This window comes from Trichococcus sp. (assembly GCF_049684335.1).
Classification (GTDB): domain Bacteria; phylum Bacillota; class Bacilli; order Lactobacillales; family Aerococcaceae; genus Trichococcus.
Window position 1 is genome coordinate 1 of record NZ_JBAVFV010000007.1, and the last position, 57,671, is coordinate 57,671.

Sequence of the window (57,671 nt, forward strand, 5' to 3'; positions counted from 1 at the left end):
ATTCGATTTCCTTGAAGCCGGCGATCGATTTTTCCAACAGACATTGCGTCACGGGTGAGTAGCGCAAGCCGTTGGCTACGATTTCGCGCAGGTCAGCTTCATTGTGACAGATACCGCCGCCAGTGCCGCCCATTGTGAAGGCAGGACGGACGATCAGCGGATAGCCGATTTCGGCTGCGAAGCGAAGCGCTTCATCCACAGTGTGGATGATGTCGCTCTCCGGAACCGGCTGATTCAATTCCGCCATCAATTGGCGGAACAAATCGCGGTCTTCGGCCTGTTGGATAGAAGTCAGTTTCGTGCCGAGCAGCTCGACCTTGTACTCCTCCAATATGCCGGCTTCATCCAATTCCACCGCCATGTTCAGGCCGGTCTGGCCGCCCAATGTCGGCAAGAGGGCATCCGGGCGCTCTTTGCGGATGATGTTCGCGATGAACTCCAATGTCAGTGGTTCCATGTAGACTTTATCGGCGATTTCGACGTCCGTCATGATCGTGGCAGGATTGGAGTTGACCAGGATGACTTTGTATCCTTCTTCCCTTAAGGCTAAGCATGCTTGCGTTCCAGCATAGTCAAATTCTGCGGCTTGGCCGATGATGATAGGTCCCGATCCGATCACTAGGATCGACTTGATGTCTGTTCGTTTAGGCATGCTTTGCCATCCTTTCTTTATACTTCAATTGTTTGAAAAACCTCATCCATCACTGCTACAGCCTTGTCGATTTCAGCGCGCGTGACGTTCAGCGGCGGCAGGAAGCGCAATACTGTATCGTGCGTGCAGTTGATGATGACCCCTTTTTCAAAGCACTTCGCTACGATGTCGGCTCCCTTCATCGCCAGTTCCATCCCGAGCAGCAAGCCTTTGCCGCGGACGTCGAGGATGAAGTCATATTTCTCCTTGAATGCGACTAATTTCTCTTCGAAATAGCCGCCCATTTCGTTTACGTTCGACAGGATATTCTCGTCTTCGATCGCTTGCATAGTTGCGAAAGCTGCCGCACAGACCAGCGGATTTCCGCCGAAAGTCGAACCATGGTCGCCCGGTTTGAAATGGGAAGCGACAGCATCCTTCGCCAGCAGCGCGCCTATCGGAACGCCATTGCCCAAAGCTTTCGCCAAAGTCATCACATCCGGTTCCACACCATAGCCTTCGTAAGCGAACAGCTTGCCCGTGCGGCCCATCCCTGTTTGGACTTCATCAAAGATCAACAGGATATCCTTTTCGTCGCAGAGTGCGCGCACTTGCTCCAGGTAGGCTTGATTGCCCACGTAGACGCCGCCTTCGCCTTGGATCGGCTCCAAAAGGATTGCGCATGTCTTTTCCGTAACTTTGGCAGCCAAAGCCTCAAAGTCATTGAAGGGAACGTAGTGGAAACCTTCCAGGAACGGATCGTAATCTTTATGGAATTGTTTTTGGCCGGTCGCCGTCAGCGTCGCCATCGTGCGGCCGTGGAAGGAATTATCCGCTGTGATGATCTCGTAGCAGCCTTCGCCGTGGACTTCGCGTCCGTATTTGCGCGCCAATTTGATGGCCCCTTCATTGGCTTCCGCTCCGCTGTTTCCGAAAAAGACCTTATCCAGGACGGAATTCGTGATCAGTTTTTCCGCCAACTGCACTTGCGGCTCGATCCAATAAAAGTTTGAACAGTGGACCAGTTTAGCCGCCTGTTCCGCTATCGCAGCCGTCACTTTCGGATGATTATGTCCTAATGCGTTCACGGCAATGCCTGCCAGGAAATCCAAATATTGCTTGCCGTCCGCATCCTTCAGGTAGCTGCCTTGCCCTTCGACCATGCAGATGGCTCCGCGGTTGAAGGTATTCATCAAGTAGGCTTGCCCTTTTGCCTTTATCTCTTCATTCATTATTCCAATACCCCTTCCTTCTCACGATCGATCATCGTGCCGATCCCTTCGTCAAAAAAGACTTCCAACAAAATCGAGTGGCGCAAACGGCCATCGATGATGTGCGCTCCATCCACACCGCCGCGCAACGCGTCGATGCAGCAGTCAACCTTCGGCACCATCCCGCCTGAGATGACGCCATCCGCTTCCAATGCTTCAATCTCATCAAGCGTGATCCGCGAGATGAGGGAATCCTTATCATGGTAATCGCGGAAAATCCCTTCCACGTCGGTCAGCAGGATGAATTTGTTTGCCTGAACGGCCTTTGCAATAGCGCCGGCTACATAATCGGCGTTGATGTTGTAGCTCATACCGTCTTTCCCCATCCCGATGGAGGAAATGATTGGGATATAGCCGCTGTAGATGAGGGACTCCAGCATTTCCTTATTAACTGCTTCCACTTCGCCCACATAGCCGATGTCGATTTTTTCGCCGTTCTTTTCCAGATATTTTTTTCGCGCTTGAATCAGATTGCCGTCTTTCCCTGATAAGCCGATGCCTTTGCCGCCGAGCTGGTTCAGGGTTCCGACAATATCCTTATTGACTTTGCCCGCCAACACCATTTCGACGATTTCCATCGTCTCTTTGTCGGTCACACGCAGCCCCTGTTCAAAGTGGCTCTCAACCTTCAGTTTTTTCAGCATATCATTGATGGCCGGCCCGCCGCCATGGACAAGGATAGGGTGCATCCCCACCGATTTCATCAATAACAAATCCTGCATGACGGCTTTTTTCAGTTCTTCATTTATCATGGCATTGCCGCCGTATTTGATGACGATGATCTTATCGCGGAACCGGTTGACGTAAGGCAGTACTTCGACAAGCATTTCGGCTTTTTCACAATTGCTCTTGTTCATCTTCATCCCGCTCAGCTCCTGTAATCCGCATTGATTTTCACGTAGTCGTAAGAGAAGTCGCAAGTCCATGTGCTGGCGGCTTCTGTGCCCAGATGCAGGTCGATCAAAATGTTGATTTCATCTGCTCCCAGTATTTTTTTCGCAAGTTCTTCATCAAAGACGACACCCATCCCCGCTTCGCAAAGCTTGATTTCGCCGTTCTTGCTTGAGAACGCAATGTCGATCACGTCGGCATCGAAGTATTCCGTTTCCGCATACCCGGCAGCTGTGATGACACGACCCCAGTTGGCATCCTCGCCGAACATCGCCGTCTTCACGAGACTGGAAGTCGCGACCGATTTTCCGATTGAAACCGCATCAGCCATTGTCTTCGCTCCGGAAACCAGCACCTCGACAAATTTTGTCGCCCCTTCGCCGTCCTTGACCAAAAGCTGCGCCAATTCGGAGCAGATGGACAGGACAGCCGCTTCAACTTCGGCATAGCCGGCATCTTCAGCAGAAACAATCAGCGGATTATCGAGTTTGCCGGTAGCGGCGACAAAGACGGAATCGTTCGTGCTCGTGTCCCCATCGATAGTCGCGTGGTTGAAGGTCGCATCCGCGGCTTTCAGTAACATCGCATGCAAGGCCGTTTGGCTGATTGCGACATCGGTTGTGATGTAGCCCAGCATAGTGCCAAGGTTCGGATGGATCATTCCGGATCCTTTGACCATTCCGCCGATGGTAGCCGTCTTACCGGCGACTTCAAAGGTGAAGCTGACTTCTTTCGGAACGGTATCCGTCGTCATAATCGCCTTACTGGCTGCAGCGCCGCCAAATTCGGAAACTTCCGGCGCGATCGCCTTGACCCCTTTTTTCATTGTCTCCATGTTCATGAACATCCCGATGACGCCTGTCGAAGACACCAACACTTCTTCCGGTTGGATGTTCAGTTCTGCAGAAAGGAGCTTCACGGTCTCTTCCACATCGGCTTTTCCTTGTTTGCCTGTACAGGCGTTCGCGTTGCCGCTGTTGATCAAGATTGCCTTGAAGCGGTCATGTTGCTGCATGGCTTGTTGATCGTACTGGACCGGAGCCGCTTTGACTTTATTTTTGGTAAAGACGCCCGCAACTGTCGCCCCATCAGGGAAATACAGCAGCGCCATGTCTTTTTTGCGTTTCTTGAATCCAGCGTGGATACCTGCGGCTTGCACACCTGCAGCAGCAGTCACACCGCTTTTATGTAATTTCTTTATCATTTCTTCCGTCTCCTCCTTCAGTCTTCCGTTATTACGGGAAAAGTCCAATCATCTGTAACCCTGTCGTTTCGGCAAGCCCGAACATCAGGTTCATGTTCTGCACTGCTTGGCCGGCAGCACCCTTCATCAAGTTGTCGATGACCGACACGATGATGACCCGGCCAGTTCGTTCATCGTAGGTGACACCCAATTGGCAGTTATTTGTACCTTTTACCGATTTCGTCATCGGCCACATGCCCGCAGGCAGGATCTGCACAAATGGTTCGTCTGCATAAGTTTCCTCAAATAGGGCGTGGATTTCGGCGGCTGTATGTCCCCCGGTGACCGTCGCATAGATGGTGCTGAGGATGCCTCGGCTCATCGGCACAAGATGCGGCGTGAACTGGATCATCGTGTCCGTGCCGGCCATCTGCGTCAACAGCTGCTCGATTTCCGGTGTATGACGGTGATGCGCTACCCCATAGGCTTTGAAGCTGCTTTCCACCTCTGTGAAGAGGTTCGCTACGTTGCCGGCGCGGCCCGCTCCGGAAGTGCCGGATTTGGAATCGCAGACGATGCTGTTCGGCACGACCCAACCTTTTTTCATCAACGGCATCAAGCCCAAGAGGATGCTCGTCACGAAGCAACCCGGGTTCGCAATGACTGCGGCATCCTTGATAGCATCACGGTCCCATTCAGGCAGACCGTATACAGCTTCTTCCAAAAGTTCCGGCTCTGTGTGCGGGACTTTGTACCATTCTTCGTAAACCGCTGCATCCTTCAACCGGAAATCGGCCCCCAGATCGATGACTTTTTTGCCTTTTTCTTTGGCTTTCTTGGCTATCGGCAACGCGTGTCCATGCGGCAATGCCACAAAAATAACATCGCTGTCCGTCGTCACTTGTTCCAGATCCAATTCTTCGCAAGTGTGATCGACATTACCCAATAGGTGCGGAAAAAGATGCTGGATCTTTTGACCCGCATACGTGCGGGAGGTCAGATGATCCAAGACCACATCCTCGCGCAATCCCAATAATCGGACTAATTCCACCCCCGTGTAACCTGTTGCTCCAATGATACTGACATGAATCATACTTCCCATCCCCCTTTTTTTATTTGTTGCAAAAGCAGGCCAAGCCCGTTTTACAAAGACTTGCATATATACAAAAAAAACTTCCGTGCCTATACCAAATCAAATAGATTCAGTATAGGGACGAAAGTTCGTGGTGCCACCCTTATTTTCCAGCATGCGCGCAGGCCGGACTCAAGTATTGCTACTTTTGCGATAACGGGGCAACCGGATTAAACTTTATGGATCACATTCAGTTTATCAACTCAAAGTTCCTTTTCATCCATCGCGGTTGACCTTGCTTTCACCCTCCAAGGTTCGCTTCACTGTGCAAATGGATTACTCTTCTTGTCAAAGTTTTTGTTTGTGTTAGATGTTGTTTGACATTTGCATTAAATTTATCATCTGTTTTTCACTTTGTCAATCAAACTTTTGGAATAAATAAATTTCCTAAGGTCGCAGCCATGATTGCCTTGATGGAATGCATGCGATTTTCAGCCTGTTCAAACTGAAGACCATGCTTGCTGCGGAAGGCGGCGTCAGTCACTTCCATCTCGCGCATGCCAAATGTTTCCGCGATTTCCTGTCCATATTGCGTTTTAGTATCATGGAAAGCCGGAAGGCAGTGCAACATGATCACATCGTCATTGCCGGTTTTCTCTATCATCTCCATATTGATTTGATAAGGCGTCAACAAGTCGATACGTTCCGCAAATTTATCTTCTTCGCCCATCGATACCCAAACATCGGTATAAAGGACATCAGCCGCTTTTACGCCTTTGGCTACATCAGCTGTGATTTCGATTTTGCTGCCGCTCTTTTCAGCGAATTTCTGTGCCATCTCAACCAATTCCTCAGTCGGGAACAGCGATTCCGGCGCGCAAATTGTAACGTCAACACCAAGAATAGCGCCGGTAACCAACAGACTGTTGGCGACATTGTTGCGTCCATCCCCGACATAGACCAGCTTAAGTCCGGCCAGCTTGCCGAAATGCTCTTTGACCGTCAGGAAATCGGCGATCATTTGCGTCGGATGCCATTCATCGGTCAAGCCGTTCCACACCGGTACACCGGCATATTTCGCTAAATCTTCGACAGTTTTTTGGCTGAAGCCGCGGAATTCGATGCCGTCGAACATGCTGCCTAGCACTTTAGCGGTGTCTTCAACGGATTCTTTTTTGCCCAATTGAATATCATTTTTCCCTAGATATTCAGGATGCGCCCCAAGATCGATGGCAGCCACTGTAAAAGCGGCTCTGGTACGGGTGGATGCTTTTTCGAACAAAAGGCAGATGTTTTTGCCTTCCAGATAACGGTGCGGAATATTTCGTTTCTTCAGATCCTTCAGATGCGCCGAAAAATCAATCAGATACTCCAATTCTTCCCGAGTGAAATCTTTTTCCGCCAATAAGCTTCTTCCTTGAAATACTTGTTCCAAAATTCTGCCATCCCCTTTTAATTTTATTCTCACTATCGTTCTTGCGAACGATCATTTTCGAGTCGTGATGCAACTATTATTGGACTCATTTTATACCCAATTCTAATGAATTACAAACTATATTTTAACAATCCGGCAAGTCGGCTCTGGCTGAACACTTATTTTCGAAACTTTTATTTGACAATACTACGGATTGGGATTATCCTAGAGACAACTTAATTGAATAGTCTTCAGGGACGGGTGAAAATCCCTACCGGTGGTAAAGCCCACGAGCCTTTAAAGCAGATTCGGTTAGATTCCGAAGCCGACAGTCAGAGTCTGGATGAAAGAAGACAGAAATCATTTATTGAATGGCCCCATACGTTTATTTGCCATGCAAAAAACGCCTGTGCGCCATCCGTTCATGAATCAGAATGTCAATCCCTGGGTGTAGTCTATGCCCAGGGATTTTTGGCTTTATTTAGCTGGCCTTCCTTTGTCGAGCCCTGAAGCAGAAATGTTCAGGGCTCTTTATTTTGGAAAAGGGAGGCACGCAAAGATGCAAGATAAGGATACACACTTTATGCAAATGGCTCTGGAACTTGCAGAGAAAGGCCGCGGATCCGTCGCACCAAATCCGATGGTCGGCGCCATCATCGTCAAGGACGGACGCATCATCGGGTCCGGTTACCACGAAAAAATCGGGGAAGGCCATGCTGAAGTGAACGCGTTCCGCTCGGCAACAGAAGATGTGGCGGGCGCAACCATCTACGTGACCCTGGAGCCTTGCTCCCATTACGGCAAAACGCCGCCCTGCTCCGACAAAATCATCGAAAAGAAAATCGGGCGGGTCGTCATCGCAGCTTTGGACCCCAATCCGTTGGTTTCCGGGCGTGGAGTCAAGAAATTGCAGGCTGCCGGCATCGAAGTGGTGACCGGCGTCCTGGCTGAAGAAAGCAGCCGTTTGAATGAAATATTCATGAAATACATAGTAAAAAAAGAGCCCTTCGTCGTCATGAAAGCAGCGATGTCCCTGGACGGAAAAATCGCGACCCGGACCGGCGAATCGCAATGGATCACTGGTCCTGCCGCAAGGGAACGCGTGCATCAACTGCGCAGCGCGCTCACCGGAATCATGGTCGGTGTCCAGACCGTCATCATCGACAATCCGCAGCTGACCTCCCGCATTCCGGGAGGGAAAAATCCGGTGCGGATCATCGTCGACAGCACCTTGCGCATCCCGTTGGAAGCAAAAGTGCTCCAGGATCAGGGCACGGCCAAGACTCTTGTCGCGACGACAGATCGAGCGGACCGCAATAAGGCAGCCCTGCTCGAAGAAGCCGGCATCGAAATTTTGACCGTACCCGCCAAGGACGGCCGGACCGACCTGAAGGCGCTTATGGGAGCTCTCGGAGAGCGCGGCATCGACAGCATCCTCCTGGAAGGCGGCGCGACTTTGAACTTTTCCGCATTGCAGGCAGGCATCGTCGATAAGCTGCAGGTCTACATCGCCCCGAAACTGATCGGAGGAGAAACGGCAAAAACCCCAGTCGGCGGAGCTGGCATCGAAAAGCTGAGCCAGGCTTTCAACGTAATCGAGCTGAAGGCCAGCACCGTCGGGGAAGACATTCTCTTGGAAGGCTACATTTCCAAGAACGAATAATAGAGGAAAGTGGGAGGAAATTCATGTTTACTGGAATCATCGAAGAAGTCGGCACCTTAAAAGGTATCCGCCATGGCCAAAAATCTTCCGTCGTGACAGTCGGCGGAAAAAAAGTGCTGGTCGGGACAAAAATCGGCGACAGCATTTCCACCAACGGCATCTGCCTGACGGTCACAAAGCTGCATAAGGACGCCTTCGATGCGGATGTCATGCCGGAAACGCTGAAGCGCTCAAACCTTGGCGCCCTTCAGATGGGCGGCCGCGTCAATCTGGAACGGGCATTGCAGCTCGACACCCGACTGGGCGGGCACATCGTAAGCGGCCATATCGACGGCACCGGATCGATCAAGGAATACCGCAAGGACGATAATGCGGTCTGGATCACTATCTCAGCCGGCCCGGACCTGCTCCGCTACATCATAGAAAAAGGCTCGATCGCCATCGACGGCGTCAGCCTGACGGTCGCGACCGTCGATAACCAATCGTTCCAGGTATCCATCATTCCCCATACCGGAGCAGAAACGATCCTGCTTGAGAAGAATTTGGGCGACACGGTCAATCTAGAGTGCGACATCATCGGCAAATACGTGGAAAAGCTGCTGGGCCTGAGCCCGCAGATACAAACGAAACAAAGCAACCTATCTGAAGCTTTCTTGAAAGAGAACGGCTTCTTCTGAAATTAAGAGGAGGGAAACATACATGTTCAATACATCTGAAGAAATCATCGCGGACATCAGAGCCGGCAAAATCATTGTGCTGGTCGATGATGAGGATCGCGAAAATGAAGGCGATCTGATCTGCGCAGCGGAATTCGCGACGCCGGAAAACATCAATTTCATGGCCATCTACGCGAAAGGCCTGATCTGCATGCCGATGGATCGGACACTCACCGAAAAATTGGTGCTGACCCCGATGGTGGACCGCAACACCGATAATCACGGGACAGCCTTCACCGTCGCCATCGACCATGTCGAAACGACAACCGGCATCTCAGCCTTCGAACGCTCTTTGACCGTCATGAAGGCAGTGGAGGATAACGCCCAGCCCGAAGATTTCCGCAGACCGGGCCACATCTTCCCGCTGAAAGCTGTGGACAACGGCGTACTCGCGCGCAACGGCCACACCGAAGCCACCGTCGACTTGGCGCGTTTGGCCGGGCTGAAGCCGGCAGGGCTCTGCTGCGAAATCATGGCCGATGACGGCACGATGATGCGCACAGCCGAACTGATCACTTTCGCCAAAGAGCATGACCTGAAGATCGGCACAATCGCCGACCTGATCGCCTACCGTAAGGAGAACGAACAGCTCTACAAACGCGAAGGCAAAGCCAAATTGCCCACCAAATACGGTAAATTCGACATTTACACTTACGTGAGCACCATCGACGAGGACGAGCACCACGTTGCCTTGGTCATGGGCGATGTCACAACTGAAGAACCCGTTCTGGTGCGCGTCCATTCCGAATGCTTGACCGGTGACGTATTCGGGTCGAAACGCTGCGACTGCGGCCAACAATTGGACGCTGCCATGAAGCAGATTGCCGAGGAAGGCCGCGGGATCTTGGTCTACTTGCGCCAAGAAGGACGCGGCATCGGCCTTGTCAACAAAATCCACGCTTATGCACTGCAGGACCAAGGCTACGATACAGTTGACGCCAACCTGATGCTGGGATTCCCCAGCGACCTGCGCGAATACTACATGGCTGATGAGATGCTGCAGGATTTGGGCGTCAAGGAAATCCGGCTGCTGACGAACAACCCGCTTAAGATAGAGGGATTGAAAAATCACGGTCTGAAGATAACTGAACGGATTCCGATCCAGCTGGAAATCTTCGACGAAACACAACGCTACATGGAAACAAAGAAACAAAAGATGGGACACTACTTGGATTTATAAAAAAATAATACAACCAAACAGGAGGAAAACAAAATGAACATCATCGAAGGACAATTAATTGCACAGGATTTAAAAATCGCTATCGTGGTGGCAAGATTCAATGAATTCATCGGCTCGAAATTAGTGGGCGGCGCCTTGGACGGTTTGAAGCGCCATGGCGTGGCTGAAGATGCCATCGATTTGGCATGGGTTCCCGGTGCATACGAAATCCCATTGGTAGCACAAAAAATGGCAGCTTCCGGAAAATATGATGCCGTCATCACTTTGGGAGCCGTCATCAAGGGCGCAACGGCGCATTTCGATTACGTCTGTTCCGAAGTTTCCAAAGGCGTAGCAACAGCTTCCATGAGTACAGGCGTGCCGGTCATCTTCGGCGTACTGACGACTGATACGATCGAACAAGCCATCGAGCGCGCTGGCACGAAAGCGGGCAACAAAGGCTATGATTGTGCCGTATCCGCTATCGAAATGGCCAACCTGCTTAAAAATTTATAAAAATTCATGGGAAAACTAATGTTCAAAGGAGTCCGCACCATCATACTTGACTACGACGGCACCCTCCATGACAGCACCCGGAATTACATCCACGCTTTCAAACAAGCCTATGCTTACCTTGTCGACACCTGCCACGCTGTTCCAAAGGATTGGGCAGATGCGGAAATCACGAAGTGGCTGGGCTACAGCAGCAAAGCGATGTGGGAAAATTTCATGCCCGACTTGGATGAGGAAGTCCGATCGAAGGCCTCAAAAATGATCGGCCAGATCCTGCTGGAAAAAGCCCAAACCGGGCAGGCAGTCCTTTACGAAGGCGCTCTGGAAACCTTGCAGGCATTGAAGGAGAAAGGCTACCGCTTGGTATTTTTGAGCAACTGCAGCCGGGCCTACATGGAAGCGCACCGGGAAAGCTTCGGCTTGGAACGCTACTTCGATGGCATGTACTGCACGGAAGATTTCAGCTTCATCCCCAAATATGAAATCTTCGAATCGATCCGAGCTGTTTTTCCTGGCTATTACCTAATCGTGGGCGACCGTTTCCAGGACATCGAGGTCGCCGAGCATCATCCCGTCCGCACAGTGGGTTGCCGCTACGGATTCGGCTTTCCCGGAGAACTGGACTCGGCAGATGCACTGATAGACGATATCCGCGAATTGAATGAGTTGCTGTAACAATAGAAAGAGGCTGGGAAAAATCCCAGCCTCTTTCTGCGCTTCCGGATATTAGATGCATAAACGTGGAACAGCCTACATAAAAAGGATTCGTCGGCTGTTTGTAAAACTACGACTGCTTATCAGCCGACACAAAAGAGAGTCCTTGACTGTTCGCACGGAGGCACATGACGAATAACCGACGAAGCACACTTTCACCGGAAATTCCGATTCAACCGGTCCAATAAGCGATAAAGCAGCTCCCTGTTGCTCGCAGGTATCGAATAACTCCGTATTTCCGCTTCTGTCTGCGTATAAGTGCTTCCGTCCAAGAAGGCCGCATCGTTCTGGAGGATATTTTCGATGCTTTCCTGTGTAGATTCGAAATGGAATTGCAGACCAATCACATTTTCATTATAGACAAAACCTTGATTCGGACAGACATCGCTTGCGAACAGGCGCTCCGCTCCTGCTGGCAAGCCGAATTGCTCGCCATGCCAATGGAAAACGACCAGTTCCTCAGGTAGAGCACCGACAATTGTCGAGCCCATCGTTTGGATCGGCAGCCAGCCCGCTTCCCGGTATTCCCCCTGAAAAATGTCGGCTCCCAAAGCTTTAGCAATCTGCTGCCCACCCAGACAAACACCGAACATTGGCTTGCCCTGACTGATGAGTGCCCGGATAAGCTGCCGCTCCTCCTCCATCCAAGGCAAGTCATCCAGGACGCTCATAGGACCTCCCAATATCACAAGGGAATCCGTTTCTTCCACTTTCGGCACAGCCTCCCCCAAGAATAGGCGGTATATCCTGTATTCGTTCCCGGTCTGTCGGCACCAATTCTCGATTTCCGCTGGCCCTTCAAAATCCACGTGCTGCAAAATTGCGATTTCCATGCTGATCCCTCCTTAAAATTGATTGTTCCCAGCATAATATATGAGCCCGCAACCGTTACCCATCGCCGGGTTATTGAGTGCAGATGCAGGTGGAGAATGTTATGATAGACCTATAGAAAACACTTGATCCAAAGCCATTTCCGAAGGGAGCAAGCACCATGAGAAACCTGGACAAAGAAATTGCGATCATCAAAAAATTCAAAGCTGAGCACCCGAACAAATCCTACAAACTCTACATCGAAACAAGCGATGACTTCGACTTCCATGACGAAACCGAAAGCGAAGACTACATCGCCGTCCTCATCGCCGAACTGGAAACCGAAACACCCGTAGAAAACCCGTTCCTGGAAGGCACATCCGCCTATACCTGGGATGCCGAATACGTCATCTACATCGACAAACCCACTACAGCAGACCGGGAATTGATCACCAAGCTTTATTATGACGAACTGCTCCAATATGTCTGAAGGGAATCACCCTTCAGGCATTTTTTCATCCGTTTCATCTTTAGCAGTTTCCTCCAAAACACGCTCTTGGGGTTTATGCTCTGCTGGTTTCCCCTCATCGGGCCCACTCCCGCTTGGTTCCGTTTTTTTGGACGAACGCAGCATCTTCTCCACGAGCAGTTTGACCAACCGATCCAGTTCAACCATCACGATTCCTCCCCTGCTTTTTTACCATCATACAATATCTGCCCGAATATTTCGGGATATTTTTTTATTTTTATCCTAGTTACGACAAACAGATTAGTCGTTCAAGGACTGTTCGGACATTCAGTCCAAATCGGCTCCGTTTGAAGCGATGACTTTTTTGTACCAGTGGAACGAATCTTTTTTGCTGCTTTCCAGACTGCCTTTTCCTTCATCATCCTGATCGACATAGATGAAGCCGTAGCGTTTGGATATTTCGCTGGCGCTGATCAGATCGATGCAGCTCCAGGGCATGTAGCCCATCAGATTTACACCTGCTCCACTGCTTTCCTGTCCTGATAGATGCTCATATAGTCGTTCACCTTCAGGGTTTCGACGTAGACTTCACGCAGACTGCAGCCGATCATCGCTTTTCTGCTGGCCTCGAGGACGTGCATCGTGCTCACCAAGGGGATGGACTCGACCTTCAGAGGGAATAGTTTCTCCAATTCCCCCGCAAAAGTCGTCAGACTGCCCATGTCCACTAGCAGCAGGATATCATCGGTGATCTGATGGTTTTTGATGTAACGGACCAGCCTTTCGAATACTTGCTGGGGCTCCTCATCCAAGCGCGCATTGATTCCGATGGCCCCCTCGAGGTTCAGGAGTTGGTTCGCCGTGTCGCAAAGCGCCGACGCAATCCCCGATCCGTGCGCAATCACGATGACCTGCACTTTTGCCAATCTTTCGATCGCATCCATTTCATCGTGCATCAGGAACATGATGAAATAACTCGCTTCCTCTTCCGGAATACCCACACCAAGATCCGCTTCCAAAATCATCAGGCACTCCTTGGCGACGCCGTACATCTCCGGATACTTGTCGATGATCGCTTCATGCATGTCATTCTTCAGCACATGATCCTGTTGGCTTCGCTTCACAAGGTTGTAGATTTGAATAGCCATCATCTGGAACACCTTATCGCTCATCACCTTACCGGTCTTGATCGTGACGTGGCGGAGGATTTTTTCAAGTTCCTTGATGATGTTCTCCGGCACAAGCGCAATCAGATTTTGTTTGTTGCAAAAAAATTGCTCCAATTCCCGATAGCGTGTGTTCATTTCCCGGTAGATGGTGCTTTCGCTCGGCACGCTGACTTCCGTAACGGTAGCGTTGGCGGGCAGATATTGGATCGCCTGTCGGTTCGTCCCCTCGTATTTCGACCACATCTGACGGTGGTCCGCATTGCTGAGCAGACCCGCCCGGATATAATCCGGCAGATCTTTGCTGCTGACTTTCAAATAATCCTCTTTGACGGCCAAGAGCCGCGCATAGCTTTTTGCGAAAGCGATCCGGATATCCGCTTTGAATTGCCCGATGTTCAATTCACATTTGTAATGCAGAAAGGCTTTCAGCGCATTCTTGCTGAAATACATCGGCACTCCCAACTGATCGACTTCCTGCTGGACGAATGCATCGAACAGCTGATGGCGTTCCTCGACGGACCTCTCCCTTAAGCTCGGCAGATCGATGATGATCGGCAGCCTGCGGATGAACGTCTTCAAAAGTGTGTCCTTTTTCTCGGTCGTCGCGCCGATGATCAGGACATTGGCATGATGATCCTTTTCTGTTTCACCAAGCGGTCGGAAAACCCCTCGGTCGATATAGGTGAACAGCGTCTCTTGGCCTTCAATCGGTAAGCGATGGATTTCATCCAGAAAAAGGATGCCTCCGTTCGCCTTCTCGAGAAGTCCTGTCTTATTTGTTTCCGCACCCGTATAAGCCCCTTTTGCATGGCCAAAAAGTTGGCTCATCAAAAGTTGCGGATTATGGGCATAATCGGCGCAATTGAACTGGATGAAAGGGGAAGATTCCGCCAGCTTCCCCGATTGGATGCCGTATTTATGCAGCAAATCGGCAAACAACGACTTGCCTACGCCAGTTTCGCCCAGCAACAGCATATGCATGCCGTCTCCTGGATACAGGATCGCCGCCTTCCCTTGCTCAATCTGATGGAAAAGGCTGGGATTCTTCTTCAGGAAATTATCCATGTCCACGATTTTGGGCGTTTTTTTTAGTGCCGCAGCCTGTTGGGACAGCTTTCGTGTGCACGGAAAAAAACGCACCGGTCTTGTTTTTTCTTTGTAGCAGCGTTTTTCTTTATGTAGCTGATTCAGATCACGCGAAATATTGCTTCTGTCGCTTTTCAATCTATAGGCGATTTCCTCGGCCGTTATACCCTGCTTTTTCTCCTCGTAAATCATGTTCAATGCCTCAAACACTTTTTCAATCCTCTGCAAATATCATCCCACCTTGGCAAGCGTTTACATTCTAATGACAATCGTACCATACTTTAGGGATGGAGTAACCGAAAAAGTTATAGTTGCATGAATTCCAAGTTAACTAGTAGACAGCGATAAGATGATATATAATAGGCTTTATGCGGAGTATGCTGGCGCAATCAATATCATGACCACGCTGGTATGTATTGTAACCATGCCCATCTTTGTCATCCTGTATTATTTATAAAATAAAAAAATCCTGGGAAACATTGAAGAAAATTACTTCAATGTTTCCCAGGATTTCTGTTTAAAGACTGATGGGTAATGAGGGTATGCTATTTCTTCCATTATATAGGGTATATTCTTGTCACTTGTTTAATCTATCGGGCTTTTAACATTAAACGCTTGTCATAGATTCCCATGAATTCAATTCGTTACATATTCAAAAGCATATTCAATTTTATATACTGCCGGGGGCCTTTGGTTCGCTATCTTTAATGGTGGCGGATTTTTTATTTGTCAAAACCTCCTCTTCGTAAAATTCCTCGATTTGTTTTTTTACTATATCAAGTTTTTGCAATAATTCTAATCTTAATTTTTTGTAAACTTCTCTTTCTACCTGAAGCACGCCTTTTAAAACGTCAACCTGAGTTTTATCAATAGTTGGGACTCCAATCTCTCTGCAACTAAAAAATATTTTACTAATCGGAGTGCTAATACTAGAAAAGATAAGATTCAGATCATTTTTATTAATTTTCAATTCTTTATAAATTGTTTGTTTTGAATAGAGTATCGATAATGCTGATCCTAGTTCTGTATATTTCTCTTGTAACAGATGGGAATTTTCAATCATCAATTTAAAATAACTTAACCCCATATCTATTATATTTATTTCTCCTTCAATTTTTTGAAGTACATCTTCGATTTCATATATAGACTTATATATATCTTCATATTTTTCAACTCTCAATCTAATGCTAATCATTAGTTTTTCTTTCTGAATATCTTTTTCACTTTGCTTTTCAACTTGAATCTTTGCAACATTAAACGCAATCAAAGCAGAAAAAAGTGAGGCAATTAAAATACCGACTACATTAAAAATGTTTCCTACCCAATCAGTAGCCCCTATTTGCTCCACTGCATTAATAAGCCCTTCTTCAAATGGTGTCATGTGTTTCCCCTTTTCTTTTTAAATGATTATAACAAAAATAAGGCTGCACCGCCTTGGGGGACCGATTCAACCTTACACCTTTAATATACGCAATGAATTCCAGGCGCATTTATTTATTTTAATATTCTTTCGCGTTCCTCGCGTTACCAGTCTTTCATTCTGAATATGATACAACTTTTTAACTCCTGTTCGAGTGTTTATATATCTTAATGCAAAAGCTTGTTAGAACGTCAAAAAAGGCCCTTAAAATGGATTCACTTTATTTCTTTTTACTGGTCCTTACTAAGTATAATAAAAAGAAAGGGGGTCTTTATCATGGCTGATTCACCTAAAAAGAAAAAAGAACGAAAACATTATGAAGTTATCAATCGAGATAAAAACGGTAATATCATCCCGGATTTATCAAAAGTCACTCTTTCAAAGGAGTTAAGCCGGGAAATCATTCAAATTATGAATAGATGCTGATCAATAAAAAAGGACCCTATCACAATTGATAAGGTCCTTCTTTGTGTGCTGCTTATTTCCTACCGGTTCCAAAACTTAAATCTCTTGCATTGCTTTGCATGTTTCTATCAACATGCTTTGTGGTAGATCTTGCAATTTCTTTACCATCCAGATAAACCGGAGAAACCACGGTAACGCCTGCACCTGTCATTGTTGCGGCAATACCTTTCCCAATCGCTCCCAATGTTTCTGCATTCAATGGTAATGCTGCTTCCGGTTCTGGACCATCCCCGAAACCTCTAACCCGGCCATTTGCTGCCTGGAATATTGTAGGCTCCGAGAAAATACCACCGTTTTTATACCAATCAATCGCCAATTTCGGAACGCTTGGAGGGTTCAGGCTAAACGATCCGCTTACGCTGAAGTGTGGCATTTTCAATTTTGGCAATGACCAACTGAAGTTCATAACACTTTTAATTGCGCTGATTGCTGAAGATACCGCGGTTTTCGCTCCATTGATTGCGTTCGATATAGTCGATTTAATGCCGTTCCATACGCCATCAACCGTGCTTTTAATGCCGTTGAAAACACCTGATACAGTGCTACTGATTCCATTCACTGCGCTTGATATAGTGGATGTAATGTTATTCCAGATATTTGAAGCCGTGCTGCTGATTGATGAAAAAACGTTGCTTACTGAATTGCTGAAGTTCGTAAAGGTATTACTTGCGCTTTCCACTAATTCAGTAACTTTAGAAACAATTGCATCCCTAATCTCCTGGAATTTCGCGGCAATGGCTGCGCCCATGTTGGCAAACAGTTCACTGATCCAGGTTGCAAAGATATTGAATTTTTCTGAAAGCCAGTCTGTAATAGTTCCCCAGTTCTGGAAAACTGCCATTATTCCGGAAATGATTCCTGTCACAGCGATAACGGCACCTATTACAATGGCCAATGTTGAACCGAACGCCATAAACCCGGCAACAATTGCAGCAATAACCGGTGATAACACGACAAGAACCGCGCTGATACCTCCGAATGTTTCAATATACGTTTGAACCGGACCGGATAAATTGCCAAACCATTCGGATAAAGTGCTAATAGCATCAATAACCTTCGGCAAAACATCCTGTGCAATCTCAACTAACTTTTCTCCCAGTGGTAAAAGCTGCTCTTGTAACGATCTGATACCGCTTTGAAATTCTTCTGTTGGGTTCTTTGTGGAAGCTGCTTCCGCTGCACCTGCTACATCATTTAGGCCCTCTGTTACTCCTAACAAGGATAAGCTTGCATTAATCCCCAGGTCTTCATATTGGGAACCTAAAACAGTTAAGGCCGCTTGTTGTTCTGAAGGTGACATTTTTTTCATATCTTCAGCAATACTGTTGGCCACATCCTGCACGGTTGCTTCGTTATTTTTCCATTTATCAATGACTGTATCTGTCGCATCTGAAAATGATTCTTTGAAGGCTTCTACTTGTGTATCATCGCCTAGTTTTACTTGCAGTTCCTTTACAGCATCCTGGACTAAATCTGTTGACCTGGCCCCGGCTTCCATTGTCGTTGTCATGACCGCAAACATTTCCTCCGCAGAATATCCGGCATCTTTGAACAGTGGTGTGTATTCCGTCAATGTGTCCAGATAATCACCGGATTTATTCAAATTGTTCTGATAGCCATCAGCGATAAGGTCAAGTGCTTCTGTCGCGGTTATTCCGTATGTTTCCATGACTTTTTCTAAAGCATTGGTGTTTTCCAGTACGTCTGTACCGGTACGCTTTGAAATGGTTGTGATCTGATTTGTCAGATTTTCCAGGTCAGTATCATTTAAATCGCCAAAAGCACTTTTAACAACTATTAGCGCTTCTGTTGCTTCTTCCACGGATCCCACAACACCATTTTTAAACACGTCTTGCACAACACCATTCAAGGCTTCGGCTTCTTCTGCAGTCAGTCCTAGATTTGCTTGTAATTGTGTTTGAGAATCTCCCCAGGACAAAGCGGAATCAAACGCGGCTGTTCCAATTTCAATCAATTTATCAGACACGGCTTGTAAAGCTTCGGCACCTTCCATCAGTGTATTGGCATCAATCTTCTTGCCTAAATTCTCCATGCCATCAGCTGCAGAATCACCGCCACTTTCAATATTTTCTAGTGAATCGCTGAACTGTTTGACCGTTGTTTTCGCTTCGTTCAGCTTCGTTTCTAGCTGCATCACCTCTACAGAATTTTCACCGTATGCAGTTTTCGTTTCGTTTAGTTGTTTTTCCAGGTTCTGCACGGCTCTTTCTGTCAATCCCATCTGTGCATCAAACTGCTTTTGGGCCAGTTCCGCTTTTTCGGTTTCCGTTGCGTTCTTCCCTAGTTCTGCAGTCTGCAGTTTGAAAGAACTTGTAAGATTCTTTTGTTCTGCATCCAATAGTTTTGCTTCGCTTTTCAGTCCGTCCAATCGGTCCTTTGCATCCCTGGCATCTTGCGCCTGATCGGATAGACCGGCATTAACTCTTTCCAGTGATTTCTGCAGTGACGTTTCCGCGCGTTCGGAATCAAGCAATTTCCCATACATTGCTGTTAATTGATCCGTTGTCGCGTTGGTGTCCTTTCCCATCGCTTCATATTCGGCTCTTAACATCTTTGTTCTTTTCTGTGCGCCATCCATCTGGATTTCAAGCTTCTTCTTCTCGGCTCTCAATTTGTCTGTTGCGCTTGCATCGTTCCCCATGGCGGCAATGTGGTTCTTGTATTCTTTGGCCGCCGTATTCATCACCTGGTTAATCTGCTTCAATGTTTCGGCATATTGTACTTGTCCATCCATTTTGAAATTCAATACAACGTTACTTGCTTTTTCTGCCATGTTTCTTCCTCCTTTTTAGACGAAAAAAAGAGGACACCCTGAACAATTAAGTTCAAAGCATCCTCTGGTTTTCCAGTCAGATTTTATATTTTTCAGTTTTATCAATGTTTACAATCTTCTTATCTTGAATTTTTATCAACACTTGGCCAAAATCAGGAATTTTCAATACAGTTGGCTCTCCATCTTTGATAATGACCACACCGTCATTTATCCCAAAATTTGCAATTGATGGATTTAAGTTTTTATTGCTTGGTACCTCCATTATACCACCACCTCCTATTTGATTAATTCGGCCAATTCACTTTCTAACTCTTGTACTGACAAGGATAATTGCTTCATTTTCGACAAAGCTTCTTTATCAAGCAGCATATCTTCATTGGCTGATTTTTTTGAAATATTTACGATTATTCCAGTCATCTGAATAATATCTTCAAACACCGCTGCAGCCTTGGCCAGGCCGCAAAATTTAAATATTTTTTGCTTTCTTTCTAGTTCGTTAGAAACCTGGTTCAGGCCATTTTCAACGTTCAGAAGGCTATTGACTGCAGCGGCTTTATCATTGGCATCAAACTTAATTTCTTTGAATTCGGTAATGACTTTAAAATACTTGTATACCAATTTTTTGAAAATAATTTTCGGATTTCCCAAAATATGGACCCCCCTCTCAATTTTTATTTTTTTGGTCTAGCGCGCTCCTTCCATCCCTTACTACCTATCTTTCCCTAATCACAAAAATAATTTTTGGTAGGGGGGGCTATCGCAGCACGCGCTTTACTATCAAATTGTTTTTCGTGAAAATTTTTCCGTATGGCTGTTGTCTGGTATGGCCTTGCAAGTCAGCAAGTAACTTGTATACCCTGTTCCGATCGAACTCATGATATAGAATGCATTGATAAGGGATAGTCAAGTTTATTTTGCCGTGCCTTTCATCCTTGAAAAGTGCAGCCATAACATCGTTGTCTTTATACAGCACCGCAACAAAGCGCCCTTGTATCTCTATGAATCTATCTTCTACTTGTTCCATACGCTCATACCATCCCTTCAAGTAATTCTTGTAATGTTGTTTTTTTCATTGTTTCAACTCCCAAATTTCATTGTCTATATCAGCAGTATCTCGTTTGAGTTTTTTAATTCGTTTATGGCTTTCTTTTATGAAGGGATGATCTGCGACAATTTCCGCATGCCTACGCCTAATGTAAACAGCGTGATAATCCAATTCTTCAGCTATGACTTTCAGCGTCTTGCCTTCAATATACTTCTTTTTAAGCATTTGGTTTTTATACCCTTTGAATGTATCAATTAACAACATAAGAGATTCCTTGATTTCCTCCCGAAGTTTCAAACCGTTCTCGATTTTTTTAATCGTTTCTTCAATATGTGCATGTGCGCCCTTTGATTCATTTGTTATTCTGACTTTTGCCAGGTCTCCTTTTTCTAACCTAATCAATTCAAGTCTTGTTTTATTTAGATTCCATTTCATATTTGCTATCTCTTCTTCAAGTTCTTGGTATTCCATAAGCCATTTGTATTTGATCAACGGCATTCACTCCCAACATATCCCAGATAATATAAAAGACTTGCTCACCAGGAAGCACTGGCCACTGATAAACAAGTCCGATTCAATTATATTTTTTCAAAATTCTATCAATCTTTTGTAACATCGCTTTTCTTTGGAGGGCTTCACTCATTTCAAGCATTCTGTTTATGCTTTCCATAATCGGCAACACTGTTCTTCTGTCACCATTCATAACACTTGTATCATCATAGGCCGGATTCTTTACCAGGCTTATTTCTAATAACTCAGCTTTAAGGACAGTCCGATAATTCCTCTTGTCCTTCCAGGTCCAATTAGATTCTGAATATCTAAACCCTATTGAAACCTTGTTCAATTCGCCTTTGTCCATTTCTCGCATGACGGCTTTTCCGGTCCTGGTGTTAGGAATAATGATCTTGTATTTTAGCCCTATGCTATCTTCTTCCAGAATCAGTGAACCATCATCAACGCATGCAATACGCTTTGTAACATCATGAGAATAGAAAGCATACTGATTTTTATTTTTTAGCGAATCGGCAAAGGCCCCTCTCTCAACTTGTTCAAAGAACCTGTTGCCATTTTCATGTATTTCTTTCGATAAGCTGCGCCATTTCACGGCATAGCCGCTTATAATTCGTTGTGTGTCGTCCGGTTCCGTCATAGGTTCAACCCTTTAACCCATTAATGTGGCGGTTAGATTTGGCCGTTGACGGTGGTTCTTGATAACCTCCGGAGAAAACACCTCGTAATTCAGCCGATTATCAAAAGACGGCTGTGCACCTGGATAAGTAGGGATAAAGGTTTCGGCCTTTACAGTTGTATCCAAAGCCTGAATCTTAGTACAAAAATATCTTTGGTTATCCAATTCACTTTGATAATCCCTAATTGCTGCATAATAGGCCGCCTGTGCATCTAGCACCTTCTGTTTATGAACTTCAATTATTTGGTTTTGTTCGGCAAGGATGCGTACAGCTTCATTTTTCACGGCTTCCAGGTTGATGTATTCGGCTGTTTTCGAATTCTTCAGGCCGTCAATTTTGCGCTTTTCTTTTTTGATTTCTGTTTCTAGTTCCGTGATTTTCACGTCAAAGTCTTCTTCTTTTTTAGCAAAGAACTTCAGCGGATTCAGTTTGTTCATGCTGTCATTTAATGCCGTCTTTACTGCTTTTTCTTCGAGCGCTGCAATCTCTTTTTCTAAGTTATAGATACGGCTTTCAGATGCCTGGATAAGTTGTGGCTTCTGGTTCAATGCCTTTGTAGCTTCCTGGTACAATTTCGCTTTGTTCATCATGTCCTGATAATTCATAGGTTACTCACCTTTCTTCTTATCGTTTTTCAACACTGTGTTGATTTTCTTGATAGCTTTCGCCCTGGCTTCTGCTTCTTTGGTGTTTTCTTCTTTACCGTTGTTCATACCACGGTTAGCGGCTCCGATCATACCTGTTGATGTTTCCATGTGTTTCTTCGTCATAGTTGATACGCTCCCTTATTCTGCTGATTTAAATTGTCTTGATTCAACTTCGTAAACTGCCTGTGCCAGATTCTTGATAGCTTCATTCGTTACCTGAATGCGCTCATGCCGTTCTGCTTCCGTTCCCATCCTTACATTTTTCTGGCCAAAGGTTTCTGTGTACTGGTCCACAATGTTTTCAAAACGTTTTTTATCTTCCTCGCTTAATCTTTCCCACTCACTTTTGAAACCTTCTGAATAATTATTTAGATTCATTATTTCACCTCCAATCTATTTGAATTTTTTTGATATTATGCTGCAGCGGATCACCTCCCTTTGCTTTGATTAATCCAATAGAACACGCATAAACTTTGGCGAGGGCGTGGGTTTTATTATTAATCACCATTAAACTTTGTTAATTGGTAGGGGCAACGGTGTTTTAAACTTTGATTGTGTGTTTCTGTGTAATTCGTTTCTTGGTTCAATCCGTCAAAGGTTTCTGATTGATTTTCTAAGTTCATGAGTATTTATGTGTCCGATTAAGAAAATCGCTCCTAGCTACCTTTTTTTGAACATTTTAGAAACCGAATCCGGGCCGCTTGTCATTAATCTCTGAAAAATCAAGTATCTTCAGATTCATTGAAAGTCGGGAAGAAATCCGTGAATCATATGCCGCCTTCAACTGGTCATAGCTTAAATTGGTGCTTATAATCGTGCTTTTCGTGCCTTCCCTGGCGTTTATTATTTTGAACAAAGTTTTGTAAGTGTGTTCCGATGCCTGTTTTGTTGTTGATGTCGTGCCAACGTCAGTTCCTAAATCGTCCAACACTAGAACATCAGCATTCTTCATCAGGTCTATGTAATAATCAGCCGTTTTCTTGTCCGTTGCCGTGTTACTGTATGATGCAATGATTAATTCCATCACACTGGTAAAGTCTATGAATAGGCAAGTAAGCTGCTTTTTGTAGGATGCCGACATTTCATTGATGTTGAATAGCATCGAATGAGCAATATGGCTTTTCCCTGTTCCGGCCGGTCCTGTAAGAAGCACATTGGCTATTTGTCCGGAAGCAATGTCTATGGAAATGGCCTTTGCTTTGTCGCACGCTTCCAGTTCTTGCTTTGAATTAGCGCCAAACCCTTTGAAACCTTTATCCAGGAAGGACCGGCCGCCATAAATGGAATATTTTTTAAGATACTTCTTTTTCTCTTTGTCTTTCCATTGGTCACTGGCTTTTGTTTCATCAATGGAAACTTTGGTATTCCTGGTTTCTAGCCTACATTTCGGGCAATAGACTTCATTTGTTTTTAGGTCCATCATCTTTTGAAAGGTGTTCTCATGGATACCAGGGTTATCTTTAGCGGTGCAATATTCATCAACGAATAACTTCAGATGCTCAAGCATCACCTTTTCGCTTTCCTTTTTGTTCCCCATAATTTTATGTGCATTCATTTTTCAATCCTCCTTTAGAAAAACATATCGCTATTTTCGATTGGCGTTTCAAGATATTTATCTGCGCTTGCCTTGGCATGTTCTACAATGCGTTGCGACTGCGTATCAACTGGCCTTTGGTATTTTGGCTTTTGGTTTATATAGCTTTCAAATTTTGTACCAAATAACGTATTGGGCCTTAAATACTGTTCCATCTTCGGGTTACCTTTCCATTCTGCAACCTTGTTATCAATGACCTGTTTAAAATCTGCTTCTGTGAATTTCTCTTTGATCCTGGAATCAATCAGCCTTTGAGTGGCCCTGCTAGATTCCTTGAAACTAGTTCCGGCTGCAGCGTTCAGGTGTGCAACGACTGAACTATATATATCTTTATTCTTTTCATTCTTAACATTCTTAGCATTATTAACATTCTTGTCTGTGTCCATTTGCTGTCCATCCGCTGTCCGTTTACCGTCCATTTGTTGTTCACTTTCGGTATCTCCACCTTGATATTTTCCCCAATTATCAACGGTTACAACGGTCCATTTGTTGTTCGATTCTAAACTTAAAACGTTCATTTTTTCTAGCAATTTCATGTGTCGCCATACTGTGCTTTCTGGTATGTTCAGTTCTGCAGCTGCCTTTTTCCTACCAAAGACAAATTGCCCTTTTTTCAATTCAATAGTTTGCAATCCGATAACCGCATTTCTATCCTGGTGACTGGATTTAAGCAAACAATATACAAAGACTTTTAGAAGCCTTTCATTTTCAAATATTGGGCTGTCCATCAGTTTTCTATAAAGCTTTATCCAGCCTTCAGCCATTTTTCCACCCACTCACATTTATTTATTTAGTCCTTCAGATTCCTAATTCTTTTAACAATTCCATTCCGTGAATCAAATCTGCATCCAATTCATCAATTAACTTGGTAATAAGATCCAGAAGAATTTCCTGACCTTTCATCACGCGTTGCACTTCGAATTTCAAACCGCACGGTAATTCTTCCTGTGCTGCTTCAGAAACATCAGAATTGCCATAATGAAGCTGATTTAAAAGTTCTTTTATATAAATCAAGTTTGGCGTTTCAAAGATATCTTGTAGCTTGTCCATTTTTTCATTCATAAATTTGCTCCTATCCATTTCAATTTTTTTATTGTAGAATGAAACATAAATAGGCTTCCTAAAGCCTTTCATATCCGATTGCCCTCTCTTGCTTGCCGGCCTGGAGGGCTATTTTTTTGCATATTTTTCTTTTCTAATTCCTAGCTGAACTTCATCAATGACTAGCAAAACGCATTTGATTTTTTTATTCCAATCCATCCCCTTGATTTCATAGCCGTTAACTTGAAGAAAGTTGTCTATTGCCGATCTGTTGAAATTATGCAAAACAATCTCACACCTGGTTAGTTCGTTTTCGCTTTCCATCGTTTCGCCCCCTTTTATTCTTCAGTGAAGCATTTCCATACCGTTCGCAGCGTTACATAGGTTAGGAACCCAACGAGTAACCCGGCCATATATGATTGTGTGATAGCATCCATTTTTTACACCTCCCTTCATTGATAAGATTTCAATTCTCTCAATCCGCCCCCGGATTTCTCTATTTTTATTTTTTACCGCTCATCGTTCTAAAGTTTTCATGAAGTCATCAATTGATTTTCTTGATATAAGTGTTCTGCCCTGCACCTGGATAAGCGGTAACCCGGTATGTATCAAGCGTTCTAATATCGCTCTTGATACTCCTAGATATTGGGCCGCTTCACCTTTTGAATAGTATGCCTTACGTTCTAGCGGATCATTGAAAGCCGATTGTATTGCAGCCCTTACCGATTCTTTTACATGCTGCTCTATAGTTTCGTTTAGGCCTTCCAGTTCAATAGAAAATGTTGGCTTAGTATTCATGAATTTCACCTTCCCTATTTTTATAAGCCGTGCCGATCATCATGCCTTTGTTGTCGAACAAATCCACTTCTGTTTCTCTGCTGTGATAGCCTGTTTTTGAAATATATACGACACCTTTTCTTCTTGCTTTGGTGTAATACTCAACTGTCAAAGGGCTGATATGATAGCCTAGTTCTTTAAGGTGATCGAGTGACTTCACTTTGTATCCAACGAAAACCCGTTTTCCGGATTCAGTTATCAAAAAATATTTTTTCAGCATGTTTTCCACCTCAAATCTTGAATTATTATTTACATTCCTTTACTTTTTGTTCAAAAAAAATTTCATCAATCGTAATGTCTGGAAAATATGGTAACAATACATCTTTCATAGCTTGTTTTTCCCGATCATTAAAGGGTAATTTCCCACGCTCTTTCGGGCTATATTGCTGCTTGCTGATACCTAACTTCGCTCCCATTTGTTCTTGTGTTAACCCTAGCATTGCACGATAGCCGGCAATTTTATTTATTTTAACGTCCATCCCTCTCAACCTCCTTTACCTTTCTTTACTCTATAATAACCTGAACATCTTACCATGTCAACAAATACATTTACTTTTATTTACTTTTTAACTATAATGGAGTGGTAGGGAGGCAAACAAATGAATATTGATAAAATAAATGTAGGTCTTAGAATTAAATCTATTAGACAAGCCAAAGGGTTCAACATGGAGGAATTCGGTAAACTAGTAAACAATACCAGTAAAGGTGCTGTAAATAATTGGGAAAAAGGTGTTAATTTACCTAATACTGAAAGACTATCAATTATTGCTAGATTAGGTGAAATATCCGTCAATGAATTGTTGTATGGTTCATTAAATGATTTTGCGTATAGAACTTTAGAATTATTAAAAACAAAACACTCATATAGTGATTCATTAATTCTAACTATAATGGATCGAATTGATGAATTGATTTTAAAAAGTTTGGGTTTTTCTAAGCCTTATACTAAAGAAATGTTTTATAGTTTTTTCATTGATTATTATTCAAAGCTTTTACACAAAACAATGGATCAATTAACGCATGATGATATTAGAAAACCTGATTTTGAAGATAGTCTTGTATCTTTTGTTAACAATTACGGTATATCCTTCATGGATATAAAAGAAAAAATTTCTAAAGCAATAGACGGTATACAAGCCGTTGAAATAAATCAATTTAAAAATGACAATTATAAGCTGCTGTATAATCCATCTTTTAAAAATGAATTATTGGAATATCTTATAAGTGAATATTCATTTGATAACCTATCTGAAGCCGGATTTACTCCATACATAAAAGAAATATTAGATGAATATCTGAATAAGCAAGTATTCAATAACAAATATTTACCTTATTCAGTAACAAATGCATCAAATCTATCTGCTGATCTTCTTAGTGATTTTGTAGTTCCTAAAATAAATGAATATTTCAAAGATTCTAATTTAGATAAGAATTTCCATTCAGATATTTTAGAAACAATATCTGAAGCAAAGAAAAAAATATATGCAATAAACGCAACCTATTTAGAAAAAGAATAATATTATGCCGGATTCCCGGCACCTCTCGAACCAATGCCCCCGGTGAAAGAGGGAAAAATCATGGCACAAATAAAAAAATATACAAAAAAAGACGGTTCAACCGCCTATAAGTTTCAAACATACTTAGGAACTGATCCGGAAACCGGAAAACAAAAATTCACCACCCGGAGAGGGTTCGCAACTTTAAAAGATGCCAAGTTAGCAGCTTCACGCTTGAAAGTAGAAATAGAAGAAAATGGCTTCCAGGATAACAAGCGCCATACCTTCAATGAATTATATGAATTGTGGTTCGATTCTGCGTATAAGGCCACGGTAAAAGAAAGCACCTATGCCAGGACAAAAGAACTATTCACGAATCACATTCTGCCAAAGTTCGGTAAAAGGGATATTGAAAAAATCAGCGTTACTTATTGCCAGACTACCGTTAACGACTGGTGTAAAACGATGGCAAAATATCGCATATTGAAGAACTATACAACCCGGGTCCTGGATTATGCAAGTTCACTCGGACTATTGAAAGATAACCCAATGAAAAAAATCTCAATGCCAAAGCGCAAAGAGAAAGTTGACCAGGAAGAAGCCGAAAATTTTTATAGTAAAGAAGAATTGCAGCATTTCCTTGCATGCGTAAAGGCTGACGGTTTCCCTCGTTGGTATGCCCTGTTTCGGCTCCTGGCTTTTACCGGATTCCGCAAAGGTGAAGCCCTGGCGCTGCAGTGGAAGGATATAGATTTCACCAATGGGAAAATAACTGTTAATAAAACTTTAGCCAGGGGTGAAAATAACCGCCTGATTATTCAATCACCGAAAACAAAATCCAGTTTGCGGACTATTTCTGTTGATGCCCTTACTATGCAAGTTCTGAAAGAATGGAAAACGCAGCAAGCGAAAGACTATTTGAAATTAGGCTTCAACACTATGAGCGCTGCACAACCATTATTCACCACTATCAATAATGAATATATGCAGCATGCAACGGTAACGAATCGGATAAATAAAATCATTAAGAAGCATGATCTAAAGGTTATCACCGTCCACGGCTTGCGGCACACTCATTGTAGTTTGCTATTTGAAGCCGGGGCACCGATCCAGGAAGTGAAAGAACGGCTCGGACATTCTGACATTCAAACAACGATGAATATTTATACCCACGTCACCGAAAAAGTGAGAGAACAAACGGCCGAAAGGTTTGCTAAATTTGTGAATTTTTAGAATTACATATTCAATTACATATTCAGTGCAAAAAAAATAAGCCTTGAAACATTGCAGAAAAGGCGCTCTACCAACGTTTCTAAGACTTATTAAAATGATAATGTATGGGTAATGAGGGGTTTGAACCCCCGACCCGCTGATTAAGAGTCAGCTGCTCTACCAACTGAGCTAATTACCCCTATCACGTGCTAATCACGTAACAAATGTTATTTTACTCTTCTTTTCAATAAAATGCAATAACTTCACGAAAAAAAGAGTCCACTTCCGGATAGTATCTCCGGATGCGGACTCTTTTTTGTATTCATTAAGGTCTTAGATGGTTGCCCAAACGTTTTCCAATACGTTCGTTTGGTTGCGGTCAGGTCCCACTGAGAAAGTGGAGATGCGAACGCCAACTGTTTCTTGAACGCGACGGACATAGTTGCGTGCATTTTCAGGAAGTTCTTCCAATGTACGGCAAGCAGTGATGTCTTCGCTCCAGCCTGGCAACTCTTCATAGACAGGCGTGCATTGACCCAATTCCTTCAAGCTTGCTGGATAATGGTAAATCAATTCACCTTCAGCATTTTTGTAGGCAGTACAGATTTTGACTGTTTCCAAGCCGCTCAAAACATCGATTGAGTTCAAGCATAGGTTAGTGATGCCTGAAACGCGTTTTGAATGACGCATAACAACTGCATCAAACCAGCCGATACGGCGCGGTCTGCCGGTCGTTGTGCCGTATTCACGGCCGACTTCGCGGATTTGGCTTCCTACTTCATCGAACAATTCCGTTGGGAACGGGCCATCGCCGACACGGGAAGTGTAAGCTTTGCAGACACCGACAACTTTATCGATCTTGGTAGGGCCCACACCGCTACCGATGGTTACGCCACCAGCAACCGGGTTGGAAGAAGTAACGAATGGATAAGTACCTTGGTCGATATCCAACATAACCCCTTGTGCGCCTTCAAATAAGACACGTTTGCCTGCATCCAATACGTCGTTCAGGATAACGGATGTGTCGGTTACATATTTTTTAAGTTCTTGACCATATTGGTAATACTCTTCAAAAATATCTTCGAATTTGATTTCTACAGAATCGAACATTTTTGTGAATTGACGATTCTTTTCTTCCAAGTTGATCTTCAGGCGCTCTTCAAAGATCTCTTTGTCCAACAAATCAGCTACACGGATACCGACACGCGCTGCTTTATCCATGTAAGCTGGCCCGATACCTTTGATAGTCGTACCGATTTTATTTTCGCCTTTTGAATCTTCCTGAAGCTGATCCAATTGAATATGATAGGGCAAAATGACGTGGGCACGGTCGGAAATACGCAGGTTATCCGTGTTGATACCGTGATCTTTCAAATATGCCAATTCTTTGATCAATGATTTCGGATTCACTACTACACCGTTTCCGATCACACTGATTTTTTCTGGATAAAAAATGCCGGATGGAATTAAGTGCAATTTGTATGTAACGCCATCAAACTGGATTGTGTGGCCAGCATTGTCTCCGCCTTGATATCTAGCGATTACTTCTGCATTCTCACTAAGGAAATCTGTAATCTTCCCTTTACCTTCGTCTCCCCATTGAGTCCCAACAACTACTACTGAAGTCATTATTTACTCCACCTCATCTTATTTATTCATAACACTATGCTAGTTTACCAATATTACCTATGTCTTTCAATAAAGAATCAAATAAAAGCGCTCACTTCTGAACAATTTGTCCAATATCATCAACTAATTTCCGGCATATAGCTCATCGAAGAAAATTTATTGAATTCCTTTTTGAACAGGAGCTTTACGGTTCCCCGCGCTCCGCTCCGGTTTTTTTCAATGATGACCTCTACGACATTGTTCTCCTGCTCATCCCGTTCCGACTCATCGCCGCCTTCACGTTCGTAATAATCGTCGCGGTACAGGAACGCAACGATATCGGCATCCTGCTCGATCGATCCCGATTCACGGATATCACTCAATACGGGACGTTTGTCTTGCCTCTGTTCCACGCCACGAGACAATTGTGAAAGGGCAATTACCGGTACTTTCAGCTCTTTCGCCAATTTCTTCAATTGACGCGAAATGTCAGAAACTTCCTGTTGGCGGCTTTCGCGGTTATTTCCTTCAATCAGCTGCAAATAGTCGATCACGATGAGACCCAGTTTTCCCTGTTCCTGTAGCAAACGACGGCTTTTTGCCCGGATTTCCGCAATCCGGATACCCGGCGTATCATCTATGAAGATTTTTGACTGGCCCAAAGTCCCCATCGCCATGATCAAGTTGGACCACTCATCTTCAGAAAGCTGCCCTGTCCGCAAGTGACCGGCATCAATGTTCCCTTCCGCACACAGCATCCGGTTGACCAATGACTCCGCCCCCATCTCCAAGCTGAAGATGGCGACTACCTGATCCGCTTTGGTTGCGACATTCTGCGCGATATTCAGCGCAAAAGCGGTCTTACCTACGGCCGGACGCGCTGCCAGGATGATCAGCTCTTCTTTCTGGAGGCCTGCCGTCATTTTGTCCAAGGCGATGTAGCCTGTTGGCACCCCAGTCACATCATCGCTTCGTTGAGCCAACGATTCGATATTCTGCAACGATGCCGAAACGACATCCGAGATGCGGATGAAGCCGGATCGGTTTCTCCGTTCGGATACCTGAAGGATGTTCTGTTCGGCGCTGTCTAGCATGACGGCGAGCTCATCACCCTCTTCATAGCCTTTGCGGACGATTTCTGTAGCTGACCGGATCAGGTTGCGCAAGATCGATTTTTCTTCCACTATCTTGGCGTAATATTCCACGTTGGCTGAAGTCGGTACCGCAATTGCCAATTCGGCCAAGTACTCCATGCCGCCAGCATTTTCAAGCTGATTCTTCGTATCCAACTCATTCGAGATGGTGACGACGTCAATCGCTTCATTCCGATTGTTCAATTGCAAAATCGCATCAAAAATAATCTGATGATTTTTTCTGTAAAAATCAGATGATTCAAGGTATTCTAAAACATTCACAACCGTTTCGGGATCCAAAAAAATGGAGCCTAGAACGGATTGCTCTGCTTCTATACTATGAGGGGGTATGCGATCTTGAAGTGTTTCTTCCATTTTATATTTTCACCCTTTAGGTTTTTTCATTCGGATGAGGAAATCATTACTGGCTTCTTCATCTTTTGCTTCCTTATTGTATCCTAAATCAGCCACATTTACAATTCAGAATACAGAACGTTTGTTCCCTTTTTTTCGAAAATTCTGCTGGGACTGTCCGCCTTAATAAGGCTGTCAGATTTATTTTCTTCTATATTATAGGGGTGCCTCAGTGATCCTCATAAACAAACGAAAAGACAGAGATTGATATCTCTGCCTTTCATTTTATATTTGGAAAATCATTATCCTTCCGTCACTTGCACTGTCAACATTGCTGTCACTTCCGGATGAATTTTAACGGACATTTTTGTGAAACCCAACGCGCGGATAGGATTTTCTAATTCAATTTTTCGTTTATCTAATTTAACATTATGTTGCTTTTGCAATGCTTCAGCAACCTGTTTCGTTGTAATGGAACCGAACAAACGACCATCTTCGCCAATTTTTGCCGACAATTTGATGATTGATTCCTCTTTCTCCAGCAGTGCCTTCAATTCTTGCGCAACTGCCAACTCTTCAGCCTGCTTCTTCTCTTCCGCTTTCTTTTGGCCTTTCAATGCGGAAATAGTGGCGGCATTCGCTTCATCAGCCTTACGGTTTTTGATCAGGAAAGTAGCATAGCCATCTGCTATGTCTTTGACTTCCCCTTTTTTTCCTTTACCTTTAACATCCTCTAAAAAAACAACTTTCATTTATTATTCCCCTTCCTTGATTTTTTCTGGATTTATAACTGCCTTCAGTTTCTCAACGACTTCATGGACTGTCGTATTCTCAATCTGAGTAGCTGCATTGGATAAATGTCCGCCGCCGCCTAATTTTTCCATGACTGTCTGCACATTGTATTGACCCAGACTTCTGGCGCTGATGCCCACTCTACCGTCCTGGCGTTTTGTGACGACAAATGAAGCATCTACCGCTTCCATCGACAACATCGTGTCGGCTGTTTGAGCAGCGACGACCGTGTCGTATATTTTTTCATCTTCTCCATGAACAATCGCCAGGTTACCATCCACAAATTCCATAGTCTGCAATAAATGACTACGCAACAGATAAGTATCCAAGTCCTCTTTCAGTGATTTCTGGATAAGTACGGTGTCCGCTCCATTGGACTGCAGATAACTGGCAGCATCAAACGTCCTTGATCCGGTTCTCAAACTGAAGTTTCGGGTATCGACGATAATCCCCGCCAACATAGCCGTTGCTTCTATTTTATTGATGGCATCCATCTCATTGGATTGATATTCGAACAATTCAGCAATCAATTCTGACGTGGAGGATGCATAAGGTTCCATATAGACCAAAACAGAATCTTTCGGAAACTCTTGTCCGCGTCTATGATGATCCAAGACGACTATTTTTTTAGACAGATTCAACAGCCCAGGTGCTGGCGTCATGGATGGGCGATGGACATCGACCATCACGATGAGCGTCTGTGACGTCACCAATGCCATTGCTTGCTCAGGCGAAATAATCCGCTTCGCAATCAAAGGATCTTTGTCTATCTCTTGCATAATACGATTCACATCATTGGAAAATTGTTGTGGATCCAATACTATCCAGGCTTCCCGATTGTTCATCTGAGAAATACGGCGGATTCCTAAGCAGGAACCGATGACGTCCATATCCGGATAACTATGCCCCATGATGATCACCTTATCGGCATGGACAATAAGCTCTTCCAAAGCCTGGCTGATCATTCTCGCACGGATACGGGTCCGTTTTTCCATTGGGTTAGTTTTGCCGCCATAGAAACGGGCATCTTCATTTTCGGCTCTCACAACAACCTGATCGCCACCTCTTGCCAAGGCTAAATCAATATTCGACTGCGCCATTTTGGCGACTTCTTTAAAATTAGTTTGCTCAAAAGTTTTTTCATATGAGAAGCCCATGCTCAATGTCAACGGAAAATTTTGCTTGTAGGTTCTTTCTCTTATTTGATTTATAATATCAAAATTATTTTCTTCGATTTTCTTTAAAGCTCGCATATTGGTCAATGCTATAAAGCGGTCATCATCCACTCGTTTCAAAAAGACATTATTCATGTTTGCCCAATTTGTGAGTTGATTCGTCAGATAGTTGTTTACATTCGATCGCTTACGATCGTTCATGGATTGAACAGCCTCATCATAATTGTCGACAATGATATTCCCAAAAACAAATTTTTCGTCTTTGTACTTTTCTTCAATTTTGGCATATTCTGTTATATCCATCAAATAAATGACGCCAATATCCTCTTGAATGATCATATCAAAATAATGATCTCCCCATTTCACACGGCGTATCACATAGTCCTGCGATTCTTTAAAAAGCTGATATAATTCTTCATCAACCACATTCAGCTTTCTTCCAAGTATATCTTTCTTGCCAAAATACTTTATTAAATATGGGTTCATCCATTGGATTTCTTCTTGCTTATTATATAGAAGTATCCCAATAGGCATTTTAATCAAAGCCTCTTGTTCACCTTTTTTGATTCGATAAGATAAGTCAGATATGTATTGATTTGTCTCATCAATCAAATACTCCGAAGAATAACTGATGAATCCAACAATCCCAACGCATAAGAGCATAATTCCAATTCCGATTTTCCAATCTGCAATGAAAGTCAACACAACGATCACCAGCAATAAGAATACGATAATCAGGAAAGGAACCTTAATCTTGTCAGCCTTTATGAAGTGAGGAAGATTCTTTAACTTTTCCTTTATTTTCATGATAGCTCCTTTACTGAACCTACATTTTGCACTTGTACATTTTAACATATCCAGATAATAATAGCTATAATGCCCTTTCTGACGGGATTAGTTGACATCTCAACGAAAAATTTAATGTTTCACGTGAAACATTTTTCTGGATAATGTTCGTATTCCAGACAGCAGATTTTCTGAGTGCAACCAGTCAACTTTATGTTTTCGACGTTTAAAGTATAATTTCCTCAATTACAGTATGCGCTCTGGGACAGATAGACTAATTCCAAACTATCCAGTCTTCATTACGCCCATCAACCAGATTGGATTATAGTGCTGCATTTTTTCTGGATATTTTTCAAAGCATAACTCTATTTTTGGTGAGTAATTATCCGCAATCGGATTTGGACGCCTTGAAAATATATCTCTCAAAATAGTAACCACTGCCAATCAAAATGTAATTATTATTATAGTTCTCACTTAATTGCAATTCCCTCTACACTATTTTCAAAAGTTCCACGTGGAACTTTTTTAATTACCCCCATAAATTTATCCTCAAATCCTGTGTAAGTATATTTCTTTAACGATGTTCCACGTGGAACTTTTATGTTCGCTCATGTTGTCTCTTCGATTTGATCCCTTCAGCTGCTATTTTTTTTCAGCATAAACTCGCTTTCTTTCACCACCGATTACTCTAACAACCATTTTTACGGAAAACGATTTTCATGATTCCTTCCCTTACTATTTCACTAATAATTTGAATAATCTAGTTATACGATGTTCTCCTATTTTTCATGCAATTTACAGAATTTATTTTATTGTTTGAAAATGAATTTTCATCCTGTCTATCTTTTCTAAGTTTCCTGTTCCTGTAGCAACTCCTGTTCTTGTGGATAACTCAAACCATTGTCAACCTTTTTAGTTATCCACATTATCCGTCGTTCGCCTGTGCACAACTAAATTAAATAGTACGATCTATCCTTGATAGAACAGGATTTTCGCCATAAAATAATTTTGTTGATAACTTATTACCCTGATATTATTTATGATCCCTTTGGTGCTGCCGAACACCTGTGGACATCCTGTGTATAAGTCGGAATTAACAAGCGAATCCCTCTATATACAACTGAACATTTGTTTGATTAGTGTGTTTATGAAATAATGCCCTTTATTTTGGATGAATTTACTATCATTTTAATGAAAATTGTTGAATCTTGAAATAGTCACCCTTATATCCAGCTTTTAGTCATTACTGCTCGCTTGCAACTGCATAACAGAAGTCAGTTGATTTTAGCGAGATCTTTCTGTGGATAAAGTTAAAGAAATAGTTTTCCACATCCTATATTTGAATGTACACTAAGTCTTGGAATCATCGCCATATCCTTTTATGGATAACTAAAAACAAAAATACAATCAGCCTGTCTGTATACAACCTGCGGATCATTATTTCCAGTGACATTAAATGTTACGATGAAATCATCTCATTAATATAGTATGCAAAAGATAGTCTTTTGCTCTTCCAGCACCTGACTTAATTTTAATGCATCTCAATTCGTAGAAAAACTATCCCTTGATTCGAATAGGTTCGATTATTCTGAGTGAATCATTCCTTTCATATTTCACGAATAACTTTAATTAATCCATCATTTTAATTCAGCACACATATTAGGAATACACAGCCTGAACGGAAGCCTTCAACTGTGAAGCTGATATATTTCGAATAGTAGCAATCTATTTTTAGATTTAGTCATTATATCTGCGATTACTATAGATTTGCATGTGTATTTTTTGTCAGTCCTAGACCTGATTATTTGAATCTACTAATAAGTTCTATGGCTATGAATGCAGAACCGGAACCTTTTTGCGCACTGCTGTTTGATACCTCTGATGCGAATCCTCAGATTCTCTGTAATTTATCATTGAAATAATCTACATTTTGTAGTGTATCCCTATCTTTTATATGGCCTTAAGATAAAAGGGGGGCTTTCGCTGCTTTATGCTGCCTGATCTCGGATATCTGATTTTAGATTTGTGTCAAACGAGCTAATTTATTCTTGCTACTTTTTTCAACCACCAAGTCCTCCAGTCATCGTAATTTTTTTGCATGCATCAATCAGAACTACTCTAAGTGGAATCTGCTGCTGTCGGTAATATAAAACTGTACTGGAAGAGTATGTATTTGTTTGCCCTGCGGGATATCTGCAGGATGGGGAGATAGGAAAGATCTTACTTCTTCTAGATTGTACGCTGTGGACATTCCCCAACAACTCCGTTCTTCCTCCTTTCAGAAATGTTTTACTATCGCCGAAGTATACGCTTTAGCCAATGGCATTGATCAGCAGATGATGTTTTTTGACATCCAGCATTCCATTGTTAAGAACACTACTCCCAAGGTTGATCCAACAGGAGCGATCTAAATATTTTTTGCATCAAAAACAGTGCTAAAATGTTCCACGTGGAACATTTTAGCACTGTCGATTTTCCTTTGTTCAAATCGCCAAAATTTAAGCTTCTGACAGCATCTGCATTCTTGCTTGAAGATTTACCCACGACTAAGTTTAATTCGTTCTCCCAGGGGTAAAATAACCCGATCAGAGCATCATAGTACCTAGCCTTATACCACAATGAAGAATATCCAGTCGGTGCGCCAGCGCTTATGGAAAGAAAAATTTCCGAATTCCTCTGCTAGCGTGACGAGTAGGGGAGGGCATTTAGATAAGGCAGAATCCTTGGTGTTGAGCTTTCAAATAGGCTGTTCAGTGTACCCGAGACGAGCAATAAATTGGCGGAGATCTTAAGGGGAATGATCCGCTAAGGCTGATGCATAAAAACAGCCTAGCCTTCTTAGTTTGCCTATTTAGTAATGCCCGAAGGAGACATGGGAGGAGCCGCTCAGAAAAATACAGCAATAAGTTTGCTTCACCTAACCATATGATCGTTCAACAGAAACGGATAAAGCGCATCGAAAAAATTTGTATCCGGAAGAGGTGAAAGGGGCGCGATATCGGGTGCAGTGCGGTGTGTCTGTTGTCCAGCAGCTCTTTTTGGGTACAAAAAAAGGAGCGCTCCTAGAAGCGACTCCCTTAATATTATTCTGCTAATGTAAATGGCATAAGAGCCATGATACGAGAACGTTTGATAGATACAGTCAAAGTTCTTTGATGTTTAGCGCATGTACCTGTTACACGACGAGGTAAAATTTTACCTTTTTCAGATATATAACGTTTCAATAAATCAGTCTCTTTGTAATCTACATGATCAATGTGGTTAGCACAGAAATAACAAACTTTCTTACGTTTGCGTCCGCCTCTGCTGTTACGTTGAAATGCCATGTCAATTCCTCCTTTTCCTAAACTAACCATTCTGTCCTAAAGACTAGAACGGTAAATCATCATCTGAAATGTCAATTGATTCCCCGTTTGATGAAAACGGATCAGCAGTTGAGTTAAAATCAGAAAAACCGTTTTGTTTCGGAGAAGAGTATTGATTATTATACTGTCCTTGGTTTTGGTTAGATTCAAAAGATTTGCTTGATCCGAAGTTTGCACTCGGAGCTGCTTGATTTGAAGAACTTGCGCCAGTCTCTCTCGGTCTTTGTTCGGTAGTTGTTTTCGATTCCAACAATGTGAAATTATCTGCAACGACTTCAGTCACGTATACGCGCTGTCCTTGTTGATTATCATAATTCCTTGTTTGGATTCGGCCAGTGATACCGACTAAAGAGCCTTTACGAGTGAAATTCGCGAAATTCTCTGCAGATTTTCTCCAAATGACACAATTGATGAAGTCAGCTTCTCTTTCTCCTGCTTGGTTAGTAAACTGTCTGTTTACTGCAAGAGCGAAGGTTCCGACTGCTGTGCCGCTGGATGTATAGCGTAAATCAACATCTTTTGTAAGTCTGCCGACTAAGACAACATTATTAATCATTCATCTTACTCCTTTCAAAATGTTTCACGTGGAACACTTTACTTAGTTTCTACTTTAACAACGATGTGGCGAATGATATCGCTATTGATCTTTGCTAGACGGTCGAATTCGTCGATTGCTTTAGCATCTGAAGCAGAAATTTTCACGATATGGTAGATACCTTCACGAAAATCTTTGATTTCATAAGCTAAACGGCGTTTCGCCCAGTCTTTTGATTCAATAACTTCAGCGCCATTATCAGTTAAAATAGAATCGAAACGTGCGATCAATTCTGCTTTAGCTTCTTCTTCGATGTTAGGACGGATAATGTAGTTGATTTCGTAATTGCTCATTTGACTGTCACCTCCTTGTGGACTTTGGCCCTTACTTATGTAAGAGCAAGGAGAGTACCTTTTCAGGATTACTCACATCTAAAGATTGTACCATAACCCATTTTTCATGGCAAGCTTTTTTTTCCTCGCATTAAAAGGGGCCGAAAAAAAACGGAGGGCCCCGTCGCTGGACAGTTCCCTCCATTTTTAGGCTATTAGCTTTAGTATATAAGTTTTATTCTTCCGAATCTTCCTCATCCAACAGTTCATCTGCGAAATCGCTCATTTTATCGGCTATTTCGGAGGTTCCCGCTGTATCTGGTGTATTTGCCTGTTCAGTTGAATCAGCCGCTTCTAGGGCGCTATTTTCGACCTCTGAAAGCAGGGCTGCATCCAGGGGAGCCACAGCTTCCACATCCTCTTCGCGCTCAACTTTTGCCATTGTCGATACAATGGCTTCACCATCAAGCTTGATCAAGCGTACGCCGAGAGTAGCACGGCCTGTTTGGGAAATAGCATCCGCGTGGAAACGGATCATGACGCCTTTATCCGTGATGATCATGATGTCTTCATCACCGGAGACAGTCGTCAAACCTACCAATTTACCGTTTTTCTCAGTAATGTTAGCTGTTTTGACCCCTTTGCCGCCGCGTCCTTTGATAGCATATTCGTCTGCTGCCGTACGTTTGCCGTAACCATTTTCCGTGATGATCAGAACTTCCGACTCATGTTTCAGCACATCCATGCCGACAACATAGTCATCTCCTCTTAATTTCACACCGCGGACACCGGTAGCAGTCCTACCCATATCACGGACGTCCTTTTCATCAAAGCTTACGGAGTAGCCGAAGTGCGTTCCGATAATGATGTTCTGGTTGCCGTCAGTCAAGGATACTTTAATCAGCTCATCCTCATCCTTCAGGTTGATTGCGCGCAGACCGCTTTGACGGATATTTTGGAATTCAGTAGCAGATGTCCGTTTGACGGTACCCATCCGCGTCGTGAAGAACAAGTAATCCCCGTCTTGCGGGCCACCTTTGACGTTGATGATGGCTTGGATTTTTTCGTTGGCATCCAAGTTCAGCAAGTTGATGATCGGCAAGCCTTTTGCCTGGCGGCCGTATTCAGGCACTTCATAGCCTTTTGTTTTGTATACTTTCCCTTGGTTCGAGAAGTATAGCAACACATCGTGCGTCGATGCCGAAATTAGTGTTTCGATGAAATCATCATCATGGATACCCATGCCTTGGACACCGCGTCCGCCGCGTTTTTGGGCTCTGAATTCGCTGTTCGGCAAACGTTTGATGTAGCCGTTATGAGTCAAAGTCAGGACGATGTCTTCCTCTTCGATCAAGTCTTCATCCTCAAGCGACAATACTTCTCCGACCAAAAGTTCCGTGCGGCGTTTGTCGCCGAATTTTTCTTGGATTTCAAGTAATTCCGTATAGATGATGTCAAAGACACGCTGCTCATTCGCTAAAATATCAGTCAAATCAGCAATCAAAGTCATCAGCGCATCATATTCCGCTTCAACTTTTTCTCTCTCCAAACCGGTCAAACGTACCAAACGCATATCCAAAATGGCTTGCGCTTGTTTGTCGGAAAGGCCGTATTTGTCGATGAAGATTTGTTTGGCTGCATCGCCATTGGTTGAACCGCGCAGAATTGCTACAATTTCATCGATATGATCCAATGCGATCCGCAAGCCGGCCAAGATATGCGCACGTGCTTCCGCTTTTCGTTTGTCGAATGCGGCTCTTCTGCGGATGACTTCTTCTTGGTGTTCCAGGTAGTGGACCAAAATCTGCTTGAGTCCCAGCACTTTAGGGATGCCTTTTACGATTGCCAACATATTGAAGCCGAACGAAGATTGGAGCGGCGTCAATTTGTACAGATTATTCAGAATGACGCCGGCACTGACATCTTTGCGGACATCAATGACAACACGCATGCCGTCGCGGTCGGACTCATCCGCCAAGTCGGTTATGCCTTCGATCCGTTTGTCGCGGGCCAATTCAGCAATCCGTTCGACCAATTTCGCTTTGTTGACCATATAAGGCAATTCGGAAATGATGATGCGTTCTTTGCCGTTTTTCAGGATTTCGACTTCTACACGTCCGCGGACAATGATGGAGCCTTTGCCCGTTTCATAGGCTTTTCTGATGCCTGATTTGCCCATGACGATACCGCCTGTAGGGAAATCGGGGCCGGGTACGGCCTCCATCAAATCGGCAGTCGTGGCCTCCGGATCATTCATCAGGATGTGCAGGGCGGAAATGACTTCCGTCAGGTTGTGCGGCGGGATATTTGTCGCCATCCCAACAGCGATACCGGAAGCCCCATTCACCAAGAGGTTAGGGAAGCGGGCTGGCAATACATCAGGCTCCGTTTCGGAACCGTCATAGTTGTCGTGGTAATCGACTGTATCTTTGTTGAGGTCGCGCAGCATTTCCAAGGCGATTTTTGACATTCGCGCTTCGGTGTAACGCATCGCTGCGGCACTGTCTCCATCGATGGAGCCGAAATTTCCGTGTCCATCGACCAGCGGATAACGGTAACTGAAATCCTGGGACATGCGCACCATGGATTCATAGATGGCACTGTCACCGTGGGGATGGTACTTACCCATTACGTCCCCGACGATACGTGCGGATTTTTTGTGCGCTTTATCGGGTGTAACGCCCAATTCACTCATGCCGTAAAGGATACGGCGATGGACCGGCTTGAGCCCGTCACGGACGTCAGGCAAAGCCCTGGCTACGATAACGCTCATGGCATATTCCAGGAATGAAGTTTCCATTTCATGGCTTAATTCCCTTTGTTCCATGGCTTGATCATTTATTTTTTCAATTTCATCAGACATTTAATTTCCAACCCCCTTTTAGATATCCAAGTTCTTCACGTAAACTGCATTTTCTTCGATGAAGTTCCTTCTTGGTTCTACATGATCCCCCATAAGCATATTCAATGTTTCGTCAGCTTTGACGGCATCATCGACGGTCACCTGCAGGAAGTGACGGTTCTCAGGGTTCATGGTCGTATCCCATAATTGTTCTGCATCCATTTCTCCAAGCCCTTTATAGCGTTGGATGATTGGTTTTGGCGAGTCAGGGATGGAGGCAAGATACTCTTCCAGCTCCTGATCGGTATCGAGATACTTCTCTTTTTTACCTTGCTTCACTTGATACAAAGGTGGTTGTGCGATATACACATATCCAGCTTCGACCAAAGGACGCATATAGCGATAGAAAAGCGTCAGCAGCAACGTACGGATATGCGCGCCATCGACATCGGCATCGGTCATGATGACCAATTTATGATAACGGGCTTTGGAAACATCAAAGTCTCCGCCGAAGCCGGTACCCATCGCCGTAAACAACGAACGGATCTCTTCATTGGCGAGGATTTTGTCGATGGATGCTTTTTCTACATTCAGAATCTTTCCTCGGATCGGCAGGATCGCCTGGAAGAAACGGGAGCGTCCTTGTTTTGCCGAACCTCCGGCTGAGTCTCCTTCGACGATGAATATTTCGGATTCTGCTGGATTTTTACTGGAGCAATCGGCCAATTTACCGGGCAGATTACTGATTTCCAAGCCGCTCTTCTTACGTGTCACTTCACGGGCTCTTTTGGCTGCTAAACGTGCGCGGGCAGCCAACATGCCTTTTTCGACAATCTGACGGGCGACTTGCGGGTTTTCCATCAGGAATTTGTCGAAGTACGTTGAAAAGAGTCGGTCGGTGATGGTACGCGCTTCTGAATTGCCCAATTTTGTCTTGGTTTGTCCTTCGAACTGCGGATCAGGATGTTTGATGGAGAGGACTAGGGTAAGGCCTTCACGCACATCTTCCCCGGTCAGGTTCTCTTCATTTTCCTTGATGATCTTATTGCGTTTTGCATAGTCATTGATGACACGGGTCAAAGCGGTCTTTGCACCGGATTCGTGGGTTCCGCCTTCGTAAGTATGGATATTATTGGCGAAACTCAGAAAGTTTGTATGATAGCCATCCGTATATTGTATGCCAACTTCAACTTGGATATCGTCCTGTTCGCCTTCGATGTAGATCGGCTCTTCGAAAAGGACTTTTTTGTTGCGGTTCAGAAACTCGACGTAACTCTTGATTCCGCCTTCGTAATAATAGTCTTGTTCCACAGGTTCTTCCGGACGCATATCCGCGATGGAAATGTTCAATCCTTTGTTCAAGAAAGCCAATTCCCTGACACGTACGGCCAGTTTTTCAAACTCAAAGACAGTCGTTTCCTTGAAAATTTCCGGATCGGGCAGGAAACGGACCTCCGTACCATGCTTATCGGTATCTCCTGTGATGGTCAAATCGGATGTGATGTCCCCGCGTACGAACGTTTGGGTATAAATTTTATTGTCTTTATAGACGTTTACGGTCAATTCAGAAGACAAGGCATTCACGACGGACGCGCCAACACCATGGAGACCGCCTGAAACTTTGTAGCCTCCACCGCCGAATTTTCCGCCTGCATGAAGAACGGTGAAGACCGTTTCTACAGCGGGGCGGCCAGTCGTCGCTTGAATATCGACTGGAATACCACGGCCATTATCGGTTACGGTTATGCTATTGTCTTTTTCGATTATTATTTCAATTTTCGTCGCAAAGCCGGCCAGCGCTTCATCGATGGAATTATCCACGATTTCCCAGACCAAATGGTGCAGACCTGCGCCACTGGTGGAGCCGATGTACATCCCAGGACGTTTGCGGACTGCTTCCAGTCCTTCCAGGACCTGGATCTGACTGGCATCATATTCTTTTGCTCGTTCAGCTTTGTTCATTTCATTTTCTGCCATTCTGTTACACACCTTCCCTTTCTACTTCACCGTTTTTTATATGGTAGATAGTCGGTTCGTCTATCTTATTCTTTTTTATGCCGTCTAAACTGGTTGTCGTCAAAAAGGTCTGGACCTTCTTCTCGATTGCTTTCAGCAGATGGGTCTGGCGTTCATCATCCAATTCTGACAGCACATCATCCAGCAACAGGATCGGATACTCCCCCAGGACCTCATTCATGCATTCGATCTCCGCCAATTTAAGACTGAGGACAGTCGTTCTTTGCTGCCCTTGAGAGCCGTAGTTTTGGACATTGCGCCCGTTCACCTGAAAGATCAGATCATCACGGTGCGGACCGAAAAGGGTGACCGCCTGATCCCGTTCCCGGCTTTTCCCTTGGCTGAAACCTTCCATCAGTTTTAAAAAAATAGCATCTTTATCCATCTCATCAGACAACTCGATGTTAGACTTGTAGGCGATCGTCAGTTCTTCTCGCTCCAAAGAAATCTCTTTGTGCAGCGGTTGGGCCCAAGCTTCCAATTTTTTGATGAACTGGAGACGGTAGACCAACAGATCGGCACCCAAAATGGCCAATTGTTCAGTCAACACATCCAAATAGACTTCATCCTTGGCTTTACCGGTCACCAACTGCTTCAGATAAAGATTCCGTTGCTTCAGTATCCGCTGATATTGCACAAGATCATGCAGATAGACCGGATTCATCTGGCCCAGCTCCATATCCAGGAATTTTCTCCGGTTGGCGGGTGCGCCTTTCACCAGATTCAAGTCTTCCGGGGCGAACAGCACAACGTTCAGTTGGCCGATGTATTGGCTCAGTTTTTTTTGTTCCAGGTGATTGACTTTGGCAATCTTACCTTTTTTGGAAAAAATGATTTCCAAGGGGAACGTGGAAACCCTTTTTTGGATTTTGCCGGTTATTTTGGCGGAATCTTCTTGCCACCGGATCATCTCTTTTTCGTTTGATGTGCGCGGACTCCTTGCCAAAGCCAATGCATAGATTGCTTCCATGAGATTGGTTTTGCCTTGCGCATTCTCACCCAAAAACACATTGATGCCATCTGAAAAGGACACGGAAAGAGACGGATAATTCCGAAAATTTTGCAGCGTCACTTCTTTCAGGATCATGCTTCGGACTCACTGTTGTTTTGCTCAGCCTCATCTTTATCCGATTTTGTTGACTGGATGAAGAAAGTGCCTTCACCAGGGATGTCGATCATCGTACCGGGAAACAATTTGCGGCCTCTACGGTCTTCTTTTTCGTTATCTACGTACACCACGTATTCTGAAAGGAACCATTTGGCCATTCCACCGCTGGAAATCAGATTGACATGTTTCAGTAGTTGACCAAGAGTAATGAACTCTGCATCAATATTCACAATATTTTTCAAGAAATTCACCTATTTTCCAATAAAATAAGCGTGGAAAATAAAACCCACGCAACAACGCTCATTAATATGTTTATTATACTATTTTTTTTGATCAATTTCAAATTTTCGCGAAAAAAAAGGCCCTTATTTCAATTTTTTTCGAAAACAATACAAATTAGCTATATCCAAATGAAAGCGTCTATAGGCTTATAAATTTAAAATTCGCGTTTTTCGGTCATTTTATCTTTATCTGAATAAATGGAGCAGATGCAGACTTTCTTCCTATGGGAAAAACGGCTGGTCCGAGCGTTTTCATTTTAGATAAGCAAAAAGCAAGGAAACGATCGAATCGTCTCCTTGCTTTTTGGATTTTACCAATCGGATCAATAAGTCCTTACAGGCGTGATCAATTGGATGAACGAATTATCGTTATCGTCTTCACGATCTGCCGGCACGACTGTGAATGGGCGTACAGCAGAAGTGAAATTGACTTGGACATCCTGTTGGCCGAATGTGCGCAGCGCATCCTTCATGTAATCGGGATTGAAGGAAATGATCAGCGGATCGCCACTGGCAGACTCATAGGCTAAGGATTCTTCCACATTGCCGACTTCAGGGGAGTTTCCTGATAACTCGACTTTGTTTGCGTCAATGGACAATTTGACGACGTTGTTTTTTCCTTCATGCGAAAGCAGGGAGGCGCGGTCGGTAGCCTGCAGCAGATCATAGGCATTCAGGACGATCTGCGTGCTGGAGCTGGCCGGAATCAATCGGTTTGTATCCGGATAGTAGCCTTCCAACAAGCGCGAATAGAAATAAACATTTTCGGCTTTGAAAAGGACCTGGTTTTCTGTGATCATCATTTCAATTGTCGCTTGGTTCTCAACAATCCGCGAGAGTTCCACCAAGCTTTTTCCGGGAATGATGACATTGTAGGTTTTTTCCAGCTGTGATTCCGGAGCCGCGATCGAGATGACGCGCTGGCTCAAACGATGGCTGTCCGTAGCGACAGCTGTCAATTTCCCATTTTGGATGGTCATGTTCACCCCAGTCAAGATCGGACGGCTTTCTTGTGTCGACGTTGCGATTACTGTATGCTGGATCACTTGTTTGAACAAAGCGGTCGGCAAGGTGATGACTTCATTCGAATCGATGACCGGGAAATTCGGATAGTTGTTTACATCGATTCCGTTGATGGTGAAAGATGCTTTTGCAGAAGTGATGTTAGTCTGGAAATGATCTTTGACTTCAATCGTGATTTTTTCATCAGCTAATTTTTTTACGATTTCGCTGAAGAAACGAGCCGGCAGGACAATGCCGCCTTGTGTGTGGATTTCGATCTGGTTATTCTCTTCCGACACAGGGATCAGCGTTTCGATGGAAATATCCGAGTCGCTTCCGCTCAATACGATGCCATTTTCATCAGCACTGATTTTTACCCCTGTCAGAATAGGAATGGTCGTTCTGCTGGAAATAGCTCTTTGTACGTCAGATAAGTGTTTGATCAAAACCTGACGATTAATGGAAAATTTCATAATAAGGGACCTCCGATGGTTATTCATATAAATTAAATAATATTAGTAATAGTAGTAGGGCCTGTTTATACTGTGGATAAGTGAAAGAAGCTGACAATACAAGTAGTTTTCCACTTGTGGATAACGTGTTCGTAAATGCAGTCTTACTTATTGGCTTATCCACAATGCGCGAGAGCATCATTTTTTCAGACTGTTTTTGATCGTCTCGATTTCGCGTTGCAGAACAGGGTCTTTTTTTACGGAAAGGGCAATCTTGTCATGTGCGTGAATGACAGTCGTGTGATCCTTGCCGCCGAATTCGGAACCGATTTTCGGTAAGGAATTATCCGTCATCACTCGGGAAAGGTACATAGCGATTTGTCTTGGCACAACGATACCCTTGGTGCGCTTCTTGCCTTTCAATTCCTCGACGGTCACATGGTAATATTTCCCGACCGCTTGCTGGATGGCATAGATGGATAAAGCTTTTGGTTTTTCGGAAGGCATGATGCTCTTCAGAGCGTCAGCTGCCAGACTGGTGGTGATGTCGGTCCCTTGTATCGCTGAATAGGCTTGAACCCGGACGAGGGCGCCTTCCAGTTCCCTGATGTTGGAATCTATCTGCCCAGCGATATAGCTGAGGGTGTCATCAGGGATTTCCAGGCGCTCGCTGTTGGCTTTTTTGCGCAGAATGGCGATGCGTGTCTCCAGGTCGGGCGGTGTGATATCAACCGATAAGCCCCAAGCAAAACGCGAGACGAGCCGTTCCTGTAGCTTAGGGATCTCGTTCGGCAAGCGATCGCTCGTCAGCACAATCTGCTTGCGTTCATCGTAAAGCGCATTGAAAGTATGGAAGAACTCTTCTTGTGTTCCTTCTTTGTCGGCAAAAAATTGAATATCATCGACCATCAATAAGTCGACGCTGCGGTATTCATTGCGGAATTGTTCCTGCGTCCGATTCTGGATGGAATTGATGAAATCATTGGCGAATGTTTCGCTGCTGACATATTTTACTCTGGCGGTTGGCCGTAGTTGCAACATTTGATGGCCGATGGCGTGCATCAAATGGGTCTTGCCTAAGCCTACTCCCCCATAGAAGAAGAGCGGGTTGTAGATTGTGCCGGGTTCCTCCGCCACGACGAGGGCAGCAGCATGAGCCATCTGGTTTCCTTTTCCTATAACAAAGGTGTCAAAGGTATACTTGCTGTTCAGTTGGGCATCCTTGAAGAGACGATTGTTGTTGGTGCGTTTGATGGTCGGTTTTGCAATATCAGGCATTTCCTCATTCTTGATCATAAAAATGGGAGTCAGTTCTTTGCCGCTGAATTCGTAGATACCTTCGACAATTCTGCTCATCAAATTATTTTGCCAATAATCTTTATGTAAAGAAGAGGGAACTTCGATGATGATATTCGTATCAGTCAGTCGGACCGGGACTGCGCTGTCTATCCAAGTATCGTAGCTGACTTTGGACAGTGATTCTTGAAATTTTTCTTGCAGATAACGCCATAATGAATAGATGTCATCCAAATGGGACACCTCCTTTTAGTGAGTCCTTTTTATTTTAGCATTATATCAAAAAGTTTTCCACAACTCTTTTCATCTGTGAATAAAACAATTAACCGGTGCATAAATAGTTTTCCACAGGCTTGAGGAAGGTGTGGAAAAGGTTTGTGTGCGAAGTTGTTATCCACGGTCGGTTGTGGAATTCCACGTTTTCAAAACGTTGATTGTTACGGCGTTTGATACACTTTTCCACAGGTTTTGGAGGTGAGGTTTAGGTAGAAATACACACGCTGTAGGGATGTGGATAAATCGGATCGAAGGTGTGAGCAATCAAGAAGGCTGCAGGAGTTATCCCGTGCCATTGTGTATTAAAAAAAAGGTTGTGGATAATTTTATTTTGATGAGAATCAAATTTTTTTCAAGAAAGGTGTTTTATCTTTCAATTTTTTGTGCTATTATATCTCAGTGAGTTCAATAAAATGAACCAATTTTACTTGACAGGTCACATTCTGTCTCTTTATAATGTTAATGGACTGTCTAAACAGTGAAATATAACCTATTTGAAAGATAGTTTATCAGGAGGTGTAAAGATCAATGAAAAGAACATACCAACCTAAAAAACGTCACCGTCAATCCGTTCATGGTTTCCGTAAACGTATGAGCACAAAAAACGGCCGTAGAGTATTAGCAAGAAGACGCGCTAAAGGCAGAAAAGTTATCTCTGCATAGATCACTGACCGTTTCAGTGGTCTTTTTTTTTAAGTATTTCGAAAAATGCAAAAATGTCTTTCTTAAATGGAGAGTATGACAAATGTGTCCAACAGAACCGAAAGCAGAGATGCCTCGGGAGTGGGTTCAGATTTGTGATGATAACGGAGAGAGAAATTTTTCTGTTTTTCTCCATTTGGGAGAGATTTTTTTTGCATGTTATGATTGCAGATTTGAGGGAAGAACATGAGGAAATCTTTTCGTGTTAAGAAAGAAAAAGAATTTCAGAAAGTATTTCATAATGGTGTGTCCAAAGCTAACCGCCAATTCGTGATCTATGTGCTCGATAAAAAGGAGCAACCGCATTTTCGGGTCGGTTTGTCCGTCGGCAAAAAAATCGGCAATGCTGTCGTGCGGAATGCTGTCAAAAGAAAGATTCGCCAGGCACTCACGGAATTGAAGGCAGATTTGGTTCAGGACATTGACTTCATCGTTATCGCGCGCAAACCGGTTGCTGAAATGTCGGCTGCGGAAGTCAAGAAGAGTCTGGTCCATGTCCTTAAGCTTTCCAGCCTTTTGAAAAATAAATAAACTATATTATTCCTATTAAGGAGGAGTTCTCTTGTCAAAGCGTAAGCGATTACTTTTTACACTCAGCTTATTTGCTGTTATGATGGTTTTGTCAGCGTGTGGAACGGAACCAATCACCTCGGAAAGTACGGGTTTTTGGGATCGTTATGTTGTTTTTAATTTCTCCAACATGATCGTGTGGTTGTCCCAACTATTTTTCAGTAATTATGGTCTAGGAATCATTGCCTTTACGATCATCATCAGGGTTATCCTGTTGCCGCTTAATCATTTCCAGACGAAGAGCACGAAAAAAATGTCGGCTGTTCAACCGCAGATAAAAGCGTTGCAGGCAAAATATGCCTCTAAAGATCGGGAAACGCAGGAAGTCCTGCAAAAGGAAGTTTCCAAGCTGTATGCGGATAACGATGTGAATCCCTACATGGGTTGTTTGCCTGTTTTGGTTCAGATGCCTGTCTTGATGGCATTGTACCAAGCAATCAGCCGAACTGAAATTTTGAAGAGCGGCAGCTTCCTATGGATGAACTTGGGAGAACGCGATCCATTATTCATTTTGCCGGTAGTGGCCGCCATCTTGACATATGCCACAAGCAAGCTGACGATGATGTCACAGACGGAAGCGAATGCCGCGACAAAATCGATGACCTACACGATGCCGATCATGATTTTGATGATGGGTATCAACTTCCCGAGCGCCTTGTCATTGTACTGGGTAGCAAGTAATGCCTTCTCTGTCGGTCAAACGTTGATGCTGAACAACCCGTATAAGGCCATCCGCGAGCGCGAACAAGCGGAAGCACAAATAAAAGCGCGCGAAAAAGCATTGAAGAAAGCTCAAAATCCTAAAAAGAAAAAGAAAAACTAGTTATACTTTGAAGTAGGAAAGGATGACATTCTATTATGGATAAAGTAATTGCGAAAGATACGACCGTTGATAAAGCGATTCGCAAAGGTCTGGATTTGTTGGGCGTTGATAGCCATGAAGCCGATATTGTCGTAGTCTCTGAAGGTAAAAAAGGGATTTTTGGATTCGGACAAAAAGAGGCAGTCGTGGAAATCACGCGCAAGGAAATCAGGGACTTTGATGAACCAGGCGATATCCAATTAGCTGAAATCGAAGAGACAGTCGAAGATATCGTAGAAGATCTTGAAGAGGATTATCCGGAAACTGCGGAAAAGATATTGGCTGATCAACCTGAAATCGATAGACTGATTTCTTCCGATGAGGATGAGGAAGCCGAAGATTATGATGAAGAATCCGGCCGCGATGAAGCGATTGCCGCAGTGACCGAGTATCTTACTTCGGTATCTGAAGCATACGGAGCTCCTGCAATCGTGACGGTCGAAGAAAAGAACAATATGCTGATTTTCCAAATGGAAAGCGAAAAGGCAGGGTTATTGATCGGCAAATATGGAAAAATCGTCAATGCTCTCCAGATATTGGCACAAGCGTTGGTGCAACGCTATGTGCGTCGCCGCCTGTCCGTCATCGTGAATGTCGGTGACTACCGTGAGCGCAGAGCTGCCGTTTTGGAAAGTATCGCTGACCGTACTGCGGAACGCGTCATCAAAACGAAACAGCCCGTATTCCTTGAGCCGCTGCCTGCTTTCGAAAGAAAACAGATTCATGCGCGTTTGAGCCAGAACAAACGCATCAAAACCCATTCCGAGGGCAAAGAGCCGCATCGTTATTTGGTTGTTGAGATAGCGGAATAAGCGTACATCCAAAAGCCATCACCAGGAATCAGCTTGATTCCGGATGATGGCTTTTTTGCATGGGCGCTGTTCTTGCTGCGTGGCACTCAGAAGAGGTCGCAAATTATGCAAAGATGGACTAAACTGAAGATAATACAAACGGAAATGAGGGGTAGTATGGAAGATTTCAAGGCTTTATGGGCAGAAAATGTAGATGCGAAAGTGGAAACGACGATCAGAACATTCAAAAAAGAGGACTTGCCTGAGGGTGAGGTGCTGATCGAAGTGCACTATTCGAGCGTCAACTACAAGGACGGGCTGGCCGGAACCAATCCGAAAAGCGGGGTTATCCGCAACTATCCTATTATTTTGGGGATCGATTTGAGCGGCGTGGTTGTGGAATCGCTCGACCCAACTTTCCAGGCAGGGGATAAGGTGATTGTGACTGGCTACGGTTTAGGTGTGAGTCATTTCGGCGGATTCAGCCAATATGCCCGGGTCCCTGCAGCCTGGGTCGTGCCGTTGCCGGAAGGGTTGAGCCTGAAGGAAGCGATGATCATCGGAACGGCCGGGTACACAGCGGCGGAATCGGTGGATGCCTTGGAGAAGCAAGGCATTCAGCCACAAACGGGGAGTGTTTTGGTGACAGGGGCTTCCGGCGGTGTCGGCGGGATGGCGATTGCTATGTTGAAGCGTCTAGGGTATACGGTCGAAGCTGTGTCCCGCAAAAAAGCGGACTGCACGGATTACCTGAAGGTACTGGGTGTTGAAACGGTTCTCCATCCCGATGAAGTGGCGCTGGAGAAGAAGCGGCCTTTGGCGCAGCAGCGTTGGGCGGCTATCATCGATCCGGTCGGCGGTCCGCTGCTGCCTGATTTGCTGGCGCAGCTGCATTACGGCGGCTGTCTGGCTTTGAGCGGAAATGCCGGCGGAATCGCATTCGAAGCGACCGTGCTGCCGTTCATCCTGAGGGGCGTCAAACTTGTGGGGATCGATTCAGTGAACCATCCTTACGCTGAACGCATCAAGCTTTGGGGGCGCATGGCAAGCGATCTGAAGCCGGAAAAGCTTGATTTGCTGGTCGAACAGGAAATCACGCTGGAAGATTTGCAAGCGGCTTTCGGGAAAATCATGGACGGAAAGATGCATGGGCGTACGTTGGTGAAAGTGAAACAAGGAATATGATCGGCTTGGCATAATCAAGAGAAACGGCAAGGAATCAGACAAATCCGATTCTTTTTGCCGTTTTTTTTTTGATGGTGTTGTCCACCTTGTTAACGCTTCATAAAATACGGAAAACAGGTAACTTGTCTATACAAGTAAAGATAAAGCGGACAGAAAACGTTTGCAATGCAAAGTGTTCCGCGGTAAAATAGAAATGTCAGGAACATGTATATACAAGTCGAGGAGGAGAAAAAATGGTAGATTTCAACAAAGATGCAAAAGATTTGCTGGAGTATATCGGTGGCCCCGATAATATTTCTGCAGTCAGTCACTGTGCCACCCGGATGCGTTTCGTTCTGAATGATCCGGCTGCCGCCAACATCAAGAAGATCGAAGACATACCCGCAGTAAAAGGAACCTTCACCCAAGCAGGACAATTTCAGGTCATCATCGGTAATGAAGTGCCACAATTTTATAACGAGTTCGCGAAGGTATCCGGCAAAGAGGGCGTCTCAAAAGATGAGGCAAAAGCGGCAGCCAAGCAGAATCAGAATGTCGTGCAGCGTGCCATGGCTGTTCTGGCGGAAATCTTTACGCCGCTGATTCCGGCCATCGTAGTAGGGGGGCTTATCCTTGGGTTCCGCAACGTGCTTGAAGGAATCAATTTTGCCAACGGCACAATCGTTTCCAATTCTCAGTTCTGGACAGGCGTCAATGATTTCCTTTGGCTGATCGGTGAAGCGATTTTCCACTTCTTGCCAGTCGGCATCACTTGGAGCATCACGAAAAAGATGGGCACTACGCAAATTCTGGGTATCGTTCTCGGGATCACATTGGTATCACCGCAATTATTGAATGCTTATGGTGTCGCTGGCGCAGAACAGATTCCATTCTGGGATTTCGGTTCCTTCACGATCAACAAGATCGGATATCAAGCGCAAGTCATTCCGGCCATGTTGGCTGGATTTGTGTTGGCCTATTTGGAAATCTGGCTGCGTAAATGGATTCCGCAGTACATTTCGATGATTTTTGTTCCGTTGTTGGCCTTGGTTCCTACTGTCATCATCGCGCATACGGTTCTGGGTCCTATCGGTTGGACGATCGGACAATGGGTTTCCGAAGTCGTCTATGCCGGATTGACAGGGGACTTCAGATGGCTGTTCGGTCTGTTCTTCGGTACGCTCTATTCGCCGCTCGTCATCACAGGGCTTCACCATATGTCCAATGCCATCGACTTGCAGCTGATCGCCGATTTCGGCGGCACGAACCTGTGGCCGATGATTGCCCTTTCGAATATCGCACAAGGCTCGGCAGTAATGGCGATTATCTTCCTGCACAGAGGAAATGAGAAAGAGGAACAGGTTTCCATACCGGCCGCCATTTCCTGTTACTTGGGCGTAACCGAGCCAGCCATGTTCGGGATCAACATCAAATACATCTATCCGTTCGTTGCAGCGATGATCGGATCCGGCATCGCCGGTTTGGTGTCTACGACGTTCAACGTCATGGCGAACAGTATCGGAGTCGGTGGAATTCCTGGTTTCTTGAGTATCCAGACCGATTCGATGGCGATGTTCATCGTATGTATGGCCATCGCCATCGTCGTGCCCTTCCTGTTGACGATTGTGTTCGACAAGAAACAACTTTTCGCTCCTAAAGGCGAAGTCGAGGATGCACCAGTTATCCAAACTCAAAAATAAAAAGTGAATTACTGGAGGCAAAAAGCTGTTAGTGAAGCTTTTTGCCTTTAGTCATAGTGAGAAGACGGGGGTATTACAATGAAAGACTTTCAAAAAAAAGTGATCTATCAGCTTTATCCAAAATCATTCAAGGACTCCGACGGCAACGGCATCGGTGATATCCAAGGGATCATCAGCAAAGTGCCTTATTTGGCGGAACTGGGCATCGATATGATCTGGATGAATCCAATCTTCGTATCTCCGCAGATGGACAATGGATATGACATCACTGATTATTATGCCATCGATCCTGTTTTCGGCACGATGGCAGATTTTGAAGAACTGATCCGGAAATTGAAGCAGTACGGCATCGAAATCATGTTCGACATGGTGTTCAACCATACGTCGACTACGCATGAGTGGTTCCAGAAAGCATTAGCGGGGGACAAAGAGCACCAGGATTATTACATCATCCGCGATCCTAAAGAAGACGGCGGCCTGCCGACCAATTGGGGTTCGAAATTCGGCGGGGGGGCGTGGGCGCCATTCGGGGACACCGGCAAGTACTATTTGCATCTGTTTGATGTCACGCAAGCGGATCTGAATTGGCGCAACCCGAAAGTGCGCCAGGAACTGCAGGAAGTAGTCAATTTCTGGTTGGGAAAGGGCATCAAGGGTTTCCGTTTCGATGTGTTGAACCTCATCGGCAAGGATGTCGCGTTGGTGGACAGTGAAGGAAGCAACGAAAAGAGCCTCTACACGGATCGACCGATCGTCCATGATTACATCCACGAGCTGAATCAGGCATCGTTCGGTACGCTGGAGGACATCATCACAGTCGGTGAAATGTCTTCGACCACTGTCGAGAACGGGATCCTTTATTCGAATCCGGACAGGAACGAATTGTCGATGATCTTCAGCTTTCACCATCTGAAGGTCGACTACAAGGATGGTGAAAAATGGACGGATCATCCGTTTGATTTTCTTGAGCTGAAGCGGATTTTGAATGAATGGCAGGCTGGAATGTCGGATGGGAACGGCTGGAATGCACTGTTCTGGAACAATCATGATCAGCCGCGCGCCAACAGCCGCTTCGGCGATCCGATCCGTTATCCTTTTGAAACAGCCTCTATGCTGGCGCAAACGATCCATCTGCTGCGGGGCACGCCTTACATCTATCAGGGCGAGGAAATCGGCATGACGAATCCGGATTATGACGACATCAGCGTTTATCGGGATATCGAGTCGCACAATGCCTACCGCGATCTGAAACTTGCCGGATTGACGCACCCGGAGGCCATGCGCATCATCAAACAAAAATCCCGCGACAACAGCCGGACGCCGATGCAATGGGACAGCAGTCCGCACGCCGGCTTTACGACCGGCGAACCCTGGCTACAGGTCGCGGCCAATTATCCAGAAGTGAATGTCGAAAAGGAACTCGCGGAAGGGAAAATTTTCCGTTACTACCAAGAGTTAATCCGTATCCGCAAAGAGAATCCGGTCATTGCGGACGGTTCCTACGAGGGTATCCTGTTGGACGATCCCGAAGTGTTTGCCTACATCCGGGAGAATGATACGGAAAAAGTGCTTGTCCTGAACCATTTCTATGCCGGCGATTATACGATCGCCATACCGGAAGGCTGGGCGAACAAGGCCAGCAGTTTCCTGGCCGGCAACTACGGGGAGAGGCAGCTTGCGCCGTCCTTCACGCTGAAGCCGTACGAAACCATCGCTTTCAGGATAACCAAATAAACAGCAAGAAAAAGGAGATTCCTCATAAGCGGAATCTCCTTTTTTTCTTGCCTGTGTGGTGTTGCAAAAGCGGTAGTTTAGGACAGTGTCCGCTTTTCGCCGTCAAGATCGATGATCGGTTGGATGTCCTGCACGTATTCAAGTGTTCCCATATAGCTGTCATCGTCATCCCTGACGGCGCGGTAGGTGACCAGGATGAACTTGCCCATCGCGCGGAACCACATCGATTCGCTTTCTTTCGCGCCTGATTTTAGGTCGGTGAGCAGTTTCGTGACGATCGGCAGGCTCTTCGGTGGATGGCAGTTCATGACGTCGCGGCCAATCGCGCTGCTGGTGCGCTTGAAAAATTTTTCTTCGCCGTTGTCATTGTAGTAGCGCACGATATTGTCCGCATCGACAAAAGTCAATTCCAAAGGGATGTTGTTCAGCATCTTTTCCAATTGATGCGGCGTCAGATGCCCGGTTTGGAAAGTGATGTAAGAATTTGTTTCCGTCTGCTGTGTTTCATGTGAAACATCCTCGGGGATAGAACGTTCCGGCACCCATTTTGTTTCCGGTTTGACGATGCAGTAGCCGATCTCTTCGGACTCCTTGGCTATCTGCAGCCAGTGGTCCTCATTGAAGATGTCGATGATCATCGGCAGGAGGATGTCTTCTTCCTTCGTGATCATCTCCGTCATTTCGTATTTCAGATCGGAGAAAGCTTTGGGAATCGCGGCAAAGTCCTCGTTTTGCAGAATGGTTTTGAAGTCCTTATACATGGAGCGGATATCGTCATCGACACCCCACATGACTTTCGGCGGGGCAGTGATGCCTTTGTTCTCCATAATCGGGAAGAAGGCATATTCCTTGCGGGCATAATGCTTATCGAATTCGCCGAGTAGCGCCAATTGTTTCTGGATGCCTGCCTTCAGGCTCGGTTCCTTCGTTTCAAGGTAAACGGCCAGTAATTTGCTGACTTTTTCCAGCGTGTTTTCGATGGCCAAATTTTCGAGTTTCATAACTTGGATCGGATGCCCGGCATGCTGCTGTTCCGCTGAAGTGGTGTAGACAGCTTCGATTGATCCGCCGAAGAGTGAGGCATGCACGTTGCAGAGGCGTTGGATGTCTTCGGCGTCTATCCCTTTGCCCATCAGGCCTTGCTCCATGACGGAAATCTCGTAGGCGCTGACGCCTGTGAAATGTTTCTTGAAGTCGGCTTGCACCGCATCCCAATCCTCTCCTCTATGCAAGCGCAGGATGAGGCTCTGCAGGATGTCTTGGCGTTCCTGGAATTCCGCTGAACCCATGCGGGCAATTCCCCCGGTTGGAGCGGCGGGCTCTGCCGGTTCGCTTGGAGCAACCGTCCCCGGTGACGGCGCCAATTCCTTCACGCTGAATCCGTTGTTTGCCAGCATTTCGACGAATGTATCCTCCGGCACGTCGTTGCGTTTGAGAGCCTTCCCGATGGTCATGATTCGGCCGGCGGTATTCAGCATCTTGTCGCTGCGCAATGGTTCAAAGCCCAGACTGATGATGACTTCCCTGATTTCAGGGTATTGCTTCACCAGATTATAGACCGTATCGTTCAAACTGATTTCTTTCATAAATTTTCCACCTCTATTTTAAATTGTGAAATGTTTCGTTTAGTTTAGTGCTAGCTTCATTATACTTGAAAGGAGTTGCCTAGTACCACAGCATTCGTGCGTTGCAGCGATAGTTAGGGCAATGCCTTAGAAAGCGGTTGTGATATAATGAAGACAACTAAGGCAGAAGGTGGGAAAAAACATGGGAAAGAAAGTTTCGAACCTGATGGTAGCGTTATTGGTGCCCCTATTAGCTTCTTGCAGTCTCTTTGGAGGGTCGGCCACCGATTCGTCAGCTGATTCTTCGGCTGTCAGCAGTGTGTCCTCTTCCGTGTCCAGTTCGACAGACAGCGGATCGGCTTCTTCGTCCTCTTCCGAACCTGCAGACGCAGCGACAATCGAGGCTTTTTATCCGTTCAGCGCATCCGTATTCACAAAATATTTAGGTGAAGGGAATGAGTACGCTTCCTTCACGGTCTACCCACAATACATCGAAGGCAACCGTATGCAGATCACTTCCAACAACGGCGGCACTCAAATCGTGACGGTATTGGAATTGGCTGACGGGGAACTCAGAGAAGTTTTCACGCGTCCGGAGACCTACTTCAGGGAAAATATGCTTGAAAAAACAGCAAGCGGAGATGCGGCAAACCAGTTGGATATTCTGTTGAAGGAACCTTTGGAAGTCGGGAACAGTTGGATGAATGCGAGCGGAGTCCCTTCCGAAA

The 57,671-nt window shown here is 44.7% G+C and carries 55 protein-coding genes, 1 tRNA gene, 3 pseudogenes, 1 riboswitch and 1 other annotated feature (1 of these 61 running past the window's edge); of the genes and pseudogenes, 17 read left to right on the forward strand and 42 right to left on the reverse strand.

Going from position 1 to position 57,671, the window contains the following annotated elements; genetic code table 11:
* The 6 genes and pseudogenes from WBM30_RS01135 to argF all read right to left on the reverse strand — a co-directional run.
* Window positions 1-652 (reverse strand): annotated as a pseudogene (locus tag WBM30_RS01135) (carbamoyl-phosphate synthase large subunit); the annotation flags it as partial.
* Window positions 653-669: 17 nt separating this feature from the next.
* Window positions 670-1,863, reverse strand: coding sequence for an acetylornithine transaminase (locus tag WBM30_RS01140; RefSeq protein WP_424898975.1), 1,194 nt, complete (start codon window positions 1,861-1,863; stop codon window positions 670-672).
* Window positions 1,863-2,765: an acetylglutamate kinase gene (gene argB, locus WBM30_RS01145; RefSeq protein WP_424898976.1), complete on the reverse strand. Its 903-nt coding sequence runs from the start codon at window positions 2,763-2,765 to the stop codon at window positions 1,863-1,865. The genes WBM30_RS01140 and argB overlap by 1 nt, the downstream gene beginning before the upstream one ends.
* A 5-nt stretch (window positions 2,766-2,770) precedes the next feature.
* Window positions 2,771-3,997: a bifunctional glutamate N-acetyltransferase/amino-acid acetyltransferase ArgJ gene (argJ, locus tag WBM30_RS01150; protein WP_424898978.1), complete on the reverse strand. Its 1,227-nt coding sequence runs from the start codon at window positions 3,995-3,997 to the stop codon at window positions 2,771-2,773.
* A 31-nt stretch (window positions 3,998-4,028) separates the two neighbouring features.
* Entirely contained in the window at window positions 4,029-5,069 is a 1,041-nt protein-coding gene (gene argC, locus WBM30_RS01155; RefSeq protein ID WP_424898979.1) for an N-acetyl-gamma-glutamyl-phosphate reductase, read from the reverse strand.
* A 113-nt stretch (window positions 5,070-5,182) separates the two neighbouring features.
* Window positions 5,183-5,409 (reverse strand) — a binding site (T-box leader).
* Between the two features lie 60 nt (window positions 5,410-5,469).
* Window positions 5,470-6,486 (reverse strand): ornithine carbamoyltransferase, encoded by a 1,017-nt coding sequence (gene argF / locus WBM30_RS01160; RefSeq protein WP_424899033.1) that lies wholly within the window; start codon window positions 6,484-6,486, stop codon window positions 5,470-5,472.
* A 219-nt stretch (window positions 6,487-6,705) separates the two neighbouring features.
* A riboswitch (FMN riboswitch) is annotated at window positions 6,706-6,821 on the forward strand.
* A gap of 200 nt (window positions 6,822-7,021) precedes the next feature.
* Between argF and ribD the strand changes: the two genes are divergently transcribed.
* Genes ribD through WBM30_RS01185 form a run of 5 tightly spaced genes read left to right on the forward strand, consistent with a single transcriptional unit; the run spans window position 7,022 to window position 11,188 of the window.
* Window positions 7,022-8,125, forward strand: a complete 1,104-nt coding sequence (ribD, locus tag WBM30_RS01165) for a bifunctional diaminohydroxyphosphoribosylaminopyrimidine deaminase/5-amino-6-(5-phosphoribosylamino)uracil reductase RibD (RefSeq protein ID WP_424898980.1) — start codon at window positions 7,022-7,024, stop codon at window positions 8,123-8,125.
* 23 nt (window positions 8,126-8,148) lie between these two features.
* Window positions 8,149-8,802, forward strand: coding sequence for a riboflavin synthase (locus tag WBM30_RS01170; RefSeq protein WP_424898981.1), 654 nt, complete (start codon window positions 8,149-8,151; stop codon window positions 8,800-8,802).
* A 22-nt stretch (window positions 8,803-8,824) separates the two neighbouring features.
* Window positions 8,825-10,021 (forward strand): bifunctional 3,4-dihydroxy-2-butanone-4-phosphate synthase/GTP cyclohydrolase II, encoded by a 1,197-nt coding sequence (locus WBM30_RS01175; RefSeq protein ID WP_424898982.1) that lies wholly within the window; start codon window positions 8,825-8,827, stop codon window positions 10,019-10,021.
* A gap of 33 nt (window positions 10,022-10,054) precedes the next feature.
* On the forward strand, window positions 10,055-10,516 hold the full coding sequence (gene ribE / locus WBM30_RS01180) for a 6,7-dimethyl-8-ribityllumazine synthase (protein ID WP_086942839.1): 462 nt from the start codon (window positions 10,055-10,057) through the stop codon (window positions 10,514-10,516).
* Between the two features lie 18 nt (window positions 10,517-10,534).
* Window positions 10,535-11,188 carry an HAD family hydrolase gene (locus tag WBM30_RS01185; RefSeq protein WP_424898983.1) on the forward strand — a complete coding sequence of 218 codons (654 nt, stop codon included), beginning with the start codon at window positions 10,535-10,537 and terminating at the stop codon, window positions 11,186-11,188.
* Window positions 11,189-11,382: 194 nt separating this feature from the next.
* Here the strand turns inward: WBM30_RS01185 and WBM30_RS01190 are convergent, their stop codons facing one another.
* Window positions 11,383-12,060 carry a type 1 glutamine amidotransferase gene (locus tag WBM30_RS01190; protein WP_424898984.1) on the reverse strand — a complete coding sequence of 226 codons (678 nt, stop codon included), beginning with the start codon at window positions 12,058-12,060 and terminating at the stop codon, window positions 11,383-11,385.
* Between the two features lie 158 nt (window positions 12,061-12,218).
* On the opposite strand from WBM30_RS01190, the gene WBM30_RS01195 reads away from it, so the two are divergent.
* A complete protein-coding gene (locus WBM30_RS01195; protein WP_424898985.1) occupies window positions 12,219-12,527 on the forward strand; it encodes a hypothetical protein in 309 nt (102 codons plus the stop codon).
* A gap of 6 nt (window positions 12,528-12,533) precedes the next feature.
* Here WBM30_RS01195 and WBM30_RS01200 read toward each other — a convergent pair whose 3' ends face one another.
* The 4 genes and pseudogenes from WBM30_RS01200 to WBM30_RS01215 all read right to left on the reverse strand — a co-directional run bounded on the left by WBM30_RS01200 (window position 12,534) and on the right by WBM30_RS01215 (window position 16,142).
* Entirely contained in the window at window positions 12,534-12,713 is a 180-nt protein-coding gene (locus WBM30_RS01200; RefSeq protein ID WP_424898986.1) for a hypothetical protein, read from the reverse strand.
* Between the two features lie 120 nt (window positions 12,714-12,833).
* Window positions 12,834-13,025, reverse strand: a pseudogene (locus WBM30_RS01205) (family 1 glycosylhydrolase); the annotation flags it as partial.
* Window positions 13,019-14,953: a sigma 54-interacting transcriptional regulator gene (locus tag WBM30_RS01210; RefSeq protein WP_424899034.1), complete on the reverse strand. Its 1,935-nt coding sequence runs from the start codon at window positions 14,951-14,953 to the stop codon at window positions 13,019-13,021. The gene WBM30_RS01210 and the pseudogene WBM30_RS01205, both read right to left, overlap by 7 nt.
* Before the next feature lie 478 nt (window positions 14,954-15,431).
* Window positions 15,432-16,142, reverse strand: coding sequence for a hypothetical protein (locus tag WBM30_RS01215; RefSeq protein ID WP_424898987.1), 711 nt, complete (start codon window positions 16,140-16,142; stop codon window positions 15,432-15,434).
* A gap of 315 nt (window positions 16,143-16,457) precedes the next feature.
* Between WBM30_RS01215 and WBM30_RS01220 the strand changes: the two genes are divergently transcribed.
* Window positions 16,458-16,607, forward strand: coding sequence for a hypothetical protein (locus WBM30_RS01220; protein ID WP_424898988.1), 150 nt, complete (start codon window positions 16,458-16,460; stop codon window positions 16,605-16,607).
* A 52-nt stretch (window positions 16,608-16,659) separates the two neighbouring features.
* Here the strand turns inward: WBM30_RS01220 and WBM30_RS01225 are convergent, their stop codons facing one another.
* The 16 genes from WBM30_RS01225 to WBM30_RS01300 form a co-directional block, all read right to left on the reverse strand.
* On the reverse strand, window positions 16,660-19,440 hold the full coding sequence (locus WBM30_RS01225; protein ID WP_424898989.1) for a phage tail tape measure protein: 2,781 nt from the start codon (window positions 19,438-19,440) through the stop codon (window positions 16,660-16,662).
* Window positions 19,441-19,516: 76 nt separating this feature from the next.
* Window positions 19,517-19,702, reverse strand: a complete 186-nt coding sequence (locus WBM30_RS01230) for a DUF2292 domain-containing protein (protein WP_424898990.1) — start codon at window positions 19,700-19,702, stop codon at window positions 19,517-19,519.
* Window positions 19,703-19,716: 14 nt separating this feature from the next.
* Window positions 19,717-20,088, reverse strand: a complete 372-nt coding sequence (locus WBM30_RS01235; RefSeq protein WP_424898991.1) for a hypothetical protein — start codon at window positions 20,086-20,088, stop codon at window positions 19,717-19,719.
* 106 nt (window positions 20,089-20,194) lie between these two features.
* A complete protein-coding gene (locus tag WBM30_RS01240; RefSeq protein WP_424898992.1) occupies window positions 20,195-20,464 on the reverse strand; it encodes a hypothetical protein in 270 nt (89 codons plus the stop codon).
* 45 nt (window positions 20,465-20,509) lie between these two features.
* Window positions 20,510-20,977 (reverse strand): hypothetical protein, encoded by a 468-nt coding sequence (locus WBM30_RS01245; RefSeq protein WP_424898993.1) that lies wholly within the window; start codon window positions 20,975-20,977, stop codon window positions 20,510-20,512.
* Window positions 20,978-21,059: 82 nt separating this feature from the next.
* On the reverse strand, window positions 21,060-21,635 hold the full coding sequence (locus tag WBM30_RS01250) for an HK97 family phage prohead protease (protein WP_424898994.1): 576 nt from the start codon (window positions 21,633-21,635) through the stop codon (window positions 21,060-21,062).
* A gap of 12 nt (window positions 21,636-21,647) precedes the next feature.
* A complete protein-coding gene (locus WBM30_RS01255) occupies window positions 21,648-22,280 on the reverse strand; it encodes a hypothetical protein (RefSeq protein ID WP_424898995.1) in 633 nt (210 codons plus the stop codon).
* A 3-nt stretch (window positions 22,281-22,283) separates the two neighbouring features.
* A complete protein-coding gene (locus WBM30_RS01260) occupies window positions 22,284-22,445 on the reverse strand; it encodes a hypothetical protein (protein ID WP_424898996.1) in 162 nt (53 codons plus the stop codon).
* A 15-nt stretch (window positions 22,446-22,460) separates the two neighbouring features.
* On the reverse strand, window positions 22,461-22,700 hold the full coding sequence (locus tag WBM30_RS01265) for a hypothetical protein (protein ID WP_424898997.1): 240 nt from the start codon (window positions 22,698-22,700) through the stop codon (window positions 22,461-22,463).
* Between the two features lie 301 nt (window positions 22,701-23,001).
* Complete coding sequence (locus WBM30_RS01270; protein ID WP_424898998.1) at window positions 23,002-23,877, reverse strand: ATP-binding protein; 876 nt, start codon at window positions 23,875-23,877, stop codon at window positions 23,002-23,004.
* 14 nt (window positions 23,878-23,891) lie between these two features.
* Window positions 23,892-24,680: a conserved phage C-terminal domain-containing protein gene (locus WBM30_RS01275; protein ID WP_424898999.1), complete on the reverse strand. Its 789-nt coding sequence runs from the start codon at window positions 24,678-24,680 to the stop codon at window positions 23,892-23,894.
* Window positions 24,681-24,714: 34 nt separating this feature from the next.
* The gene (locus tag WBM30_RS01280; RefSeq protein ID WP_424899000.1) at window positions 24,715-24,978 is read right to left on the reverse strand and encodes a hypothetical protein; all 264 of its coding nucleotides are present in this window, start codon (window positions 24,976-24,978) and stop codon (window positions 24,715-24,717) included.
* A 108-nt stretch (window positions 24,979-25,086) separates the two neighbouring features.
* A complete protein-coding gene (locus tag WBM30_RS01285) occupies window positions 25,087-25,281 on the reverse strand; it encodes a hypothetical protein (protein ID WP_424899001.1) in 195 nt (64 codons plus the stop codon).
* Window positions 25,282-25,473: 192 nt separating this feature from the next.
* A complete protein-coding gene (locus WBM30_RS01290) occupies window positions 25,474-25,755 on the reverse strand; it encodes a helix-turn-helix domain-containing protein (RefSeq protein ID WP_424899003.1) in 282 nt (93 codons plus the stop codon).
* Window positions 25,745-26,014, reverse strand: a complete 270-nt coding sequence (locus tag WBM30_RS01295; protein WP_424899004.1) for a hypothetical protein — start codon at window positions 26,012-26,014, stop codon at window positions 25,745-25,747. Before WBM30_RS01295 ends, WBM30_RS01290 begins: the two co-directional genes overlap by 11 nt.
* Window positions 26,015-26,039: 25 nt before the next feature.
* The gene (locus tag WBM30_RS01300; protein ID WP_424899005.1) at window positions 26,040-26,273 is read right to left on the reverse strand and encodes a helix-turn-helix transcriptional regulator; all 234 of its coding nucleotides are present in this window, start codon (window positions 26,271-26,273) and stop codon (window positions 26,040-26,042) included.
* 120 nt (window positions 26,274-26,393) lie between these two features.
* Here WBM30_RS01300 and WBM30_RS01305 point away from each other — a divergent pair, with 120 nt between their 5' ends.
* Both WBM30_RS01305 and WBM30_RS01310 read left to right on the forward strand, forming a co-directional pair.
* Entirely contained in the window at window positions 26,394-27,311 is a 918-nt protein-coding gene (locus tag WBM30_RS01305; protein ID WP_424899006.1) for a helix-turn-helix domain-containing protein, read from the forward strand.
* Window positions 27,312-27,371: 60 nt separating this feature from the next.
* A complete protein-coding gene (locus WBM30_RS01310) occupies window positions 27,372-28,523 on the forward strand; it encodes a tyrosine-type recombinase/integrase (RefSeq protein ID WP_424899007.1) in 1,152 nt (383 codons plus the stop codon).
* Between the two features lie 105 nt (window positions 28,524-28,628).
* Here WBM30_RS01310 and WBM30_RS01315 read toward each other — a convergent pair.
* The 14 genes and pseudogenes from WBM30_RS01315 to dnaA form a co-directional block, all read right to left on the reverse strand.
* Window positions 28,629-28,701, reverse strand: a tRNA-Lys gene (locus WBM30_RS01315).
* 134 nt (window positions 28,702-28,835) lie between these two features.
* Entirely contained in the window at window positions 28,836-30,131 is a 1,296-nt protein-coding gene (locus WBM30_RS01320; protein WP_086986347.1) for an adenylosuccinate synthase, read from the reverse strand.
* A 119-nt stretch (window positions 30,132-30,250) separates the two neighbouring features.
* A complete protein-coding gene (gene dnaB / locus WBM30_RS01325; protein ID WP_424899008.1) occupies window positions 30,251-31,618 on the reverse strand; it encodes a replicative DNA helicase in 1,368 nt (455 codons plus the stop codon).
* Window positions 31,619-31,899: 281 nt separating this feature from the next.
* Window positions 31,900-32,349: a 50S ribosomal protein L9 gene (rplI, locus tag WBM30_RS01330; RefSeq protein WP_424899009.1), complete on the reverse strand. Its 450-nt coding sequence runs from the start codon at window positions 32,347-32,349 to the stop codon at window positions 31,900-31,902.
* Between the two features lie 3 nt (window positions 32,350-32,352).
* Entirely contained in the window at window positions 32,353-34,371 is a 2,019-nt protein-coding gene (locus tag WBM30_RS01335; RefSeq protein WP_424899010.1) for a DHH family phosphoesterase, read from the reverse strand.
* Between the two features lie 3,062 nt (window positions 34,372-37,433).
* Window positions 37,434-37,676 carry a 30S ribosomal protein S18 gene (gene rpsR, locus WBM30_RS01340; protein WP_068562133.1) on the reverse strand — a complete coding sequence of 81 codons (243 nt, stop codon included), beginning with the start codon at window positions 37,674-37,676 and terminating at the stop codon, window positions 37,434-37,436.
* 43 nt (window positions 37,677-37,719) lie between these two features.
* Entirely contained in the window at window positions 37,720-38,271 is a 552-nt protein-coding gene (gene ssb, locus WBM30_RS01345) for a single-stranded DNA-binding protein (protein ID WP_424899011.1), read from the reverse strand.
* Window positions 38,272-38,309: 38 nt separating this feature from the next.
* Window positions 38,310-38,603: a 30S ribosomal protein S6 gene (rpsF, locus tag WBM30_RS01350; protein WP_086628719.1), complete on the reverse strand. Its 294-nt coding sequence runs from the start codon at window positions 38,601-38,603 to the stop codon at window positions 38,310-38,312.
* 394 nt (window positions 38,604-38,997) lie between these two features.
* Window positions 38,998-41,409: pseudogene (gene gyrA / locus WBM30_RS01355) on the reverse strand (DNA gyrase subunit A); the annotation flags it as partial.
* A 54-nt stretch (window positions 41,410-41,463) separates the two neighbouring features.
* A complete protein-coding gene (gene gyrB, locus WBM30_RS01360; RefSeq protein WP_424899012.1) occupies window positions 41,464-43,401 on the reverse strand; it encodes a DNA topoisomerase (ATP-hydrolyzing) subunit B in 1,938 nt (645 codons plus the stop codon).
* A 4-nt stretch (window positions 43,402-43,405) separates the two neighbouring features.
* Window positions 43,406-44,527, reverse strand: a complete 1,122-nt coding sequence (recF, locus tag WBM30_RS01365) for a DNA replication/repair protein RecF (RefSeq protein ID WP_424899013.1) — start codon at window positions 44,525-44,527, stop codon at window positions 43,406-43,408.
* Complete coding sequence (gene yaaA / locus WBM30_RS01370; RefSeq protein WP_424899014.1) at window positions 44,524-44,790, reverse strand: S4 domain-containing protein YaaA; 267 nt, start codon at window positions 44,788-44,790, stop codon at window positions 44,524-44,526. Before yaaA ends, recF begins: the two co-directional genes overlap by 4 nt.
* Window positions 44,791-45,152: 362 nt before the next feature.
* Window positions 45,153-46,304, reverse strand: a complete 1,152-nt coding sequence (gene dnaN / locus WBM30_RS01375) for a DNA polymerase III subunit beta (protein ID WP_424899015.1) — start codon at window positions 46,302-46,304, stop codon at window positions 45,153-45,155.
* 177 nt (window positions 46,305-46,481) lie between these two features.
* A complete protein-coding gene (gene dnaA / locus WBM30_RS01380; RefSeq protein WP_424899017.1) occupies window positions 46,482-47,813 on the reverse strand; it encodes a chromosomal replication initiator protein DnaA in 1,332 nt (443 codons plus the stop codon).
* 570 nt (window positions 47,814-48,383) lie between these two features.
* On the opposite strand from dnaA, the gene rpmH reads away from it, so the two are divergent.
* From rpmH to treC, 7 genes are all read left to right on the forward strand, one after another.
* Window positions 48,384-48,518: a 50S ribosomal protein L34 gene (gene rpmH, locus WBM30_RS01385; protein WP_072763781.1), complete on the forward strand. Its 135-nt coding sequence runs from the start codon at window positions 48,384-48,386 to the stop codon at window positions 48,516-48,518.
* Between the two features lie 225 nt (window positions 48,519-48,743).
* The gene (rnpA, locus tag WBM30_RS01390) at window positions 48,744-49,088 is read left to right on the forward strand and encodes a ribonuclease P protein component (protein ID WP_424899019.1); all 345 of its coding nucleotides are present in this window, start codon (window positions 48,744-48,746) and stop codon (window positions 49,086-49,088) included.
* 31 nt (window positions 49,089-49,119) lie between these two features.
* Window positions 49,120-49,950, forward strand: a complete 831-nt coding sequence (gene yidC, locus WBM30_RS01395; protein ID WP_424899020.1) for a membrane protein insertase YidC — start codon at window positions 49,120-49,122, stop codon at window positions 49,948-49,950.
* A 35-nt stretch (window positions 49,951-49,985) separates the two neighbouring features.
* Window positions 49,986-50,801, forward strand: a complete 816-nt coding sequence (gene jag / locus WBM30_RS01400) for an RNA-binding cell elongation regulator Jag/EloR (RefSeq protein ID WP_424899021.1) — start codon at window positions 49,986-49,988, stop codon at window positions 50,799-50,801.
* Window positions 50,802-50,957: 156 nt separating this feature from the next.
* The gene (locus WBM30_RS01405) at window positions 50,958-51,965 is read left to right on the forward strand and encodes an oxidoreductase (RefSeq protein WP_424899022.1); all 1,008 of its coding nucleotides are present in this window, start codon (window positions 50,958-50,960) and stop codon (window positions 51,963-51,965) included.
* A 233-nt stretch (window positions 51,966-52,198) separates the two neighbouring features.
* Window positions 52,199-53,644 (forward strand): PTS system trehalose-specific EIIBC component, encoded by a 1,446-nt coding sequence (gene treP / locus WBM30_RS01410; RefSeq protein ID WP_424899023.1) that lies wholly within the window; start codon window positions 52,199-52,201, stop codon window positions 53,642-53,644.
* Window positions 53,645-53,722: 78 nt separating this feature from the next.
* Window positions 53,723-55,378, forward strand: coding sequence for an alpha,alpha-phosphotrehalase (gene treC, locus WBM30_RS01415; RefSeq protein ID WP_424899024.1), 1,656 nt, complete (start codon window positions 53,723-53,725; stop codon window positions 55,376-55,378).
* A gap of 77 nt (window positions 55,379-55,455) precedes the next feature.
* Here the strand turns inward: treC and WBM30_RS01420 are convergent, their stop codons facing one another.
* Window positions 55,456-56,964 carry a DUF438 domain-containing protein gene (locus tag WBM30_RS01420; RefSeq protein WP_424899025.1) on the reverse strand — a complete coding sequence of 503 codons (1,509 nt, stop codon included), beginning with the start codon at window positions 56,962-56,964 and terminating at the stop codon, window positions 55,456-55,458.
* 181 nt (window positions 56,965-57,145) lie between these two features.
* On the opposite strand from WBM30_RS01420, the gene WBM30_RS01425 reads away from it, so the two are divergent.
* Window positions 57,146-57,671: the 5' end (the start) of a GerMN domain-containing protein gene (locus tag WBM30_RS01425; RefSeq protein ID WP_424899026.1), read on the forward strand. 611 nt of this gene lie beyond the right edge of the window; 526 of the gene's 1,137 nt are visible here — the first part of the coding sequence; it begins with the start codon at window positions 57,146-57,148; the stop codon falls past the right edge of the window.

Excerpts from the sequence above, each read along its gene's own strand:
- WBM30_RS01195 (WP_424898985.1), top strand. The coding sequence starts at position 12,219 with ATGAGAAACCTGGACAAAGAAATTGCGATCATCAAAAAATTCAAAGCT.
- WBM30_RS01420 (WP_424899025.1), bottom strand. The coding sequence starts at position 56,964 with ATGAAAGAAATCAGTTTGAACGATACGGTCTATAATCTGGTGAAGCAA.
- argJ (WP_424898978.1), bottom strand. The coding sequence starts at position 3,997 with ATGATAAAGAAATTACATAAAAGCGGTGTGACTGCTGCTGCAGGTGTG.
- dnaB (WP_424899008.1), bottom strand. The coding sequence starts at position 31,618 with ATGGAAGAAACACTTCAAGATCGCATACCCCCTCATAGTATAGAAGCA.
- ribE (WP_086942839.1), top strand. The coding sequence starts at position 10,055 with ATGAACATCATCGAAGGACAATTAATTGCACAGGATTTAAAAATCGCT.
- WBM30_RS01240 (WP_424898992.1), bottom strand. The coding sequence starts at position 20,464 with ATGGAACAAGTAGAAGATAGATTCATAGAGATACAAGGGCGCTTTGTT.
- WBM30_RS01175 (WP_424898982.1), top strand. The coding sequence starts at position 8,825 with ATGTTCAATACATCTGAAGAAATCATCGCGGACATCAGAGCCGGCAAA.
- WBM30_RS01250 (WP_424898994.1), bottom strand. The coding sequence starts at position 21,635 with ATGACGGAACCGGACGACACACAACGAATTATAAGCGGCTATGCCGTG.
- rpsR (WP_068562133.1), bottom strand. The coding sequence starts at position 37,676 with ATGGCATTTCAACGTAACAGCAGAGGCGGACGCAAACGTAAGAAAGTT.
- WBM30_RS01210 (WP_424899034.1), bottom strand. The coding sequence starts at position 14,953 with ATGATTTACGAGGAGAAAAAGCAGGGTATAACGGCCGAGGAAATCGCC.
- WBM30_RS01265 (WP_424898997.1), bottom strand. The coding sequence starts at position 22,700 with ATGAATCTAAATAATTATTCAGAAGGTTTCAAAAGTGAGTGGGAAAGA.
- treC (WP_424899024.1), top strand. The coding sequence starts at position 53,723 with ATGAAAGACTTTCAAAAAAAAGTGATCTATCAGCTTTATCCAAAATCA.
- WBM30_RS01255 (WP_424898995.1), bottom strand. The coding sequence starts at position 22,280 with ATGAATTATCAGGACATGATGAACAAAGCGAAATTGTACCAGGAAGCT.
- ssb (WP_424899011.1), bottom strand. The coding sequence starts at position 38,271 with ATGATTAATAATGTTGTCTTAGTCGGCAGACTTACAAAAGATGTTGAT.
- WBM30_RS01275 (WP_424898999.1), bottom strand. The coding sequence starts at position 24,680 with ATGGCTGAAGGCTGGATAAAGCTTTATAGAAAACTGATGGACAGCCCA.
- gyrB (WP_424899012.1), bottom strand. The coding sequence starts at position 43,401 with ATGGCAGAAAATGAAATGAACAAAGCTGAACGAGCAAAAGAATATGAT.
- WBM30_RS01270 (WP_424898998.1), bottom strand. The coding sequence starts at position 23,877 with ATGAATGCACATAAAATTATGGGGAACAAAAAGGAAAGCGAAAAGGTG.
- dnaN (WP_424899015.1), bottom strand. The coding sequence starts at position 46,304 with ATGAAATTTTCCATTAATCGTCAGGTTTTGATCAAACACTTATCTGAC.
- WBM30_RS01220 (WP_424898988.1), top strand. The coding sequence starts at position 16,458 with ATGGCTGATTCACCTAAAAAGAAAAAAGAACGAAAACATTATGAAGTT.
- WBM30_RS01225 (WP_424898989.1), bottom strand. The coding sequence starts at position 19,440 with ATGGCAGAAAAAGCAAGTAACGTTGTATTGAATTTCAAAATGGATGGA.
- WBM30_RS01260 (WP_424898996.1), bottom strand. The coding sequence starts at position 22,445 with ATGACGAAGAAACACATGGAAACATCAACAGGTATGATCGGAGCCGCT.
- WBM30_RS01300 (WP_424899005.1), bottom strand. The coding sequence starts at position 26,273 with ATGGACGTTAAAATAAATAAAATTGCCGGCTATCGTGCAATGCTAGGG.
- rnpA (WP_424899019.1), top strand. The coding sequence starts at position 48,744 with ATGAGGAAATCTTTTCGTGTTAAGAAAGAAAAAGAATTTCAGAAAGTA.
- WBM30_RS01290 (WP_424899003.1), bottom strand. The coding sequence starts at position 25,755 with ATGAATACTAAGCCAACATTTTCTATTGAACTGGAAGGCCTAAACGAA.
- WBM30_RS01170 (WP_424898981.1), top strand. The coding sequence starts at position 8,149 with ATGTTTACTGGAATCATCGAAGAAGTCGGCACCTTAAAAGGTATCCGC.
- WBM30_RS01320 (WP_086986347.1), bottom strand. The coding sequence starts at position 30,131 with ATGACTTCAGTAGTAGTTGTTGGGACTCAATGGGGAGACGAAGGTAAA.
- WBM30_RS01310 (WP_424899007.1), top strand. The coding sequence starts at position 27,372 with ATGGCACAAATAAAAAAATATACAAAAAAAGACGGTTCAACCGCCTAT.
- WBM30_RS01140 (WP_424898975.1), bottom strand. The coding sequence starts at position 1,863 with ATGAATGAAGAGATAAAGGCAAAAGGGCAAGCCTACTTGATGAATACC.
- WBM30_RS01200 (WP_424898986.1), bottom strand. The coding sequence starts at position 12,713 with ATGGTTGAACTGGATCGGTTGGTCAAACTGCTCGTGGAGAAGATGCTG.
- WBM30_RS01295 (WP_424899004.1), bottom strand. The coding sequence starts at position 26,014 with ATGCTGAAAAAATATTTTTTGATAACTGAATCCGGAAAACGGGTTTTC.
- rpsF (WP_086628719.1), bottom strand. The coding sequence starts at position 38,603 with ATGAGCAATTACGAAATCAACTACATTATCCGTCCTAACATCGAAGAA.
- WBM30_RS01285 (WP_424899001.1), bottom strand. The coding sequence starts at position 25,281 with ATGGAAAGCGAAAACGAACTAACCAGGTGTGAGATTGTTTTGCATAAT.
- argB (WP_424898976.1), bottom strand. The coding sequence starts at position 2,765 with ATGAAGATGAACAAGAGCAATTGTGAAAAAGCCGAAATGCTTGTCGAA.
- WBM30_RS01405 (WP_424899022.1), top strand. The coding sequence starts at position 50,958 with ATGGAAGATTTCAAGGCTTTATGGGCAGAAAATGTAGATGCGAAAGTG.
- rpmH (WP_072763781.1), top strand. The coding sequence starts at position 48,384 with ATGAAAAGAACATACCAACCTAAAAAACGTCACCGTCAATCCGTTCAT.
- WBM30_RS01185 (WP_424898983.1), top strand. The coding sequence starts at position 10,535 with ATGTTCAAAGGAGTCCGCACCATCATACTTGACTACGACGGCACCCTC.
- WBM30_RS01215 (WP_424898987.1), bottom strand. The coding sequence starts at position 16,142 with ATGACACCATTTGAAGAAGGGCTTATTAATGCAGTGGAGCAAATAGGG.
- WBM30_RS01305 (WP_424899006.1), top strand. The coding sequence starts at position 26,394 with ATGAATATTGATAAAATAAATGTAGGTCTTAGAATTAAATCTATTAGA.
- WBM30_RS01230 (WP_424898990.1), bottom strand. The coding sequence starts at position 19,702 with ATGGAGGTACCAAGCAATAAAAACTTAAATCCATCAATTGCAAATTTT.
- rplI (WP_424899009.1), bottom strand. The coding sequence starts at position 32,349 with ATGAAAGTTGTTTTTTTAGAGGATGTTAAAGGTAAAGGAAAAAAAGGG.
- ribD (WP_424898980.1), top strand. The coding sequence starts at position 7,022 with ATGCAAGATAAGGATACACACTTTATGCAAATGGCTCTGGAACTTGCA.
- jag (WP_424899021.1), top strand. The coding sequence starts at position 49,986 with ATGGATAAAGTAATTGCGAAAGATACGACCGTTGATAAAGCGATTCGC.
- argC (WP_424898979.1), bottom strand. The coding sequence starts at position 5,069 with ATGATTCATGTCAGTATCATTGGAGCAACAGGTTACACGGGGGTGGAA.
- WBM30_RS01190 (WP_424898984.1), bottom strand. The coding sequence starts at position 12,060 with ATGGAAATCGCAATTTTGCAGCACGTGGATTTTGAAGGGCCAGCGGAA.
- WBM30_RS01280 (WP_424899000.1), bottom strand. The coding sequence starts at position 24,978 with ATGAATGAAAAAATGGACAAGCTACAAGATATCTTTGAAACGCCAAAC.
- treP (WP_424899023.1), top strand. The coding sequence starts at position 52,199 with ATGGTAGATTTCAACAAAGATGCAAAAGATTTGCTGGAGTATATCGGT.
- WBM30_RS01335 (WP_424899010.1), bottom strand. The coding sequence starts at position 34,371 with ATGAAAATAAAGGAAAAGTTAAAGAATCTTCCTCACTTCATAAAGGCT.
- recF (WP_424899013.1), bottom strand. The coding sequence starts at position 44,527 with ATGATCCTGAAAGAAGTGACGCTGCAAAATTTTCGGAATTATCCGTCT.